Source organism: Ruegeria sp. G2, assembly GCF_056533505.1.
In genome coordinates, this window is sequence record NZ_JBQFON010000004.1 from 171,708 (window position 1) to 229,378 (window position 57,671).

Sequence of the window (57,671 nt, forward strand, 5' to 3'; positions counted from 1 at the left end):
TATCTCGTCTCCGGCCTGAGCACCTGTAAGGTTCTCTGCAGCGCTGGCAATCGTGTTGACATCCAGATCAGCAAGTGAAGTTTCCAATCCAACGAAGCCGGTGTTTGAGCCGATGGTGCCTCCTGCCATAAGCAACTCGACTCCAGTACCGTCACCGCGCAGCGTACTTGCATCGAGATTATGAAATAGCAGCGCGTCTGATGCGCTCGCTGCCAGGCCGAGTGTAAAGTTGCGAACACTATCCAGGCCATTCGCCGCCGGATCTGCATCAAACACAACAACGTCACGACCTGCGCCTGAGAGGTCAATCATATCGTTTCCATCGCCGCCATGGATGACATCGTCGACGTTTGACCCGATTAGATGATCAGCCCCAGCGGTCCCCAGATGAAGTTGCGACGGCCCGCCATCCGGTGTGGTCAACGTCAGCACTATCGGTCTGGTTGCATCCTGCACGGTCATCGTGAATGTAACAACTGGTTGCGACAAATCTCCATAGCTTGTCGCAGCTCCGGCGAAACTGATCGTGGAACCTCCGCTTGGGTTCGCAAGGAACAGGTTGAAATCCGCGTTCTCGATCTCGGACCCATTGTCATATGTCGCAATCGAAGAATCAAAGCCAAGATCAGCTGTAAATGCCAGTCCGCTGGAGATATCGCGATCCGGGTCTGCGTAGATCTCAAATGTCACCGTCGATCCGCTTCGACCAACCTCAGAAATAGTATAAGCGGCTGGCACATGAGCGAAGGTTTCAACCGAAATTGGAGAGGGGTCCGGACCACCAGACACAGTTGCCTGTGCAGAAAAATCGAGAGAGTCTCCAGCATCGATCGAGGCGAAGGTTGCAGCGGACACTGCAAGGCTCCAACTTCCATCAGCGGCAACGGTTGCGCTGCCGATGGAGACTGAATTTAGCGTGACATCAATCGCCTGACCTGGCGTTAAACCCGTAGAACCACCAGAAATCGTTAATCCAGTGTTTTGCACATCGGTTAACGAAACTGCTCCGTTCGTTCCGGGCGTATTGAGGCTCAGGATAGGACGGAAGTTTGTATCTAACGTTGCTGTTGCGTCAATTGCCGGATTCCCTGCTGCGTCCTGGACCGATGCTGTGATCTGAAAGCTGCTGCTATCTGCGAGCCCAAGCAAATCAGCAGAAGGGATAACCGCAGCCCAGGTAGCACCAGAAACCACCGAAGTATAATCCGCACCGTTCAGATTGACAGTAACCAACTGTCCATCTTCAGCGGAGGTGAAACCTGAAACGTTCAGATCAGATCCCTGTTCAATCACGTCCAGTATAGGACCCACAGTCAGAGGGTTCATCGTAATCGTAGGTACATCAAGGTCCGTGCTGAAACTTGCCGAGGCGCTACTGTCATTCCCAGCGGCATCGGAAACCAAAGCATTTACGGTGTATGATGCCCCATCTAGCAAACTGCTCAGGTCAGATGCGGCCGCAGTGTAAGTCCAGCCACCTCCGCTGACAGGGGTGGAACCACTTAGCAAAACAGTGCCATCTGAAGCTACAATTTGAACAGTAACTTGTGTTCCATCACCGACGTTGGACGTTCCGGAAATTTCCAAATCAGTAACCTGCTCGGCGATGTTTATCACCGGACCATCGGATAGGGACGAAATCACCAATGCTGGAGGTGTGAAGTCAGTGTCGAAGCTTCTGGAAGCCTGCAATGACGGGTTACCAGCCGAATCGGAGACATTTGCAGTCACGGATATCGTTGCGCCATCTGACAGCAGCGCCAAATCTGCGGTAGGTACGGTGGCAATCCAAGACCCTCCTGTAACAATACCCGTATAGGATTGCCCGTTGAGGGATACGGTCACCGTTTGGCCATCCTCAGCTGAAGTGGTTCCTGAGACGGTCAGGTCCGTATCACGCTCTGTCGCATTCATGACTGCGCCATGCGAAAAGCTATCAATGTTCAATGTGGGCGCTGAAACATCTTTGGACAGGCCGACAACGTCCTGCGGAGCCGGTAGGCCGTCAGCGTCAGTAACGTCGGCCGTCAGGTTGAAGCTTCCGCCATCAGCGAGTGCTATGAGATCTGCACTTGGAATATTCACGCTCCAACTGCCGCCCGATACCAAATCTGTATAAGTTTGGCCGTTCAGAGTGACCGAAACTTGCTGACCGTCAGATACGTTTCCTGTTGTCCCATTTACGGTCAGATCAGAACCCACCTCAGCTGCGTTCAGGACGGCACCGACGGATAGGGGAGCAATTGCTATCGAAGGACCAGTGAGATCGACCGGTACAGAGACAACAATGGGTGTTGCAGGGTTGCCCGCAGCATCGCTGATCGCAACAGAAATGGTAGCGGGCACCCCGGTGGCCAGTCCAGAAAGATCCCCATTCGGGATCGTCACCGACCAACTGCCGCCCGAAGCGGTTCCGCCATAATCTTGGCCGTCGAAAGATACGGTAACGGCCTGACCGTTCTCGGCGGTGGTTGTCCCCGTCAGAACCAGATCGCCGCCAACATCTGCAAGATCGATAGATCCGCCGGCGACAGGGTTCAGAGTCAGAGCAGGAGCAGAGAAGTCTGTATCAAATGCATCATTTACCTGAACGGCGGGATTGCCTGCGCGGTCAGTTACATCTGCCGTTACTGCGATGTTAGCTCCGTCTGGTAAAGCCGCAAGATCAACGGCTGGTACCGAGACGTCCCAGCTGCCCCCAGAAACTGTCCCTTGATAGGACTGACCACCGACTGTTACCGTGACAATTTGGCCATTTTCCGCATCTGTTGTGCCCGAGATTTCAAGAGCGCCATTTTGTTCTGCGCCATTCAAAACTGCGCCAGCTGAAAACGCGGTAATTGCCAATGTAGGTGGGACTGTATCGACGTTAAACTTGGCGGTATCCACCGAAAGTTCCGTGCCCATTCCATCCAGATGACGAATTGTAACCGTTGAAATCCCCTGAGGGAGCGCGGCCGCTTCGGCTTGAGTCAGCGAAACGCTCCAGTTTCCATCGATATCGGGGGTGACAGCTCTGGTGACGGAACCAATGGTTACCTCTACCGAAGTTGTGCCCTCGGGGGTCGCTGATTTGCTGCTGATATTATTAAGTTCATTTGTCTGCAATTCCTGCAGATTAAGGCTGGGTGGGCGAGGAGGTTCTGTTGCGACCGTAGTTGGCTCGGGATCTTCATCACTTCCTCCCCCTCCACCACCACCTCCGCCAGCAGCGGCAGCTGCACCGGCAATACCCAGCCCACCTAATGCAAGCCCCGCGCCGCTCACCCCGCCTGCGGCGGCGGTCGCTCCGGCGGCTTCCGCTGCGAGACTGAATTGAGCAATTTCTGCGGCGACCCCGTCGGCAAGCATAATCGCGCCGTTTTCCAGAATTTGAACGTTCTCGGCGGTGACAACAATCGTTCGACCATCCGCCAAGCTTAGTTGGACATCACCATTTGCAAGCAATTTTACAACCAGAACACCGGGGATCGAATTTGCAAATTGATAGGATTCGAGCTGTTCGTCGGTCGCCTGTGCCAACACCGGCAATGCCAATAGTGTTGACCCAAGACCACCTGCAAATCCACGCTTGGCCAATAGCTTGAGCTTTTTGTCTATCCAGTTGCGAACATGGCGCTTGCGCTGCGCATTGGGCTGAGAGTCCGTGATCGAAATTTTGGTCGAGCCGGTATTGTTGGTCATGTTGCCCTCACATTTGATGGACGCGGTTTTTGCATGTCCCGCATTTCCCGGTTCAAACCCATTCATTCGTGGCGCGATCTGGCACCTTTGGGGGAGCAATCCGGAAAACTTGAATTAATCTGGAACCGAAGTCCCTATTTTCACCACATTTCTGCTCTGGTTCTGGTCTGCGTATCGTTCCATCCTGTTTCCACTGCCAGGGGTGGTAGGGGGTAGGGGCGATGAAGCTTCAGTTCGAAAGTGTGGTGGCAACGGGGACCGCAGCGCTCGATTCAGGTATCGGCGATACGGCTTTAAAAACGTTTAACGGAGAAACGTATCTCTATAGTATCACTGGACCCGGAGGCGGGATCGTTTCGTGGCAACTTGGTTCGGAAGTATCGCCTCAGGAAATAGAACAGCAGTATTTCGACGCGTCGATCTCGTATCAAGTCGGTCGGAGTGGCATTCCAATCCAACTCGCCTCTGGCGATCAGCTAATTTTGGACGTCGATACCGCGACGGGTCTGATCGGATATGACCTGAACCCTGATGGAAGCATTGGCAGCATCCGCGAAACAAACACTCTGTCTGGCGGCGGAGATATTTCTGCAGCGACACAGTTGACGGTTGGTACAAACGAAATTCTTACGCTTTCACAAACTGATACCGGGCAGCTTGCAACGTATCACATCAATCTAGACGGGACTTTGAGCCTGATAAATTCGGTTGCAGGCTCAGCAGATGAGCTACGGGCGATACAAGCCGGATCGAAACATTTCGTCATGTCCATTGATACTGCAAGCAGCTCTATCCAGCCGTATTTGGTCGACCAGAATTCAGGTGTACTATCCGCGGTCGATGGAAATACTTCGATTCAGACGCTCGGGATAAGCGCGCCAACTGCTATCGAAGTTGTTCAGGCTTATGGCAAATCCTGGGTCGTCGTAGCGGGTTCGCAAAGCAACTCAATAAGCGTCATGGAATTGGGCGACAATGGACAGCTCAGACCAACCAATCACGCCCTGGATACACTGCATACCCGATTCGAATCTGTACAGGATCTATCGGTCATTGAAGTAGAGGGGCGGGCTTTTGTCCTGGCAGGGGGCGGCGATGATGGCGTCACACTGTTCACGATGACTCCGGATGGGCAACTCATTCATATGGATAGTCTTGCAAATACGCTGGAAACCGGATTGCAGAATGTTGAATCCCTCAGCATCACGCATGTGGGGGACGAATTACAGGTTTTTGCAACGTCTCAAATAAATCCGGGCATAACCCATCTCAGCGTATCAGTTGCGGATTTGGGAATTGTCTCGCAAGGCTTTGGGTCGGTAACCGGGACCGCGCAAGACGATTTGTTAAGCGGAGGGATTCTGGATTCAACCCTGAACGGTGGAGCGGGCGACGACATCCTGATCACCGGTACAAGTTCAACGATCATGACAGGTGGGGCAGGCGCGGATGTATTCGTGATCCGTCAAAGCAGTGGTCCAACTGTTATTTCGGATTTTCAGGCTGGAACAGATCGGCTGGATTTGTCGCACTACCCGTTCCTTAGGACTCCTGCGCAGCTGGATTTTACCTCAACAGCGACAGGCGCACGCATAACCTATCTTGATGAAACAATCGACCTGATTTCGGATACCAACACCCCTTTGACCAGCGCTCAGGTGTTCGGGTCCGGGTTTGGTGGGCCGGACCACATCCCGATTGATTTGGGTTCCGGTCCGGATAACAACGCCTCTGAAGGTTTAGCTGGCGCATTTACACTTGATGCTTTCGTCCGCAATCCAGCGCTTGGGGATGCCGAAATCCGGTTTACGCCTGATGGAGGCTCTACTCTCACCGTGCAAGCCAATGAATATGGTGAATTCGATTTGGAAGTACCGGATGGGACGTTTCCCGGACAACTAGAAATCATCAAGTCTTATTCGACAGCGAGCGGCGAAATTACCGCGCTGGATGCACTGCAGGTTCTGCGTATGTCGGTCGGTCTGGATCCAACCTGGGGGTCTGCCGCTGCAGAGAATTTCATCGCAGCCGACATAACCCGAGATGGGTCGGTTAATGCCCTCGACGCGCTGGCAATTCTACAAGTCGCGGTTGGTCAACCCACCGCACATGGGGCTGAATGGGTATTTCTGGACGCGAATGAAGATTTTACTGATATCTCCAGAAACAATGTAAATTACGATACAAGCGTCGATGTCACCATAATAGATGGCGCTTTGACGCTTGATATGACCGCAATACTCCTGGGAAATGTCGAAGCAGTTTGAGCATGGGCTTCAGGCCCCGATCACTCCCTGAATGCGCGATAAAAATAGTCAGCCAATGGTTTGATCAGATAGGATAGAGGTGTACGCTCATCTGTCTTGATCATAGCTTCAACTGGCATTCCAGGCAGCAGTTCCTGACCGTTGAGACGATCAAGCTGGCCTTCATCGGGCACCACTTCGGCCCTATAGAAAGTAAAGCCGCTAGTCTCATCGGTGAACGTGTCAGCCGAAACGTTGACTACATGGCCTTCGATCTCGGGGGTGTCACGCTGGTTGAAGGCCGGGAACCGAAGGGCGACATCCTGTCCACGATGCAACTGATCCACATGCAATGCGTCAACACGCGCGGCAACCAGTAACGGAGTGTCCTGAGGAACTACGTACATCATCGGTTCACCGGGTTGTATGACCGACTGAATCGCAAAAACCTGGCTGTCATAAACTGTGCCAGCAACGGGTGCGCGAATATCCAGGCGCGACAAACGCTCGGTTAGTGCAAGGCGCCTTTCTGCCAACTCAACCGCACGAGATTGAACGTCTCGAAGTTCGGTAATCGCCTCTTCGCGGCGGGTGGCCTGCAGTTGGACAATCTGAATTTCGGTCGTTGCGATCTGGCCCTTGAGCCGTGCAATGGTTGATTCAAGCCGCCCTATTTGTCCGGTAAGATTTGCCTCTTCTCTTTGTAGGGCAGAGACACGGCTTGCTTGCGTCAGACCGCGTTGCAGCAAACCCTGCTGATCTTCAAGTTCGGTTCTGATGAGTCCAACTTGCGTGTTCAGCGATGCAAGCTGCGCTTGCGTGCCCTCAATCTCGTTTCCGATCTGAACCTTTTGTTTGCCTAACTGGTCAATCTGTTGGGTCAACGTGTCAAGTCTTGCATTGAACAAACGTTGCTGGCCCGCCAGCAAATCATCACCGATTGTTTCATTGGATTTGAGCTCCTGCAGGCTTTGGGCAAGTGCATCGACATTCGCGCCATCCCTCTCTGCCTCAAGTCGAGCTTTTCGGGCAAGCAACTCGAACAGCTGTGATTCAACGATGGTTGTCTCCGACGCCAGAAAAGTATCGTCGAGCCTCAGCATCAATTCGCCTTCAGTGACACTATCACCGTCACGCACGAAGATTTCACCGACTACCCCGCCATCAGGATGTTCGATCACCTGACGGTTGCTTTGGACTTCAATCACACCCTGGGAAATGATCGCCCCAGCCAGTTCGGTGCGGACGCTCCAGATTCCTAACCCTAACACCAGAATTGCCAGGGCCAATAAGCCGACAACGGCTGGTGCCGTGATGCTCCAGGCTGGACGTGAACTCTTGTCTGACATCATTCACCCACCTTATTCAGATGCCGTTTTATGACGTTGGCGTTTTGCACCATTGTATTCAACACCTCATCGCGCCCGCCGGATTTTACGATCTGACCCTTTTCAACGACGACAAGATCATCGCACTCTGAGATAGCTTGCGGGCGATGGGTCATGATGATGGTGGATTTGCCTGCTTTCTTAAGCTCGCGTACCGCAGTGTTCAAAGCCAGAGTTCCATCGGCGTCCAAAGCCGAGTTGGGTTCATCCAAGATCAACACAACAGGATTGCCATAGAGTGCCCGCGCAAGTGCAATGCGTTGTTTCTGACCTCCCGAGAGCTGACTATCGTTCCCCTCGAGGAACGTGTCATAGCCCTTCTCAAGGCCGAGAATCAAATCATGTGCATTGGCAGTTTTCGCCGCTGCAACTACCGCTTCGGGATCAGGTGACTGAGACATACGGGCAATATTCTCGGCCACAGTACCATTGAACAAGGTAACCTGTTGCGGCAGATAACCAATGTGCTGCCCCAGATCGTCAGGATCGTATTGGTCCAGCGTCGCACCCCCCAGACGGATTTCACCTGCTGCAGGGGGCCATAAACCAAGCAGCGCCTTGGCAAGCGTTGTTTTGCCAGATCCGCTTTTACCGATGACGCCTAGCGCTCTGCCGGGCTCCAGCTCAAGCGCGGCATTGCGCAATGTTGGGGTTTTGGCGCCAGGCGGAATTACGGTCAAACCTTTTGCCACAAGATGTGCCTTGGGGGTAGGCAGCTTCGTGCGCGATGCCTCTGGCGGTGTGGAGTCGAGAAACTGGTTCAGGTTGATCCAGGCTGTACGCGCACGTTCAATCATTGACCATTGGCCCACCGCCATCTCAATCGGTGCCAAAGCACGACCCAAAAGGATAGTGCCTGCGATCATCGCACCGGGTGTCATTTCATTGCGAAGAACAAGCCATGCACCTAGTGCCAACATCGCAGATTGAAGAAACAGCCGAAGTGATTTGGTGAGTGAGGTGAAACTGCCTGTCCAGTCACTGGCGGAAATCGACTGCGAGAGCGCTTCGGTCCGCTGGTTCAGCCAACGCTTAGATACATCCTCCTGCATTCCTTGCGATCTCACCACTTCGGCAGCTTGCCGGGCGTGTTCAGAAAATGCGTTGGCTTTGGCAGTCGCCACCTGCGCTTCTGCGACCTTACGGTGCGTTAAACCTTGGTTGAGCAAAGCAATCACTACCAAAAGTGTACCACCAGCCATCGCCAGCCAGCCCAGCAATGGGTGAAACAGAAAAATCGCAGCAAGAAATACTGGGGTCCACGGAATGTCCATCACTGCAAGCAAAACAGGGGAGGCGCATAACGAGCGAATCGACTCCAAATCGCGCAACGCCGTAGCAGGCGCTGACCGAATTTGCGGAAACAAGGCACGCCGCATCGTTCCTTCAAACACGCGCTCATCAAGGGATGACTGGAAACGGGCGCCAAATCTGGCAACGATCCGGCCACGTGCATAGTCCAGCATCGCCATCAGCGCATAAAGCAATGCGACAAGCAGAAACAGAGCTGACAGTGTTTCGGTCGAGCGTGACCCAAGGACCCGGTCATATACCTGCAGCATAAACAGAGGGCCGGTCAACATCAGCAAGTTGACAAACACACTGAACAGGAACGCAAGCGCAAGGAAGCTGTTGCCTTGGTTGCGGACTTTTCGAAGCTCGTGGCGCTGGGGTGGGGTGTTGCGATTTTTCAAACTCACACGAAAGGCCCTTGATTGCTCACATCGAGAACTCGTCAAAAGCCGAATTTCCAGAACCCGAAATCGACCTGACAATTGTGGCAACTATATCTGCGCGCTTATGCAGGGACAACGCGCGTATCCGCTGCTTAGTTGCTTTCGGCGGTGTTTATGCTGTTGCTCGTTCGAATATGGCAGGAACACGCCGACTGCCTTAGCGTAATCCGCGCCGGCCTTGGTAAACTCCACCAACCATTTTCAGCCGGAGTTTACTCTAGCTTCCAAAACAAGGCAGCCATTCGGGCGCGAACCGCTTGACTGCGTTCATTGAGTACATTTGCAAGTTTGCCAATTACATTCACATGCATCGCGGTGTTGACCTCGCCAGCCAACTCAATGAACCGGGTGTCGACGCCATACTCGCGCGCTTTCCAGAGAGCAGATCCCAGGGCATCCAGAGATGTTCTTTTCATTAAGAAATCTCTCGCTTTTTGGGTTTGCGGAGTTTTGCACCAATATCTCGCGGGTCACTCAAACCCAAGGTGGGGTCTCTACCAGTCGCTCTGTCAGAAAAGATAATGGGTATTTGCTTGCAGATAACGTGCGACGCACTCAATTTGAGAATTCATTCACCGGTGCCAAATATTGCATCAGATGTGCCAGTTGGCGATTAGGCAGCAGCAAGTGTGATCAGCCTGCCAATGCTCCCATATTACAGGAACATACGAAAACACGGATCATCAACGCATTGAAACAAGCAATTTGATAACTGTAGTGACCCTAAGGGGACCCGCCTAGTTTCTCAGAGTAGCGGTTGGTTTAAGATTGACCAAATCGCAGGCTCTATTTGCTGTAATAGTCGCGGTACCAGTCTACAAAAGCCTGAATGCCGTCCTTGATTTCTGTCTTTGGGCGATAGCCAGTCAATCGGTGCAGCAAATCGGCATTAGCCCAAGTCGCGGGCACGTCTCCCATCTGCATCTCCATGTAGTTTCGGATCGCGGGCTTGCCGAGGCTTTCTTCGATCGCGTCAACAAAATCCAACAGGCGCACTTTGTCAGAGTTACCAATGTTAACAATCCGGTATGGCGCGACAGGGCTTAAGCTGTCGCCTTCGACGATATCCTCAGGAGATTCAGGCCGAACCGGAGCGACATCGATCAAAAGCGAAATGGCTCGCACCAGATCATCAACATATGTGAAGTCCCGATACATGTCGCCATGATTGTAGATGTCGATGGGTCGATCTTCTAGAATCGCATCTGTAAATTTGAAAAAGGCGAGATCCGGACGCCCCCAGGGGCCGTAGACCGTGAAAAAGCGAAACATGGTTGTCGGCAGATCCCAAAGGTGCGCATAGGAATGCCCCATCGCTTCGTTCGCTTTCTTGGTCGCAGCGTACATCGTAAGTTGATGATCTGCCTTCTCGCATTCGTCAAAAGGCATATCAGGATTAGCCCCATAGATTGACGAGGTGGAGGCCATCAGCAAGTGCTGTACTTTATGTCGCCGCGCCGCTTCCATCACGTTGAATGTTCCGACAACATTGCTTTCGACATAGGCGCGCGGGTTTTCCAAGCTATACCGGACGCCGGCCTGCGCCGCGAGGTGGATGATCACGTTCGGTTCGAATGCGTCAGCCATTCGATCGAAGCTCTCAGTGTCTTCCAGCATCCCTTCGTCACACGAAAAGTTCGGGTTTTCCAACAACAGCGCGTGCCGGCTCTGCTTGAGGCGGACATCGTAGTAATCCGTCATCCCGTCATAGCCGTGAACGCGATTACCATTCTCAAGCAAAAGTTTGGCAAGATGAAATCCGATAAATCCGGCGGTGCCTGTGATCAGAACCTTTTGCATGAGGTTGCTTCCTTGTGTCTGGGCTTGGCGCTTGCGTCCACCGGCACATATGACGCCTACAGTCCTACGGCTCAAGCCGTCATTTCCCTATTGGCCGGTTTTCACTTTTCTATCCAAATCAACCTGCTCATCCGGGCCAGGGGAGCGAATAGGTTTTGACATTCGTAAAGAACTTCATGGCCTCAATGACCCCTTCTTTGACACCATTTCCTGAGTCTTTGATGCCTCCGAACGGGGACATCTCGATGCGATACCCGGGTTGTTCCCAAATGTTGCAGGTGCCAACATTCAGACCATTGATATAGGCAATGGCACGGTTAAGGTCGTTGGTGCAGACGCCCGAACTAAGACCAAACTCCGTAGAATTTGAGATGCGCATCACCACTTCGTCATCTTCAGGCACGCGAATGATCGGGATGATGGGGCCAAAGGTTTCCTCCATGACCAGTTCGCAGTCATAGGGCACTTTGTCGACCACGATTGGCGGTAGCAATGCGCCCTGACGGCCAGGGTGGTATAGTATTTCGGCTCCTGCTTTCTCAGCAAGATGAACGCGTTTATCAAATAGTTCAGCGGCTTTGTCGTGGACAACACAACCCAGCTCAGTCTCGAGGTCTTGCGGATCTCCAAATTTGATCTTCTTCGCCTTCTCCAGAACCGATGCCACAAACCTGTCGGCCACGCTGTCCTGCACCAGAATACGTTTGATTGCGGTGCAACGCTGGCCAGAGTTTCCGGTAGCACCTGCCACCGCAATTCCAGCAGCCTTTTCAAGATCGGCGTCACACAGATCGTTCAGAACTATAAGTGGATCATTGCCGCCCAGCTCAAGCGCCTGACGCTTGAATGCGGCCTTCTCCGCTATCATCTTGCCCACTGGCACACCACCGGTGAATGTGATGATGTCAATGTTTTCATTGGTGATCATCTCATCGCCGATATCCTGCGGCCACCCGGTGATCACCTGAAACATCTCAGGGGGCAGACCGGCTTCGTACAGGATGTCCGCCAGTGTCAGACAAGTCAGCGGAGTCAGCTCGGTTGGTTTACAAACCATGCAATTGTTTGTTGCAATTGACGGAGCAACCTTGTGGCTGACCATGTTCAAAGGGTGGTTAAAGGGGGTGATCGCGCTGATTGCGTTCACCGGTTCGCGCATAGTGAAAATCTTGCGGGCCCTGCCATTGTGCGTCAAATCGCACGAAAATATCTCACCATCATCCCTCAGCGCTTCACCGGCTGCGAATTGAAACACATCCTGCGCGCGTTTTGTCTCATATATTGCGTGCTGATGGCAGATGCCCAGCTCTAGCACGAGCCATTTAACCAGATAGCCACGGCGCAGGCCGATTAACTCAGATGTCCGTTGTAGGATCTGGTTACGCTCATGGCGTGTCAGGCTGGGTTTGTATCGAGCGGCAACCTCAAAAGCGCGACGCGCATGTTCGGCTTGGCCAGCAGGAACATTGCCGACAACTTCATTGGTATAAGGGTAGTGGACCGGAATTGTCTCATTTGCAAAGACGACCTCGCCACCGATCCTCATCCCCTCGGTTCTGATTTCGTTTGCTGACATGTCCCGAACTTTCCTACACTAAGCGAATGAGCGGGAATATGTCATCCAAATCAGATCATGTCTCGCCCGATTGCTCTGAAAACACATCAAACGCTTTCAGTGCCTTGGCGCTGTAGGCATATGACGGTCCGCCCCCCATGTAGGTCGCCATAGCCAGAGCCTCGCACAGTTCGCCGCGGGTCGCACCCAAACGAACCAAAGAACGGGCGTGGAAACCGATGCAGCTATCGCATCGCGTGGCAATCGCAATGCCAAGGGCCATGAACTCCTTGGTTTTCTCACTCAGTGCGCCGTTCGTTTTGGCAGCTTTACCCATAATGCCAAACCCACGCACGGTTTCCGGCACTTCTTTCGAGAACACACCAATATTGGCCTCGGTTTCGGCCATGAAGTCTTTCCAGTCCAACTGTTTTCTCCTTATCCGCGTTCATCCGCGCCCATACGACGCTCTAACCAACGGACGCCAGCACTGATTATCAAAACCAGCACCAGATATTCAAAGATCAGCAAAGTATAGATTTCGAGCGGACGATATTCGGTCACCACCAGCTCGTTCGCGCGGCGTGTCAGTTCCTGCATACCAATGACGCTGGCAAAAGCGCTCATTTTCACGATGTAAATGAACTGATTGGCCAATGGCGGCAGAATGCGTCGGATTGCCTGCGGCAGGATCACATAGCGCATAGTCTGAAAGTAGTTCAGCCCGATTGTCTGCGCAGCTTCGCTTTGGCCTTTGGCAATTGATTGAATCCCGGCGCGGTAAATTTCAGCGGTAAAGGCACTGTCCGAGATTGCCAATGTGATGATCGCCCCCCAGAATGGATCGATGGGTATATTCATTCCCATCGACTGAAAGACGATTGGCAAACCATAAAAGACCCAAAACAACATCGGAAGCAGAGGGATCGAGCGGACAAATTCCACGTAGATCCGGTTCAACAGTCGCCAACCACGTTTTTCAGACAGACCTGGCAACGCCACCAGCAGACCAATCACAATCGACATGATCGCCGCGATCAGCGATATCTGGATCGTCGCACCCATCCCAGACACCAGAAACTTGACATTGGTCCAGCCTGATGCGGTGGTGGGGTCAATCACATACCAGCCCCAAGTCTGAGACGACGAACACCCAGCTAAAAGTACGAACAGGGGGAGGAACAGGAGCGGTTTCTTCATGACATCCAACTCAATGTTGCAGAATCTGGCTTAAGAATTTCTGACACCGCTCAGACCGCGGATTAGTGAAGAAATGCTCGGGTTTTCCTTGTTCGACAATCTCACCCGCATCCATAAACACCATGTTGTCTGCAACTTTGCGTGCAAAACCCATCTCGTGGGTGACAACCACCATGGTCATTCCTTCATGCGCCAGTTCAACCATCACGTCGAGGACTTCGGAAATCATTTCGGGGTCCAGGGCCGAGGTGGGTTCGTCAAACAACAAAACCCTCGGCTCCATGCAAAGCGAACGAGCGATAGCCACACGTTGCTGTTGTCCGCCTGAAAGCTGAATAGGACGTTTGTCGGCCTGGTCCGGGATATGGACCCGCTCAAGGTAATGGCGGGCTTTTTCTTCGGCCTCTTTCTTGCTCAAGCCTCTTGCTTTGATCGGACCCAAAGTCAGATTTTCCAGCACGGTCAAATGCGGGAAAAGATTAAACTGCTGGAACACCATCCCGACTTCTGATCGAATTGTGGCGACGGATTGGGCGTTATCTGACAGCTCTGTCCCGTCTATGCGGATCGTACCTTTTTGGTGTTTTTCAAGCTGGTTGATGCATCTTACAACCGTCGATTTTCCAGAACCGGAAGGCCCACAGATTACAACTTTTTCACCGCTATTTATCGTAAGATTGATATCCTTGAGCACATGAAATGTGCCATACCATTTGTTTACGTCGACTAACTCGATCGCGGCGTCTGGCATTAGCTGGCCTGCCTTTGTTATTCTCAGTCAATTATTTTCTTGAGGTTAGCGTGGTCTTTGCGCTTAGATCAAGAAACAATCCAGCTAAACCAGCCGACTGCCACCAACAGGAGAAATACATGAAACATCTTTTCAAAGTAGCCATTGCCGCTGCGATTGGCCTAGCGATTGGTAGCGCCGCTCAGGCCCAGTCTGCACTGAATGAAATCCTGGATTCTGGTGTGATGAAAGTCGGTACAACTGGAGATTGGAATCCAATGTCGCTGCGCGATCCTGCGACTAACAGCTACAAGGGTTATGATATAGATATCATGAACGCACTGGCTGCAGATCTTGGCGTCGAAGTTGAATATGTTCCGACAGACTGGAAAACCCTGGTCAATGGAGTGGTCGCCGGGAAATATCATATCACCGGCTCGGCTTCGATTTCTCCGCCGCGCTTGAAGGTTGCCGGTTTCTCTGACAGCTACATCTCTGTTGAACTGTTCCCGTACACGACCAAAGACAAGGCCGATAAATTTGACGGGTATGACTCGATCAACAAACCCGATGTAAAAGTCGCAACAACCCTGGGTACTACCTTTGAAAAACGTGTGCGCGAATGGTTCCCCGATGCTGATATCAAGGTGGTCGAAGCTCCGGCGCGCGGTTTTCAGGAAGTGCTTGCCGGTCGGGCGGATGTGTTCATCACGTCAAATATCGAAGGCTCGACGCTAGAGGCCAAATTTCCAGTTGTTCGTGTGAAGAATGCTGGCCCCCGGGCGCCATCCCCGATCGCGATGCTGTTGCCGCAAGATGATCAGGTCTGGATCAATTATGTAAACAGCTGGATCGAAGTGAAAAAAGCTCAAGGCTTCTTCGATGAAAACCAGAAGCGGTGGGGTCTCTGATCACGGCTAACACCGCAGCAATGATCAAGACTTGGACAGGAAGTCATGAAACTTGATCACATGACTTGGTATGAGGTTGACGCTCGTATCAATCAAGGCGCTGCGGTGTTGCTTCCGGTGGGTTCGACCGAACAGCATGGTCCGATGGGTCGCATAGGTACGGACACAATTTGCGCTGATGCAGTCGCGCTTGCGGCTGCCAGTCGATGCGGGGGGATCGTTGCACCCCCGCTGGCCTACACCCCCGCGCCGTTCAATACAGGCTTTCCCGGTACGGTTTCGGTTTCGGCCGAAGTATTTCAGATGCTGGCAAATGAAGTCATTGCGGGATTGCTGGCACAAGGGTTCCGTGGCGTGTTCGTAGTGAATGGGCATGGTGCCAATCTGGAACCCCTTCGCACCATCAAGTCCACTCTTCCTGACAACCAGATGATGATCCGCAGCTGGTGGGAGCCAGACACTGTAAACACGCTACGCAGACAGCTATACGGCGAATGGGAAGGTATGCATGCAACTCCATCCGAAATCGCAATAACGCAATCTCTACTCGGCGTATTGCCAGCAAACCTAGCTGCCGAACCACCAAGGAAACTCACTGCAGAATATGTGCGGGATCACGCAGGCGACCGACATGGTCCACCCGATGAACATCGTGCAGAATTCCCTGATGGGCGAGTCGGCTCACACTCTGCCCTCGCCAACCCGAAGGATGGTGAACGCCTGCTGACCATGGCTGCGATCGCAATTGCGAACGAATTCCATTCATTTGAGCAAGATCGATAGTCAAATGATGCTGAAGTGAAAGGGTAAGTGTTGTCTACTCTGCCTCAAGCCCATCGGTCGATAGGTCATCAAGCTTTGGCATAAGCCGCAGTAATTCGCTTGCGTATTCGGTTTTCGGATTGGCAAACAACTCGCTGGTCTCCTGGACCTCGACGATTTGGCCCTGCTTCATGACCGCAACCCGGTCGCACATCTGGCGGACGACGGGCAGGTCGTGGCTGATAAACAACATTGTCAGGCCCAGATGCTCTTGCAAATCCTTCAAGATGTTCAGAATCTGAGCCTGAATCGATACGTCCAGTGCACTTGTTGGCTCATCGCAGATCAGGAATCGGGGTTGTGTCGCCAAAGCGCGGGCGATCGATATACGCTGCCGCTGACCTCCCGAAAACTCGTGCGGGTATTTTTGACCGGCTCCGGAACCCAGACCCACCTGATCCAACAGTTCATCCACCCGGCGCTTGATGTGTGCGCCATCCATCAGTCGATGATGGCGAATTGGCTCGGCAACAATTTCATCCACGCGCATCCGTGGATTGAGGGAAGAGTAGGGGTCCTGAAAGATCATCTGGATATTCTTTCGGTACTCGTCTTGCACCGCACGATTGCTTAGATCACTTACCCGCTGGCCCTGAAAATCAATCGTGCCTCCGTCAACCGGGTAGAGCCCGGCGATCATCCGCGCGACGGTCGATTTACCCGAGCCTGATTCACCCACGACCCCGAAGACCTCGCCCGCGTGAATATCGAAGCTGACACTATCAACGGCTGTAAAATATGTCCTATCCCAAGGCAACAGGCCACGTTTCTGCAGGAACTTTTTGGTCAGGTTGCGGATTTCAAAGATTGGCTTGGTGGTGTCGTTGTCCACCCTAGGCCAATGGCGTGCCATATCCTCGATTGCGAAACGTGTTTCGCGCCCGCCATAGCTGATCTGAGGGAAGCGATGCAGTTTCAGCGTCGGGCGCGGCACAGCAGCGATCAAGGACTTGGTGTATTCGTGCTGTGGCTGGCCCATCACCTGAGCCGTGGTACCGCTTTCGACCACTTTTCCCGCATACATCACGGTCACCCGATCCGTGGTGTCTGCGATCACACCCATATCATGGGTGATCAGGATGACACCTACTTGACGCTCCTGGGCCAGTTCCTTGATCAGGTCCAGAATTTGCGCCTGAACCGAAACATCCAATGCCGTTGTGGGTTCATCAGCGATAATTACATCCGGTTCGGTGCACAAGGCCAGCGCGATGACTACACGCTGGCGCATCCCGCCTGAAAACTGATGCGGGTATTGATCAAGCCGCGTGTCCGGGTCCGGAATGCCCACGCGGTCAATTAGGTCTCGGGCGCGTTTGTTTGCCTCGGCTTCAGTACCGCCCAGATGGGTCTGGATCGTTTCAACCAGTTGCTCGCGCACCGTGAACAGCGGGTTCAGCGAGGTCAAAGGGTCCTGAAAGATCATCGAGATCTTCTTGCCGCGCAGCCCTCGCATCGCCTCGGCATCAATCCCACTGATCTGCTCGCCGCCCAGCTTGATCTGGCCACTGGCGATACGTCCGGGACGTTCAAGCAGGCCCATGACAGCGGCGCCGATTGTGGATTTACCGGCACCGGATTCCCCTACAAGCCCGTGAATTTCACCGGGCTCAACGGACAGGCTGGCGTGATCCACCGCTGTGAAAAGCTGGCGGCGGGTCGGAAACTCAACGGTGAGGTCTTGGATGGTCAAAAGGCTCATGAAATCACCGCAGTTTTGGGTTCAGCGCGTCGCGCAGCCAGTCGCCCAGCAGGTTGACCGACAAGGCAAGGGCCAGCAGCGTACAGGCCGGGAAGAACAAGATCCACCACTCGCCCGAGAACAAGAAGCCTTGGCCGATACGGATTAGTGTGCCCAAAGATGGCTGGGTCGGGGGTGCGCCAACGCCTAAGAAGCTCAGCGTCGCCTCGGCGATAATGGCCAGCGCCAGCGAAATTGTAGCGATGACCAGAACGGGGCTCAGGACATTAGGCAGGATATGGCGGAACATGATTGGGAACGACCCCCGGCCGATCAGGCGCGCGGCTTGTACATATTCCTTGTTCTTCTCAACCAACGCCGCACCACGCACGACCCGCGCGAACTGCACCCAGTCCGACAGCGCTATCGCAATGATCAGAACATAGATTGCCATCTCATCACGGTATTCCGGCGGGGTTATCCCTTTGGCGATACCGAAGATCAGCATTGCCACAAGAATGGCAGGGAAGGTCAATTGCACATCAGCGATCCGCATGATCAGTGTTTCGATCCAACCGCCGAAATAAGCCGCGACCAGCCCTAGGATCACTCCGATAACAAGTGCAAGAAGCACCGCCGATGCCCCGACGAACAGCGAAATACGCAAACCATAAAGGATGGTGGAAAACACATCACGCCCTTGATCGTCGGTTCCCAACAGAAAAGTTTCTTGCGTGAAGGCATTCGGTGTGCCCGGCGGCGTGAAGCCGTTCATCAGGTTCAGCGTTGCGGGGTCGAACGGGTTATAAGGCGCGATCAGCGGCGCGAAGATCGCTGCCAGCACTAGAATGACGACAACCAGCGAGGCGATCACAGCAACCGGGGAATGCCGGAATGACCATGCGAAGTCGCTGTCCCAAAACTTGGCCATGCGCGTCTTTGGTGTGGCTTTCGGAGTTTCCATGGTATCGCTCATGTTGCCCTCGCGTCGACACGCAGACGAGGGTCAATGGCATAATAAAGGAGATCGACAATCAGGTTGATCGTCACGAACATCACTGAAATCAGCATCAGATAGGCCGCCATCACGGGAATATCGACAAACTGGATTGCGTTGATGAAAAGCAGGCCCACACCGGGCCACTGAAACACTGTCTCAGTGATGATGGCGAATGCGATGATCGAACCCAGCTGCAAACCCGTTATGGTGATCACCGGCACCAGCGTATTCTTCAGCGCGTGGCGGAAGTTGATGACGCGATCTGAAAGCCCACGGGCACGTGCGAACCGGACATAGTCGGCGCGCAGCACCTCAAGCATTTCGGATCGGACCAGCCGCATGATCAGCGTCATCTGATAAAGGCCCAAGGTAATTGCAGGCAAAATCAGCGCCTTGAGGCCCGAGGCCGTCAGAAACCCGGTTGACCAATGCCCAATCATAACGGTCTCGCCCCTCCCGAAGCTGGGCAGTAGGTCAAGCTCGACCGAGAAAATATAGATCAGCAGGATACCTATGAGGAATGTAGGTAACGATACCCCGATCAGGGAAACCGTCATGATCACATTCGCAGCAATCCCTTGTCGTCGGATCGCAGTGAAGACACCTAGCGCGATGCCCATCGTGATTGCCAGAAACCCAGACACAAAGGCCAGTTCCAGCGTAGCCGGAGCCCGCTCAAGCAGGATAGTCGAGACCGGTCGGCCCTGCCGGTAGGATACTCCGAAATTACCCTGAACAGCACCTTGCAGGAACTTTGCGTATTGCACCACAAAAGGCTGATCCAGCCCAAGTTCGGTTCGTAGACGGTCGATGTCAGCCTGCGTACGCTCCTGTCCCAGCATGTTGTCGATCGGGTCGCCAACAAAGCGGAACATCGAGAATGCTACCAGCCCCACGACCAGAAGTACGATGATGGACTGGAACATCCTTCGGACGATAAATGCGAACATTGATTTTCCCCATTGGTGGGTCTGTCTATGCTTTTACCGACCGGGTGGTCAAGCTATCTCGGCCATGCGGAGTGGTCCAATCGATCTCTGGACCCAACGGCACGATGCCAAGTGGATTGCGCAGCTCGGAATGTGAGAAATAACCCAGTTTGTAAATGTCGAACTTCACCGTCTCAGCGACACCCGGCAGCGCATAGAGCTCTCGCGCATAGCCCCAGAGATTTGGATAGTCGATCAGGCGGCGCAGATTGCATTTGAAGGCGTAATGGTACGCGACATCAAAACGAGCCAGTGTCGGGAACAGGCGCAGATCGGCCTCGGTCAGGGCATCGCCGCATAGATAGCGATTGGCGGCCAAATGTGCTTCGATCTCATCCATCGTGGCGAAGACATCTCGGAATCCCGCCTCATAAGCCTCCTGCGTGCGTGCAAAACCTGCGCGGTAGACCCCGTTGTTGAGGCGTGCATAGATTTTGTCATTCCACGCTTCGATTTGATCAAGCTTTTCTGGTGGTGCCAGATTTGGGCCATGGCCCGGCAGGGTGCCCAGCATCCGCACCAGATCAGCAGATTCGTTTGAGACGGCCTTGTCGTGAAGCCGATCCCAAAGCAGCGGCACCGTGATCCGCCCGGTATAGGCGGGGGTCACGCAGGCATAGGCGTGATGCAACGCGGTCGCGCCATAAACCGCGTCGGCGCCATCCGCATAAACCCAACCATCTGCTGTGCGACGCGGTTCAGCATAGGCAACCGTGACGAGATCCCGCAGACCTTTGAGGGCAAGGACCAACAAAACGCGATGCGCCCAAGGGCAATTCCACGCCGCGTAAAGGTGAAACCGCTGTGGTTCCAGTTCCGTATCGGGTAAAGCGTTACGGATGGTCGAGGCTTGACGGCGAAACGCGCCGTCAAGCGTGCTATCGGGCGCCGGGTCTTCTGCATGATAGACACCGGCAATCATCAAACCCATTGTTCAGTTCACCGTCACCCAGCGCAGCAGGAAAAAGTTGTCCGGGCGCTGTGTCAGCTCGACATTGCTGCGCGTGCCCCAGACCAACGGTTGAACATACATCGGTACGTAGACCTGTTCGTCCTGATAAATCTGCGTCACCTCATCCAGCATGGCTTGCCGCTTGGTCTGATCCAGCTCGGATTGGATCATCGGTAACAGCTCATCGACCCGCGCATTCGAGAATCCACCGAAGTTCCAGCTGCCCAGCTTTTTCTCTTCGTTTGGAGTGGCGACGAGGAAGCGGACCGGATGTTCAGCGTCAAACGTACCTGGGCTCCAGCCCAGAAGATACATGTCATAATTGTCCTCACGCAGCTCCGGCCAGTAGTTCCGCACAGGCATTGCATCCAACTCGGCCGTTATGCCGATTTGCGCAAGCATGCCAACAACTGCTTGACAGACGGCCTCATCATTCAGATAGCGGTCGTTCGGACATTTCAGGCCAAATGAGAATCCATCTGCATAGCCTGCTTCCGCAAGCAGGGCCTTGGCAGCTTCTACATCAAACGCAGGACGTTCCGCATTGGCGTCGGAAAAACCGCTCATCGCCGGGCTGACGAGTTGTGAGGCGGGTTCGGCATTGCCTCGCATGATCGTGGCCAGAATGGCATCCACATTGACGGCTTGTGCAACTGCCTGACGCACGCGTGCATCACGGAACGGGTTTGGCTTGCCTGCGTCGTCGGTGTATTTCAGGGCTTCGGCTTCGTGGTCGAAGCCCAGCATGATCACACGGGCTTCGATGCCCTGAATGACATCAACCTCTGCGTTTTGCTGCAGCCGAGCGACGTCCTGAATTGGTACAGGGTTGATCATGTCCACGTCGCCCGAAAGCAAAGCTGCAAGGGCAGTCGCCGGGTTCTGGATCGGATTAAATTCAGCACGGGTGATGTTGTGTTCGACATCTCCCCACCAACCCTCAAATGGTTCCAGCACAGTTTTGAGGCCTGGCTCACGCTCGGTGACTTTGAATGCCCCGGTGCCATTGGCGTTGATGGTTGCGTAGTTGCCGGTCTCTTTATCAGGCACCACCGCGTCGTTGGCTTCGGTCCAGCCCTGATCCATGATCATCCAGTTGGCAATCGAAGACGGAAACAGAGGGTTCGGTGCAGTCGTCATGATATCGACGGTGTAGTCATCGACCACAACGACATCACTGACGGGGGCGAACCAACTGCGGGTATCTGCCGCTTCGCCTGATGCGCGTTGATAGCTGAACAGGACATCCTGTGCGTCAAAGCTGCTGCCATCGTGGAATGTTACGCCTTCACGCAGCTTAAACCGCCAACCTTCACCATCTCCAATCGGCTCCCAGCTGACGGCCAGCGCGGGCTCGACGCTCATGTCCTTGCCGCGGCGGACCAGACCTTCGTAGACGTTGTTCAGGAACCCAAGTACGGGGGCTGAGTTAACCGCATGGGGGTCCATCGTCTGCGGATCGGTGGTCGAGGCCCATTTGAAATCGGCGGCCTGTGCGGTGCTGGCAAGCAACATGGCCAGGCCAATAGCACTTTTTCTGAAGATCATGGCGAAAACTCCCTGTTATCGCTGAAACAATCCAGCTTTTTAGACACCACGTAAAGACACTCTCGGTTTGAGATCACGGTCCCGTTACCTGCGGCACAAACAAGATCAGGGCGCGAAAACGCGCCCTGATCAACATCCAATTGGATGGTTTAGTTCATCTCGAAGTATTTGATCTTCGGTGAATCTTCCGGTTCAACGATGGTGCCGACACCCGATTTCATACCCCAGTTCAATACCTGGTGGTGGATCGGGATATACAGCTGCTCGTCCTGAACAACTTGCCAGATGTCTCCGATCTGCTGATCGCGCGCGGGTAGATCGGTTTCCGAGGCCAGGGCTACGATCTTTGCATCTAAATCAGGGTTGGAGTACCGCGTGCCATTCCAAGAGCCATACTTCTCACCCTTCGAGTGCACCAAGAAGTTGAAGATGTATTCCGAGTCATATGTCGGAACACCCCAACCCAGCATGTAGAAGTCGGTCTCCAGATTGTTGATCAACGGGAAGTGCTGCGCCTTGGGTTTTGCGTCTAGGTTCACGGTGACCCCGATCTGGGCCAGCATGCCAACCGCCGCCTGACAGATTGCCTCATCATTGATGTAGCGATCATTCGGGCAGTTCAGGGTCAGCGAGAATCCATCAGGATAGCCCGCTTCGGCCATCAGCGCCTTGGCCCCTTCGATATCGGTTGACGAAGATGCGTCCATATCTGCGTCCCAACCATTAACAAACGGGGGTGAGATCATGCCTGCAGGAGCAGACTGGCCACGCATCACGACCTGTTTGATCGCATCACGATTGATCGCTTTCGACATCGCTTGACGAACACGGACATCAGCCAGCGGATTTTTACCATCCACATTGTCCGAAGTCAGATCGGCGTCACCCATGTTCATACCAAAGAAGATCACCCGGTTCTGTGGTGCTGTCCGTACATCCAGACCATCGGTTCCGGCGACACGCTCAAGATCCTGCACCGGTACGTCCTGAATGAAATCCACTTCACCCGACAACAAGGCGGCGACGCGTGTCGCGGCGTTCTGGATTGGGGTGTAGACGATCTCAGTCACTTGAAGCGGAAATTCATCCTTACCCCAGTAATTCTCGTTGGCAGTCAGAACGGTTTTCACGTCCGGTTCGCGGCTGACCAGCTTGTAAGGTCCGGTGCCATTGGCGTTCTTAGCTGCAAAGGTATCCTCACCGCCTTCATAGTCCTGCACCTTGACGGCATTGTTTGCCTCAGCCCAATCCTTGTCCATCATGAACATGTTGGTCAGGTTGTTGGGCATGATCGGGTTTGGGCCATCAGTTTCGATTTCAACCGTGAACTTGTCGGGTGCACGCACCTCTTTCACCGAAGCAAGCAGTTCCTTGTAATCGGAATCCGGCGTCATGGCGCGGTTTAGCGAGAATACAACGTCATCGCTGTCAAACTCGGCCCCATCGTGAAACGTGACGCCTTCGCGCAGTTTAAATACCCAGACGTTCGGGTTGTCTTCGGACGGCGCCCATTCAGTTGCCAGAGAGGGTACTAGTGCACCGGAATGATCACGCATCACCAGAGTTTCCATGATCTGGTGCGCCATGGCCGAAGTTGGACCCTCGTTCTGCGCGTGCGGGTCCAGCGTCAGTGCATCACCGGCGCGCGCCCAACGCAGCGTTTCCGCCGAAGCACCCGCCGCGATCATCGCTGTTGCGCTGGCGGCAAGCATCAGAGTTTTGAATGACATAAGTCGTCTCCCCATTTTTTGTTGTGACCGCATTTTCATGCGGTTGGCCGAATTTGTCGGCCATCATGGATCAGCATCATCCAGATCATCGCCCGAGTTGCAACACCCGAATGTTAGCCCCCCGTTTTGTCCTCCGCTCTGCCGGGGATCAGGTGACTGGTATGCCGTGAGGAACACGCCGCCAAGTTGCCTTGTGCAGGGGCCGCAACCTAACGTTTGTTGAAGGCGTCTCTGAGGGCGTCACCAAAAGCACCGTTCTGGGTGCTCTGGCCCCCATGTCCGCGCCGCTGTTCCCCCGGTTTAACTGGTCGCGCGGGTTTGCCCTTGCTACGAAGCGCATTGTCCTCACGGGCAGAAGCTCCACCATCCTTGCGCATGGACAACCCAATGCGTTTACGAGGTACGTCGACCTCAACCACCCTGACTTTGACAACCTGCCCTGTCTTAACCACTTCATGCGGATCTTTTACGAACCGATCGGCCAGTTGGCTGACATGAACCAACCCGTCCTGATGCACACCGATGTCAACAAATGCGCCGAAGGCGGCCACATTGGTAACGGTACCTTCTAAAACCATGCCAGGTTTCAGGTCTGTGATCTCTTCAACACCATCGGTAAAGGATGCGGTTTTGAAACTTGGCCGGGGGTCTCGGCCTGGCTTTTCAAGTTCGGTGAATATGTCTCGCACCGTGGGTAAACCGAAATTGTCGTTCACAAACTGTTCGGCGCGCAGGCCTTTCAAGGCACCGTCGTGCCCCATGATCTGGCGAATATCGCGCCCGCAGGCCGCTACCACCCGACGGGCGACATCATAGGCTTCGGGGTGAACCGAAGACGCATCCAAAGGTTCTGATCCATCCCGGATACGCAAGAATCCTGCACATTGCTCGAAGGCGCGCGGGCCAAGGCGGGCCACCTTCAACAAATCCTGACGAGACGCGAAGGCACCGTGGATATCCCGATGGCTTACGATCGCATCAGCCAAACCCGGGCCAAGACCTGAGACATGTGAGAGAAGCGGTGCCGATGCAGTGTTTAGGTCCACACCCACTGCGTTCACCACATCTTCGATCACTGATTCCAGCGATTGCGACAAACGGTGCTGATCGACATCATGCTGGTACTGACCAACCCCGATGCTTTTTGGCTCAATTTTGACCAGTTCGGCCAGCGGGTCTTGCAGGCGGCGTGCGATCGAAACCGCCCCACGCAGCGAAACGTCAAGATCAGGAAATTCACGCGCAGCAAGTTCGGAGGCGGAGTAGACTGAAGCTCCGGCTTCGGACACAACGACCTTGGTGGGCGCTTTAACCGTGTTGGGCAACAGCGACAACGTGTCTGCCACCAAACGTTCGGTCTCGCGGCTGGCTGTGCCGTTGCCAATGGCAATAAGCTCGATCTTATGGGCGGCGATGAGTTTCAGGATCGCAGCTTGCGCACCTCGCAGGTCGTTCTTGGGCTGAAAAGGATAGAGTGTATCCGTTGCAACCACCTTGCCGGTTGCATCCACTACGGCTGCCTTGATCCCAGTGCGTATGCCGGGATCCAACCCCAGCGTCGGGCGTGCGCCTGCCGGAGCTGCAAACAACAGGTCTTTGAGGTTGCGCGAAAACACCTGGATTGCCTCGTCCTGCGCGCGGCTGCGCAGGTCAGCCATCAACTCGACCATCATCGACAGCGACAGCTTGACCCGCCATGTCCAGCCCGCGACCTTGCGCAGCCATTTATCTCCCGGCGTATCACCGCGAGTGTTCAGATGAGCCGCCACCATGGCCTCGGCCCGTGCAGCCCCTGCCTCGGGTTCCGGCGCGATATCGAGTGTTACGATACCTTCCTTTGAGGCACGCAACATTGCGAGCGCCCGATGCGATGGGGTCTTCGACCAAAGCTCCGAGTGATCGAAGTAATCACTGAACTTAGCGCCCTCCTGTTCTTTTCCCTCGACAACTTTCGCACTCAGCAGCGCTTCGCGTTGCATGAAGTTGCGCAGTTCTCCCAACAGTACAGCGTTCTCGGTCAGTCGTTCCGTGATGATGTCACGTGCGCCATTCAGGGCGTCTCTGGCCGTGGGAATGGCCTCATTCAGATACTTCTCGGCCAAGCCCTCTGGCTCCGCTAAACGGTCAGTCAGAATGGCATCGGCCAGCGGTTCCAAGCCATTCTCACGGGCAATCATCGCCTTGGTCCGACGCTTAGGCTTGAAGGGCAGATAAATGTCTTCCAGTTGCGCCTTGGTCTCGGCCTGGACAATCGATTTCGCCAGATTATCCGTTAGTTTTCCCTGATCTTTGATCGAGGCCAGAATCGCCTCGCGTCGGGCCTCAAGCTCGCGCAGATAGGTTAGGCGGTCGGACAGTGTGCGCAGTTGTGTATCGTCCAAGCCACCCGTCACTTCCTTCCGATAGCGGGAGACAAAGGGCACGGTCGCACCTTCGTCCAACAACCGAACGGCGGCCCCAACTTGTTCCGGACGTGCGTTGATTTCGGTGGCGATAGTGCGGGCGATACGGTCCAAAGGGGCCTCCTGACTTACGGTTGGAAAACCGTCTTAGCCAGCTAAAGGTGCAAGGGAAAGAGGCCTTGATCTGGGAAAAACCGTCTCTGCACAAAATCTGCACGACCGCTGCGCGGTGATCTGCACCCAAGCGGGCCAAATAGGGCCAGCATAAACAAGGAGCAGTAATATGGGACAGTTCATCGTGCGCGGTGTTCCTGCGTCGGTTTTACAGGATAGTTGGTGGCTTGACGCCGCTGACAAGAATCCGAGCAAAGAAGATGGCACAACGGGACCAAGTAATTGCGATGCCACCGTCGGATTGGTCATTCTAGTTGCACTAGCAGATGTATTGTTTTTCGAACATGCGCCCGGCATTTCTTTAGCGGCCTATGCGCTCGCGGTTGCCGGAGTTGTTTGGGTATTGCTGGGCCGCCGTGCTGGTATGACGGGACCGGCGGTGCTTTTGGTCCTCAGCATATTGCCGGTCGCGGAATATGTTCAGGCCTTGTCCTTGGCCTTCTTGCTGGGCGGATCGACCGGGGCGTTATGTTGGGCCGTGTCAGGGCAATGTCAGGGGACCTCGGTGCGCCGGTTTCTGTCCCAATATCCCTTGCTATCGATCAGACAAGGGATTGAGGTGGCTCAACACAGTCATTCTGTATCTAAGGACCAAAGGATAGCGCATCGCATTTTGCGTGAGTGGAGCTTCCCTGTTGGTGGGGCATTGGTTCTGGCCTCTCTGATAATATCAGCCAACCCAGTTTTATCGGATTGGAGCGATCTGATATGGCATTTTGATCTGCGCTTCGATCGGCTGTTGTTTTGGTTCGGAGCCGCAATACTCATCTGGCCGGTCCTCGCGGTTGTCCGACAACCAGAATTGCTAACCCCGCGGTTAGGACCCAAGCAGAGGCGTGGCTTTCCGGCGTTCGGCGTGAACGCACAGTCTGTTGCCAACGCACTGATCACATTCAACATACTTCTGGCGATCCAAACCAGTATGGATGTCGTGTTTCTGTGGGGTAGCGCGGAACTTCCCAAAGGGATGAGCAATGCGGAATATGCGCATCGCGGCGCCTATCCGTTGTTGGCAACGGCTTTGCTCGCAGGCGCGTTTGCGCTGGTTGCACGGCCTTTTTTGAACGAGCGGTCAGGGCTGACAAGATGGATGATGTTATGGCTTGCGCAGAACGTGCTGCTGGTGATCTCTTCCATGATGCGCTTGTCGCTATATGTGGAATCCTACGGGTTGACCTACCTACGGGTTCACGCTGCGATGTGGATGGTGCTTGTTGTGGTGGGATTGAGCCTGACCGGATGGCAAATTCTGAAAGGCAAATCGAACCGGTGGCTATTGGTCCGATCAACAGCTTTGGGGATTATCGTGCTCTATGCGTGCTGTTTTGTAAATTTCGCCGCATTGATTGCCCGCTGGAATATTGAGCATCCGGTTCGGTTTGATTTCTACTACGCATGCCAGCTCAATCAGATGGCTGCGGCCGAATTGATGAAAGACAGCCGACTGCGGGATTGCGCAATCCCTCCGGTCATCGACAATTGGAGGAATTGGGGCTTTCGCGCAGATCGAGTGATCCGTAATCTGAACGCCGAACCATTGCCGGAGAAGGTTGATGAAAATCCTCGTCGTGGATGATGATCCGCGCCTGCGCGAGTTGGTTTCGATCACGCTCGAGCGGGCAGGCTATCAGACGGTCACAGCGCGCGACGGTCAGATGGCGCTGACCCATGCAATACGGGAAGCGCCTGATCTGGTTGTGCTGGACGTCGGCTTGCCCGAGCTTGACGGACTTGAGGTCTGTCGTCGCCTGCGGGCGCGTTCTGACGTACCGATCCTGTTCCTGACCGCACGCGAGGATGAGATAGACCGAATTTTGGGGCTTGAACTGGGGGCCGACGATTACGTCACCAAACCTTTCAGCCCGCGCGAACTGGTTGCGCGGATCAAAGCCATCCTCAAACGCAGTACCGCAGAAGGCTCGACCAAGAATCTTCGGCATGGCCCTGTAGAGTTGGATGTTTCCGGCCATTCGGTTTGGGTTGATGGGTCTATACTCGCGTTGACCGCAACCGAGTTGTCAATCCTGCGCCGATTGATGCAAACACCCGAGGCTATAGTCTCGCGCCCTCAATTGATCGATGCGATCTATGGCGCAGGTAGCGCCGTAGCCGACCGCACACTGGACAGTCATCTAAGGAATCTTCGCCGCAAGCTTGGGGATCAAGGCTGGATCGGGGCCATCGAGACCGTGCACGGAATCGGGTTACGGATGGGCACATGGCCGGGTTAAGGCGCAAATGGCGTCCTTCATTGGGATTTGTTCTTGGCGGAGGTCTGGCAGGTACGCTCGTTTTGTCTCTGCTGGGTCTGATCGCTTTGCGCTACCTCGGACCTGAAATCGGATTTCGCAATGCTGCAGGTCTTCTGGCGGTCCTGATCGGCTGCGCGACCGGAGTGCTTGGGTATCTTATGGTCCGGCTATTACTCCGACCGATTTCGGCGCTCGCTTCTTATTCAAGCGCGGTGGAACAGGGTCAGCCGGCCGAGCCACCCGATCACTTTGGAACGCAGGAGCTGTCTCGCCTCGCCGGTTCAGTGCTGAGTATGGCAGATACTTTACAACGGCGCGAAGCTTCGATCCGTGTGTTTGCAGATCACGTCACACATGAGCTGAAAACCCCGGTCACAGCAATCCGCGCTGCAGGCGAGTTATTGACGGAGGCCGATGCACTTACAGATCAGGATCGCACATTGTTACACCAGATACTGGGCGCAAGCGATCAAATGCAAATGCAGCTTGCCGCCTTGAATCGTGTTGCCCAGGCAAGGGTGCCTGAACACCATGGAACATCCACGATCGCTGGACTTGCCCACAAAATGCGTACGTCATTTCCCGAACTGGATATCAGCGTTGAAGGGTGCGAGCGGACCCTTCCTCTTGCCTCTTCTGGCCTGTGGATTGTGTTGAACCAACTGTTAGACAATGCCCGCCGACACGGGGCAGGGCGGGTGGCCCTGACGGCGGAAGCCGAACGGTTGATAATTCAGGATGATGGACCTGGCATATCCGATTGGAACCGGGATCATATCTTCAATCCGTTCTTCACCACAGCCCGCGAACGGGGAGGGACCGGTATGGGATTGACTATCGTCGCTAATCTGATGAACGCGCATGGCGGGCATATTGCGCTGATCCCTTCCGATAGAGGTACGCAGTTTGAAATCCGTTTCCCGGATGAGTGAAAAATAGGCATCAGCAAAAGGTATTAAGGCCCGTGTCAATTTGCGCCTCTGTATTCGATTGATCCTAAGCCAATCCTCATTTATTGGAGGCCCTGTCAAATCAGAGTCACCCGTGGGGCCGTCGTGTCCCGTTACGGCTCGGTGCCAAAACTACAGCGGCACATACTCTTGGATCGCACGCCCCTGAAAGGCTTAAAAAAGGTAAGGGAATATGGCAGAAAAATCGAACTTCGACGTATTGTATACCATTGTAGACGAAGCGCCTGAACTGGCGAGCGCCTCGTTCCTGCCCATCATCCGCAAGTTTGCATCAGCCGCTGGTGTCAGCGTCGGTACCAAAGACATTTCGCTTGCCGGGCGTATTATTGCGACCTTCCCCGAGAACCTGACAGACGAACAACGCATCACTGATGACCTAGCTGCATTGGGCGAGTTGGTGAAAACTCCAGATGCAAATGTGATCAAACTGCCGAACATCTCGGCCTCGGTACCGCAATTGGTGGCTGCCATCGAAGAGCTGCAGTCGCAGGGCTACAACATTCCAAACTATCCTGAAGAGCCTTCGACAGACGAAGAAAAGGCAATCCGCGCGCGGTATGACGCGATCAAAGGATCAGCTGTGAACCCTGTGCTACGGGAAGGCAACAGCGACCGCCGTGCTGCACGTGCCGTAAAGAATTATGCTCAGAAAAACCCGCATTCGATGGGGGAATGGAGCGCTGACAGCAAGACCAAAGTTTCGTCGATGTCAGGCAACGACTTTTACGCCAACGAGAAATCGGCAACTATCACGGCAGCGCAGGCTGGCGATGCAAAGATTGAATTCGTCGGTAAAGACGGCGGGGTAACAGTTCTGAAAGACGGATGGCCGCTGGCTGAAGGTACCGTGGCGGATGCAACTTTTATGTCGGTCAAGGTTCTGTCCTCCTTCCTTGTAGATGCCATCGAAGACACCAAGAAAGACGGGACCATGTTCTCGCTGCACATGAAGGCTACGATGATGAAGGTCAGCGACCCGATTATCTTCGGCTATGCAGTCAGGGCGTGGCTCGCACCGGTTTTCGAAAAATTCGGAGCAGAGCTGGAGGCGTTAGGCGTAAATCCGAACTCAGGGCTCGGTGATCTGCTTGAACGGGTTCAGGGCAACGCGGAAATCGTCGCTGCAATCGACGCGATCAAAGGAGATCGCCCCTCAATGTACATGGTGGACTCTGATCGCGGCATCACCAACCTGCATGTACCGTCAGATGTGATCATTGACGCGTCGATGCCCGCCGTGATCCGCGCAGGCGGCAAAGGTTGGGATGAAACGGGTGCCAAGGGCGATACCAACTGCGTGATCCCTGACCGTTGCTATGCACCGGTGTATGATGAGGCCATCAACTTTTTTAAAACCTATGGTGCGCTGAACCCAGCCACCGCTGGCGCCGTCGCCAACGTTGGATTGATGGCGCAGAAAGCCGAGGAATACGGATCGCACCCGACGACGTTCGAAGCGCCTGCAGATGGAACCATCCGTATCGTGCTGGCCAATGGCGAAACGCTGCATGAGCATGCAGTTGAAAAGGGTGACATCTGGCGCGCCTGTACCGTCAAGAAAGCTCCGATCGAGAACTGGATCCAACTGGCGATGGACCGTCAGCGCCTGACTGGTTCCGAGGCCATCTTCTGGCTAGATGCCAACCGTGCCCATGACGCCGAGCTGATCAAATATGTCAAACCCGCGCTTGAGGCTGCGGGTGTGGCCGACAAATTCCTAATCATGGCCCCGCGCGAGGCAACCCGCCAGTCGTTGGAGACCATCACGGCAGGCAAGGACAGCATCGCCATCACCGGTAATGTGTTGCGGGACTACCTGACCGATCTGTTTCCGATCCTCGAACTGGGCACATCGGCCAAAATGCTGTCGATTGTTAAATTGATGAATGGCGGTGGTTTGTTTGAGACCGGCGCGGGCGGTTCGGCTCCGAAGCACGTGCAGCAGTTGGTCGAAGAAAACCACCTGCGCTGGGACTCAATGGGGGAGTTCTGTGCACTCGGAGAGTCTCTGAACTTCCTGGCAGACAGTAAGGGCAACGCCAAAGCGGGCGTGCTGGGTGCGGCTGCCGAAGCGGCGACACAGGGCATTCTGGACAACGACAAGTCGCCCAGTCGTAAGGTTGGTCAGCCGGACAACCGCGATAGCCACTATTGGTTCGCCCGCTACTGGGCCGATGCTCTGGCTGCGCAATCCGATGATGCTGATCTTGCCGCCGAGTTTGGACCGCTTGCAAAAGAACTGGCAGACAAGGAAGAACAGATTCTGGCAGAGCTGGCAGCGGCCCAAGGCGCTCCTGCGGATTTGGGTGGTTATTATCACACCGATCCCGCCAAAGCGGCAGCTGTAATGCGGCCAAGTGCGACGTTGAACGCGCTAATTGATTAAGCGCGGTTCAGGCACCGCCGCCCAAAAAATCTACCGGCCCCATTGCGGGCCGGTTCTTTGTTTCCAGAATAAGAAAAGGGCCGACCCCCATAGCCAGCCCTTTTCTGAGTGAGTGGTGGGGCTATCGCCTCACCGGTGCAGTTGAGTTAATCCTACGCTTATTACTCGCGCTGAATATTGGGGGATTCCCGTAGGAAGCTGCTTTTTATTAGCAAAAAGTGTTTTTTGTTAGCATTATGTCTGCGCTTTAAGCCCAATACACTGTTTTCGACCCGTGATTCTTCGCCTTGTGGTTCTTGCGCTCTACTACTCTCTTTCGTCAGTAATGACCTGTTAAAAAAAAGGCCGGTCAGAAGACCGGCCCAAAATGGTCGTATCGACCGAGGGATTAGTTGGATGCCGCGTTTAGCTTTTCGTTCTGTTCGCGCAGCGTGTCCGAGATAATCGCATACCATTCGCCGGATTCACGCATCTCAATCAGACCCTTGTTCATCATCGCAATGTATTCGCGTGCGAACGGGTTGGTGCGATGTGCGAGGAAGCTCATCGACGACAGAGTGGATACATACGGGTTTTCAACGATGTCAGCCGAAGTCAAACCCATGTCTTTCATTGTCGATGCGAACAGGTCGACCTCGAACGCGGCCACATCTGCGGTTCCGGTCAATACCGCATCAAGGCAATCTCGGGCCGAATTGGGCTGAACAACCGTTGTATTCTCGCGGTTCAGACCTTGTTCTTCCAGTACAACCATGCTCCAGCCTGCCATACGGCAAATGGTTGATCCCTCAAGGTCTGAGAAATCCGTTGCCTTTGCGTACTCGCTTTCAGGCAAAGTGAAGAAGCCGCCGACGATGTCATATACCGGAACAGAAGCGACAAATTGGGTGCAGCGGGCTTCGGTCTCTGCAGACCACTCATAAGAGCGGTTGGTACAATCCGGTACAGTCCACGCGATCGAAATATCAAACGCACCCAATGGCAACAGTGTGTCCAGATGCGAACTCCAGTCATCTACAAAGCTGACCGAGAAGTCGCGGCTGTTGCCTGCACGCTGGAGGCTTGTTGTAGCTAGGCGGGTCATGATGCCGCCGCCGCTCAGGTCTTCTGTTGTGAACGGTTCCCAACCGTTGCCTGCGACCATCTTGATCGGCGGTGCATAGACGTTCGAGCGTTTGACACTCGCTGCACGCTTTTCTTCAGCAGCAATCAGTTCTTGCGCGCTCTGGCCGTTTGGCAGGCTGCCATCCTCACAGGGCAAAGCCAGAACCAAGCCATTTTCAAGCGAACCTGGATTGGTGATCGCGTTGCGGTTCGCGTTGAATATCGGCTGATAGTTCGAGGTTCCATAGGCGGCGATGGCAATGGTTGCCAGTGTGTCACCATCCTGAACGGTATAGTTAGAGCAGGCCTCTTGTGCGGCGGCTGCGCCTGCGCTCAGGGCGGTGAGGGCTGTTGCCGACAGTACTGCTTTCTTCAGTTTCTTGTTAAACATGTCCACTTCCTCCAGACTTTTGTTTTGTCAGGCCTTCGGGGGCCTTAGCCATTTTCCATTTGATAGCGCAGTGCCGTTGATACGATGTCGCGCCACTCGCCAGATTGCTGCATGATCGCCAGACCCTGGTTGAGCGTCTCAAGGACGGCTTCCCCATCTGGATTATCTTTGTGGGTCATGACGTTAAGCGACTTGATTGCCGCCAGGTTGGGGTTTTCGATGATCTGATGCTCATAGCCGAGCCGTCCAATTGCCTCGACCGCCAAATGGGCTTCGATTGCGACAATATCGGCGGTGCCATCCATGACCGCATGGAAACAATCATCCGGCGATACTGGCCGCATCAGGGTGATTGCCGGCTCATAGAGACCAACCGCATCCATATGTGACAACGACCAGCCTTCTGGTCGACAGATCGTGGCGCCTGCGAAATCCGAATAGGTCAGAGTCTGTTCATAACCCGACCCGCCCTTCGCAAAGAAGGTATCTACAACTTCGTAGAACGGGTTCGAGAAGTTATAGGTTTCGCACCGAGTACGGTCCTTTTCAGACAGACCATCCGCCGCTTCGCAATTTGGACGCGACCAAGGGAATGTGGCATCAAAGGCAAGGGTTGGCATCAGTAGATCGAGGTGCGAAGACCAGTCATTCACGAACTGAATTTTATACGGCTGTTCGGGCGCGGCTCGCAGCATCGCTGTTTCCACGAGGTTCGTATAAAGCCCACGATTTGGTAAAGCCTCGTCCGTGAACGGAGCATAGTTGCCACCTGTGATCATCAAGATCTGACGGTCACGAACTTCCGGGCGCTCGCCACCCTTTGCGTCTCGGATCAGCGCTGCACCTTCGGCACGAGCGGCTTCGATTTCTTCCAAAGCCGCCGCTTTTGCAGCAACTACCGCATCTTGGCTTGCTTTTTGCGCTTCTGCCTCAGCAGCAGCCACGCGTGCCTCTGCTTCGGCAATGGCTTTTTCAGCGCGCTCTTCCGCTGCTTTAACTAATTCCGCCGCCATTTCCGCCGCTATACGACCAGCCTCGGTATCAGGAACCAGAGCTTCACGCCCCAAATCCTCCAGACAGGGAAATGTCAAAATATCACCGACACGAATGATATTTGGGTTCGAGCCAATTACATCGCGGTTTGCATCGTATATTGGCCGATAGTCTTCGGTCGCATACACCGCGATCGCCAATTCCCGTAGGCTATCGCCGCGTTGGATCTCGTAGGTTGAACATGCCTCTTGCGCTGAAGCCGTCCCTGTTGCGGCTGCTAGAGCGAGGCCGGATATGATAAGATGGTTTCTCATTTTTTCCTGTTTCTCTGCCTAGTTCATGTCTGTGCCGGTTTAACCACGGCGATTGAAATATTGTCCTGATCCGGGTCTGCTTTGGCCTTTAGCGCCTGAAGAAGCGCGTCGGCGATATCGCGGGCCGGAGATTGATAATGAGTGCGCAGCAAAGTCTCGATCTCGGTGTTATCGAGATATTGCAGTCCATCACTGCCAAGGATCAGAATATCTGCCGACACCAGGTCTAAAGGCTGTTCCGGGCAATCAACCTTCGGGATTGCAGCGCCCATGATGACCGAGGTCAGCTGGTTGCGATCCGGATGCATCTGCGCCTCTTTTGCGCTGAGCAGACCCTGCGCGATCTGCGCATCGATCATCGGGGCCATCGAGTGGTCCTCGTTGATCTGTGACAGGGTATCATCGCGAAACAGATACAAGGGGCTATCGCCGATCGAAATCCAAAAGATCCGCTGTTCCAACATCAGCATGCCCAGAAGGGTAGAGCCCAAGTTGACCTTGTTCTCTTCGCCATGGCTGGCGATTGCGGCGTTAGCCTGCATTGCGGCCATCGGCAGAGCGTCGAGCAGTTCGCTCTGAACAAGGTCAGGCTCATCCAACTGGGCATCCATCGCGTCGCGCCAGGCAGAAATGATCAGCTGCGAGGCAACTTCACCTGCATCATGGCCACCCATACCATCGGCAACGACGACATATCCTGCATCCGCCGTATCAGAGACCCGTGCGGCAATCGCGTCTTCCTGCGAGTCGCGCTGACCCTGGTCCAGGATCAGGGCAATATCATATGCAGGGGTCGCCAGCATTAATCGGCATCCCGCCAGTCAAAGCCATCATCGCAGAAGGCCATGAAACGGATCGATGTCTCGCTGATGCGGATCGAGTCTCCGTTTGAAAGGGCAATGGTGCTCAGCACGGGTTTGCCATTCAGACGGACCAGATTGGCCTTGCCGCCATGACCCAGATAACATTTCCGATCCTCAGGATCATAGGCGATAACAGCATGGTTGCTGCGCGAGATTCCGGTATCGCCAAAGTCCAGCTGAATAGCTTGATCATCGTTCCGGCCAATCTGCATCAACCCTTCGGTTAATGTGATAGCCGCACCTCGCCCCGGACCGGCGGTTACAACCAACCATCCGACAGGGAAAGTTTGTTGCACGGCCTCGGCTTTTGCGACAGGTTCGGCTGTTTCCATCAAGTCCTGAACATGCGTGTCTGCCCGCTCAAAGCCCAGGAAAGTGGTCTTCACACGCGAACGCCGGTCTTCTGCAGGCGCGGCTGGCGCATCAGGTTCAGTCACTTCTACAACCGAGACAGCCTCCGGCTCGGGTGCGGGCTCAGGCTCCGCAATTTCTTCGATCTCTGCTTGAGTTTCAAAGGCTTCCTCAGGCTCCGCAGTCGCAATTTCCGCGACGGCGGCGAGTGTCTTATCGTCCTCGGCTTCATCCTCAGTGCTGAGATGAAGCGTCACAATTTGCTCGTCTTCGTCTTCAGCTTCCTGCAAGTCAGACGCTTCTTCTTCCACAATTTCTTCAACGATCTGATCTTCTTCGAACTCCGGCATAGGCTCCTCCGGAATTAATTCGTCAGATTCTTCATAGTTGTCTGAACTCACGTTGCCACCAGCCAGTGCAGCGCGCAGTGCGTTGAAGTCGGCAATTGGCTCAGGCTTTTCATCCGGTACCACGTCTGCTTCCACCGCTTCATCTTGTTTCGGTTTGCCGGCACCCTCGAGAAGCCGGCTAAGAGGGCTTTTGTATTTAAACATGGTGACGACACCTTCTTTGTTTTCTGTTGCGGGGATCAGCCCGCAGGATGGCTACTAACCGCTGCCTAAAAGGGCAGAGGCACTATTGAATAAGAAACAGGGAAACTCTTACTTCGCGACGGTCCGGTTCCCGACGGGGCGACGATGGAGATGCCGCCCCCAGTACACACACTGGCGATTTTCACATAAACCGGTTCAATTACTCCTGCGTTAGCTGCATAACCGCAGTGCCTTCTCCGCCATTACGCAGTATGATCAAGCGCGCCTGGGGCTGATTGTCGGAAGCAAGAACAGCGAGAATGTCATCAAGGCTTTCTGGCTGGTCGAGTGCCGTACCTGTCTGCGCTTCACGCAGAACAACATCACCTTTTTGCAAGCCCCCCACGCTGTTTTCCGGGGCAGAGGCAACAACGGTTTGCCACCCCGCGTCACCTGTATGATGGGCTTTAAAAGTGTATCCGTTCTGCAATCCAAACATACGATGGGCAGGCAGTGCCAAAAGCCCGTTTTGTGCACGCGTCTGACCCAGTTCACGATAACGCGCAGCAACACGGATATACCCGTCCGGATCGACCGAGAAATTATCCAGAACCTGTGAAACCAGAGTTGCATCCGGGCGGATCGGCTCGCTGTTGAGCCTAAAGATTGTGGTTCCACGCTTCACCCAGTCGCCGATGACAGCCGTGTTCAGGTTCGCGTCGACATCATTGATCGCAATGACACTGCCTGTCGCACTGCGACGTTTGGAGATGTCAAAGGGCACTTCAATATCCCAATGCCCAAAGGCCACTTGATTTTCCGCCAGAGTCACCGGTTCTGAAGTGGTCTCATCGTTTAGCGCTGTCTGTACCGCTGCATCTTCGGCTTCATCTGAGGGAGCGGTTTCCGCATCAACTGCAGCGGGCACCTCTGATGCCACTTGTGTTTGCTCGACAGGATCTTCCTGTTTGGTTTCTGTTTCGACAACCGGTTCTGCCTGTGCATCTTCTGGGTCTGCCGCTACGACCTCAGGCTCTGTGACCGAGACAGTTTCAACCTGTTGCGGTTCGGTCTGGGAAACTGCGGCCTGCTCGATCGGCTCCGGCGTTGCCTCGATAGAGTCGGGTGTTACCTGAGTTGCCTCATGTGTCGGCTGATCACTTGACAACATGAAGTACCCACCGGCTGCCAACGCCGCCGCGACGACAACGGCACCTGCGATTACCTTGCCACTGCCACCTGAACCGCTTTTGATAACGGTATCTACTGCTGCGACGGCTTCGTCTTTGGGTGCAAATTTTGCGAGATCGTCTTCGGATTTTTCCTCATTGCCGAGCGCCAGATCAGAATTCCCTGCAAGCAAGGCAGTCACAACAGCTTCGGCATTCTCGCTTTCCGCTTTGATCCGTTCTTTTTCGGCCTGCTCGTCTTTACGATCCATGCCTACAATGACTGAGACCGGGCGGTAGGCGAAACTGTCGAACATCACCCCGGGACCACGGAACATGCGCAACCAGTCTAACGCGGTTTGCAAGCGGTCAGGGGTGTGAACCTCCATCGCCTTATCAATCGCCTCAAGGAATCCATCGGGATAGCCTTTGAAACGTCCGGCTAGCGGGATGTATGGGTCGTCTTGTCCGTTGTTGAATGCGTTCAGACGTGTCTGACCATCAATCGGTCGCTCGCCACCAATCGCGTGATACAGGGTTGCAGCAAGCACATAAAGATCACTGCTGGGCCCTTGTTCCGCCCCACGCACGTAAAATTCGTGTGGTGAATACCCATCCTTGATCACGCGCAACGTCAATAGGGCCGCCGATTTGTTTGCCGCCTGTTCGCGCGCTGCACCAAAGTCGATCAGGACCGGCTCGCCGTTTTCGTCAATCAGGATATTGTCCGGCGATATGTCGCGATGCAACATGCCGCTTTGGTGAATGAACGACACCGCAGAAAGCATCTTTTCGGTGACCTGAACTATGAAATCAGGTCCGCTTTTGTTGTCAGGATTTTCGACATAGTCCAACAAATCGCAGCCACGGATCAGGTCCATAGCGATATAGGCGGTGTTGTTGTCTTCAAACACCTGATGCACGTCGACAATGTTTGGGTGGACTAGCCGCGCGTGGTTGCGCGCTTCCTGAATAAACAGATCGATAATGGCGCGGAGGTCATCCTTGTGGTCGGGATTGGCGGCTTCGACCAGATCACCATTCCGCTGACAAAGTGCGCCAGGATAGCATTCCTTGATGACAACATCGCGATCCAGACTATCGCGTGCCAGATAGGTTATACCAAATCCACCGTTGCTTAAAAAACGGAGAATTTCATACTGACCGCGCAGCAGCTTCGCGCCTGGCTGCAATCCTTCGATCTGAGGTTCGTCGTGCGTTGTGCCGACAGCCTGGTTGTGGCTCATTTCTTCCCGCCCATTCTACTCGTTTTTTGCGGCTTAGATAACCAGGGCTTTAGCCCGCGAACTCACAACCAAACACAACCGCAGGACACTTTAGACGGTTAGACGTTTCAAATTTGACTTTATTTGGGCCACCTGATGGCTTCACTAAGGATCAAAAATTCAGAAATCGCACATATAGTAGCGCCTAACGCTCTGCATACAATATAGTGTATTCCTAAGGTGAGCTAATCGGATTCTATATCTTCAAAAACCGCGCTTGGTCCACGAAATCGAAACAATAGCGCGGTGATTCCGATCCTTTCGAATCGCTGCGTTGCGGCTCAATTATTGCGGGAAAAAACTACGTTCCGGTTTTCGGAGGGGCAGACGCGACCGAGCTGCCGGCCCATGCAAGGTTGTCGCTAAGCTGTGCAAGGATGCTGATCGCGTCTTTGAGGGGTGCATCGCCACTCTCGAATTGTAGTAGCAACAGCAGGTCGGTTGCCTTTTCGAACTCAGCCGGAATCCAATCAGCCTCGGGGTCGATTTCGGATCCGGATTCCAACCTCTCGGCAAAATCCTCAACAATTTCCTGACAGCTTTGCAGAAAGGCCGCAGGCTCGATATCCGAGCTTTCACGCAGGTCGTTGTAGATACTGGCTATGGCTGCAATCCAATCTTCGAGAATTGGATTATCCAAAGGGGGCAGGGCGGTTTCTAAGCTTGATTGGACCGCAATACCATCAGCCTTAGCGTCACGTTCTGCTTCAACCCCTATGAGTTCTTCCAGATAAGGCAGAAATTCTTCGACCAAGTCCTTCTGAGCCGCTTCGAGATCGTGGCGTCGATGGTCAGACGCAACGCTTAGTACCTGCTCGGCCAAATTTTGGCCGCCACAGGTCTCCCAAAGATCAAAGTCAGGCTCGGGTTCCTGCTCCATAGCACGCACGGCAACCGGCGTGCCAATGGGCACAACCGCACGGAACAGATCACCTTTTTCTTTATTCAGTCGGGCAACAACCCGATCCAGAGAATCCCGAACCGGAGGCAAGTCGGCGTGGGTTACGGCCAACAAGCTGTTATCGCGCAGCTTCTGTGGCACCTGCGCCCACAAATGCCGTTCAGTTTCGCGCCAGGCGTTGGTTCCGTTGGTACACCAAATGGCGCAGTCCACATACTCCAGCAATCCCAGTGTCTGCTTGTATGTATCATCCAAAGCACCGGCACCGGGCAGGTCGAATAGCGAGATCTCTTGTAGGGCAGGGGTGTTCAACCCGACCGAGATGAAATCAGGTTCGTCAGCTGCGGCTTTTTCCAGCGCAATCCCTGAGTAGACCTTGGGTTCTTTGTCCCACCAACCAACGGTGGTTTCAGGAGTATCGGCGTAAGCGACGATAACCAGCGGCAGTTTCAGATGCTGCGGCCCGGTGGGCAGAATGTCAGCACCTGCAAGCATGTTCGCAAGGCTGGACTTCCCGGCGCCAAATTCCCCGGCAAAACCGATTGACACCGCGTTCGAAAGCCGCTCGGCATGAGCCAAGGCGCGGGAACGCATATCGTCCAGCTCAACCGACGAAGGGGCGCTTTCAGTAGCGGTCAGGAAACGCTCTAACTGGCGCACTTCCTTCTCGGTTCCGGGGAATTCAATCATTCTGCGGCCTCTGCCTGTCGAGTGTCCACGGGTGCGGTTCCATGTACCGCACCCAGTTCATCGCTTATGCGGCGGGCCTGGTCAACCGCACGTTGTGCGTCGGCACGGGCATTTGTATCGTCGGTTCCAGCGCGATGTTCCAGATGCCCAGCAAGTAGTGCCAAATAGTGATCCAGCACCGTTTGCATGCGCTCGATCAGATCGATTCTGGCGGTATCCACCAGATCGTCACCGATCATCTCGAACTCCTGTACAATCATTCTTTCCGCCCGGTTCAGAACGCTGCGGCGCGATATCAGTCGCGATAGCCATGTCACACGCAGTTCGACCGTAATACCCCGCGTCAATGCACTGGTGTCTGGCCTGAACCAACGCACCGCGCTGGTATTCATGCGATTGTCCACCGGCTCCTGCCAACCAGGCAGGGCACGCAGGGCAGCATTGCTTTGCATGTCGATCGCATAGAGCTCACTAAGCATGCGTTGACGCACCACCTGGGTCGCGCCCTGAACAAGCTCTCGCATCCGCTCACGCAGCGGTGTGAAATTCAACTCGGTATCACCGTCTTTGGTCAACAGAGGGGATTGGCCATCGGGACCACGTACGACAATCGAAACAGCCTCTGCAACCGTATCGTCCATTACGCCGCGCAGATTGGCCAGCACGTCATCCATGTCGTTGGTGATCGCCTGGGATTTCTCTGCAATCAACGCGCGCAGATCTGTAAGTGTCTTGTTATTTTCTTCAACATCTGCCGTGTCAGGCCCGTCCTCCTCCTCAATCGCACGGAGCCTCGCGTTGCTGCGCTCAAGCTCACCCTGGGCAAAGCTGTTGAGGTGCTGCCAAGCCATATTAAGTTGTTCCTGACGTGGGCCTTCCGTCAGAGCTTTGGTCACATGGCGGCGCAGATCGGGCAGGCCCGACGCGATCATTGCGGCAAAACGCAATACGCCTTCGCGGCTGATAGGGCCGGGGCCTTGCTTAATCTCTTCGACGCCATCCAGGTATTGCTTCATCTGCTCAGGATGAGCCCGAAGCCAAGCGAGTATCTGATCGTGGTCAATGCCGGTTTCATCACCGGTCAGAGCGTAATGCGCCCATTGGGCGCTGCCCATCAGGACATCGATATCAGAATTACCTAAAGCATTCTCAAGCCCGTCCAACACATCAGCGCGCACCTTCGTGGCATCCTCAGCACCGCCACCCAATTCATCAACACGGTTGATGAAAACCACAATCTGACCAAGCTCTAGCGCTTGCATCAGACGGAACAATTTCAGATCCGCACGCGACAACGCCTGATGCGCCGAAAGCACCACCACAAAGAAATCTGATTCCTTGAGGTATTGGCGCGAAATTTCCTCGCGGATTAGCAGCGGGTCGTTGACACCAGGTGTATCGGTAACGGTTACCGGATACGGAAAATGACCGATGTCAAAATAGACCTCGGCCTTGCGGGTGATATCGCTATAAAGACCTCGGTCCGAACCGGGGTCATGTTCCCCTTCATCCGTTGGGTCATCTCCAGCACAAACATATCGTGCCAGATCGTCTGATGTTAGTTCATCTAGATCGTGATGCTGGCCCAACAAGTGTTTGTAGCTGTCACCAAGACGCAGCTTGGCGCGGGTTTTCATGGCCTCAACCTGCTCTTCGATCATCTCGCGTTTATAGCTGTCTTCCTCGTCCGGGAACATATTGCGCAGCTCTTCGCCTTCAGCGATCAGAGCTTGCCATTGGCGATTGTCGAAGAAGTGAAACTCGGCACCCGATTTCCTGCCGGATGGATGGCCGAAATGCATGTCGGTGATCACAGTTGTCCAAGGGTTCACGTCTGAGGGTAGATATTCCGCCTGCCCGGTGAAACCATTGATCAAGCGAGACTTGCCAGCCTTGATCTGGCCTACGAAAGCGATCGAAGGCTTGAGGTTCGACAGATCGTCAACAATGCGTGAGATGAAATGACGTGTTTCGTCATTGCTCATCCCATTCATGTCTTCTGCGATGCGAATAAGCTCGCGGCGGTTTAACTCACTCATAAGATTTACCCTGGTAACTCGTATTTATCATCTAGCTTTGCAAAATGGACACTATTTGGCAGGAACGCGGTCATTCGACGGCGTTTTTCAAAGATTTCCACAGGTTGACAGCAGCGCCCAGCTTACGGGTGTCATGAAACGCGGCTGCAACGTCCTCATCATCGCGCAGGATCGCTAGGCCAACACCTTGACCCCCGGATGGTCGCATTACGATCAATTGCGGCTCTGACAGTATGTTAGATACATCTGCTTGCCAGCCGAGGAGATCTTTGGTGAAACGCGCCAAAAGGTTTTCGTCTGGATGCGCAGGCTGCCCTTCGGAACAAAGCCCATCAAATTTGACCTCATCGCTAATCAAAAAGCGTCCCAAAGCAAAGCGTTCAGAACCTTCATAGAATGCATCAGTGATCCCCGATGGGCTCTGTTGATCCGTTTCTACTTCAGGTTCAGGGGTGGCATCCGGAACAATCGTCATACGCCGCTCATCCGGTAGAACAATATTTCCGCAAGCCGCCTCTACCTCAGAAAATGTTATGCCCACATCATCCGCTTCAAGCGCCGAATCCGGTCTGAGCGAAATCAACTCTAAAGGGCCGGGGGCGATCGCGATGTCAGAAACCAGTTGGGCCAGTCGGCCCGTCAAGTTTTCACGGGCATCGGTTTCAAAATCGGGTAAAGGCCCCGAAACACAGCGAAAGACATCGGTGATCCGAGAGCTGTTCACTTCAACCGCCAGCATTCCTCCGTCGGCCGCCTTGAACTCTAGCCTCCTTGGCAGGATCGTGCCGCGAATAGCGTTCAGTACCTCACCTCGTCTTGCCTGCGCAGTTTCGCCCGACAGATATACTGCGGGAGATAAACGCGCGACCGAAGATTGCCCGATTTCTTCGAGCAATTCGAGTATTTCGCCATCCATCATACCGTGAACCCCCTCTGGTTCCGTCTATACCGCAGCAGCCACCGAGCTGAGGCTGAGATGTGATTTTGTAAGCGCAAGCCCGGTATTCGCACTGTCGCGACAAATATAGCAGACAACGTGATCCGGGTATTTCGGCGTTCTCAGAAAGATATGTATACGATCATTGGCGAACACCGCGATTTCCCCAAATCCGGGGTGTACCGTTTCATCTATCTGTGCCGTGCGCAACAATTCCTCAAAGCCTTTTGTGCCCCGGCTTTGAAACAGGTTAGCAACTGAAAGCGCCAGATTTTCTAAAGCATCTGAACTCTCTCGGTCTGCAGCATCAATGCCCAATAGCATCCCTGTTTCCATATCAACATACCCGGCTGCAACGCAGTCGGGTATGGTCTCGATGGCCGAGGCTAAGGCGGATTCTATCGACATTCAGATATCCACCTCAAAGAATGTTTCAGATCGCGTGCCATTCTGCTCCACCGTTTTTGCGCGCTTCCGCCACCGGTCGCATGCTGGCTTCGCTATTGCGAGCGGTGTGCTCCAGCGCAATCTGATCATACTCGGACAGAAACGCAGCAAAAGCACTTTTCAAGCCTTGAGCATCATCAGGCAGACTTTCCCGCGCTACGATCTCGCTCCACATCGCAGATGCGCTGAGTGGCGATTCCGAGGGCAGAACGCTTGGATCGACTGCCTGTTCTTCAGACGCTTCTTCATTCGACTTCGCTTCGCTACTCAATTCAACCACTTTGGCTGGCGTGAGTGAGTTTGATTCCGGTTCCGGCTCGTATTCTTCTGTAGATTCCTCAGATTGCTCGGAAAGCAAAGACGTAATCGACGAGATAGACACTTCGATGTCCGAAGCCGAGCTCTCCTCATCGACCAAAGTCTCCTCGGATGTAGAGGCTTCTACCGTTGCATCTTGTTCATCTTCAGGACCGAGAATAATTAGCTCCGCATCCTCTTGGTCCTCTTCTTCATCCATGAAAGCAAACTCATCGACGTCATGGGTCGGGTTCGCCAAAAGATTCAGATCCAGAGGGTCATCGGATTGTTCTGAGAATACGGATCGCAGATCTTCATCAGCTGGTTCTGCTTCAGAGGTCATTTCGGCGCGCATCCGTTCTGCCTCGTCCACGTCAATTCGCGGGCGCTCAGCCTCTTCTGAGCGGCGCTCGACGCGGGCAGGACGGATTGGAAAGCTTGTGACAACATCACTGCTCGCTTCAGCCGGAGTGTCAGCCAGCGGATCCTGATGCACCAACGGCACATCTTCCATTCGGCTTTCCGGATGCAAATGGCTCACTTTTGGTGCTTCGGACAGGGATTTATCAATTTGATAGCGGGCTAGCATATCCGCTCGCTTGTCCATAATCTGCTCGGTGATCTCCAGGAAACTGTCGACCATCTTACCACCACCGCTGCGTGACCAAAGTTCGGCATCACCGGTTTTGTCACGGGCCATGATGGCATCACGGGCCGAGAACAGTATCGTGCGATTGAACAAATGACCCGCTTCGCGATTTACGCGGCGCAAGACCTTTTGCCTGTCTTTCTGATTTAAAGCATCCGCACGTGTCACCAGCAGCAGCGATTTGTGCTGCAGCCTTTCAGGCAGCGAAACCCAGGTGGCACGTTCAGTCTCGCGCCAGGCTTGTGTCGAGTGGGTGCACCACAACACACCATTGGCTTGGCCAACTGCACGCTGCCAGACATCCGTCGAAATCTTCGGGTCCGAAATCCCGGGTGTGTCGATCAAGTCGACCGCCTCAAGAATATCGGCCTCAAGGAAGATGCGAATGAACTGGGCGTCGTTGACACCAACCTGTTCAAGCTGATCCAACTCGATATTCTGCGTACTGCCATCATGGCGTTTGATATAAGCGGGCCGATTGCCCCAGCTGAACCAGATCGGCGGCAACTGCGTAGCTGTGACCTGCGTTGGCAGTGCCTGTTTGCGCAGCAGGAAATTCATCAACGTCGATTTGCCTGCACTGAATTCCCCCATAAGCGCAAACACGGGTTTGCGGCGGGACCACTGCTCGATGCGGTTCCATGTCTTGGGAGAGACGAAGCGGGTTTGTGAATTTTTTACCATAACTCTTCTTATGCTGCTTCGTTACTAAGGTCTTTCAGGATATCGCCCAGAATATCGTCGCGCGATTTCTGTGGCTTCTGCTCGGCGATCTGTGCCGCAGCCCTGTCAGGTGAATGCGAGATGCTGAGCAACGTATCTTTCTGCTCGACCATAAAGTCGGTCAGCGTAGCACGTACATTCTCCAGCACGGCGGCAATCTGGTTCTCCTCGATATCTTTGGTGATCGAGTTCGCCTCAGATGCGATCAAGCGCGTGTAGTCTGCGGCATAGGCCTCAAAGCCCTTTCGGCGTTGCCACCATCGGCGCCACCAGGTGCTTTGCAGGTCCAGCGCGATAGTGCGCCCAATCCCGAGTGGCGGAGGCACGCGTGGCACGATCGGAGCTTCGATATTGAATTCGCCCAAATGGTTGCCCAATAGTTTCTGGTACAGAGCCTCAACATCCGCCGCAGCAGCCGAATACAGCGCACCGGCTTCCTTGCGCATCGAACGGGCAAAGCTGAAATATGCGGCTTTCTGCAAAGTTCGCAGCCCGGCCGGGTCATATTGCCATGTACCCTGCTCTCCATTTTGCTCAAGATGTGAGATCAGAGAATCTGTTGCGCGCTTGACAAAATTCGCTTCTGCCGAGGCAAGTCGCTCCAGTACCTTGTCGCGCAGTTTGGTTGTCAGCTCGGAAGCTTTCTTTTCGTATTCGGCTGTAACCCTCGCAATCGCGTCTTCTGGCGACGCACCATCTAAATCCCGAACAATTCCATCCGAGTTTGACAAGGTCTTAGCAACAGCTGTCGCCCGAATCTGACTGGCGATATTGCGCGCCCGATGCCGGACGCGATCCAAAAGCCGCGTTCCGGCGCCTTCGGCAATACGCTCATTCATCGCGAGCAACAAATCGGGCAGGCCGGAAAGCGCCCAGATCTTGTCGAGTGACGCCGCCTGATCGCCGAAACCGGCAGCCAGGTAGAAAGTGTTCAATGCCTCGCGCGATTCTTCTGTCAGAATGTCCGGATTTCCAGTGAGAGCTGCCTCAGCCCACAGGGCGCTGCCAAAGACAACGCTTGTGTTGGCGTCAATGTTGTTCTGCTTCAGGGTGTCCTGAATGCGATCGCGAATCTCGGGGACCTGATTGACCGGGTCAGACAGTTCATCAATCCGGTTCACAAACAGAATGATCTGCCGGTTTTCGAACTGAGCGATAATACGCATCAGCGCCATATCCATCGTGGTCAGTGCCTGGCTTGCAGCCAATACAACTATGCAAACCTCTGACCCTCGCAGGCTGCGCAAAGTGATCTGTTCGCGCACCATGAATGTATCGTTCACACCCGGCGTATCGCAAAGCTTAAGCGAAATCGGATATTGCGGGATATCCATAAACAGCTCTGCCGATTTCGTCACATCCGCAAAACGACCCGTCTTTGGGTCGATATCTGGGTCATCCTCATCCCCAAGACAGACATACCGTTGGACAAGTTCATCATCGAAATAGTCATACTGGTGACTTTGGCCAAGGATCAGGTCGAAGTGTTTGCCCAACCTTTGCTCGGACTTAGACTTCATCTCCCCGATCTGACGGCGGATGTCATCCATCTCATCGTCAGCACCAGCACGGTTTGCGAGTTCGCCCAAGCGACCGCCGCCAACCATCAGGTTGTCCCATTCTTCTTGCTCGAAAAAGGTAAACTTGGACTTGGTGCCCCCTTCAGTCCGGGTATTGATATTCAGGGTGGTCACCACAGACGTCCATGGGTTCACATCCGAGGGTAGCAGATTTGGTCGCCCCGCCAGAATGTTGACGATGGACGATTTCCCGGCCTTTACCTGCCCCACCATTGTGACGCTGGCTGAAAAATTCTCCATTTTAGTCTTGAGCGCAGCGAGCCGCGCGGAAGAACGCGCATCCGCCACCTCTGTCAGTTGGTCGATCTGCGTCGTCAACGAAGTCATTGTCTCTGTCATTTCGGACAGAGCCTCGTTTCCTACAGACAGAAGGTGGTCGTTACGCGCCATGGTTAGCCTCCGGTACCTGTTGCGGCAAATTGGTCCCCTGCCCCGTCCGGCAGGCTCGCAAGCGTGTCGATGCGCGCGATAAGGTCCAATGCGTTACCGAGGATCACAGCCTCGGTTTGCGGTGAAATTGATTCATATGCGAAGGAATCAGCAAGCACTTCGATAGAACTGAAGCCTTCCCCATTTTCCAGGCAGGCGACACGGCGCCCTGTTGGAAAATCTTCTGATTTGTTTGCCGGCAAAGGCATGCGGGCATTCGCCAGCAAATAGCGATTGCCCGAATGGGTTTTGAGCGCAACGCCGAAACCAGTTCCAGGATGCTGGCGGTTCAGAGTTTTTAGCTCGCCGATAAAACTTTCTCGGGCAAGACTTACAACGTCCTGCTCGGAAGCAGCGGATTTGATCAGGTTGGTCACGACAGAGACCCTTGTTCTGGAGTTGAGCAGAAACTCGCACGGTGCCAGAAGGCAAAAAGACTCATTAACTCCTGCGTTCAATCAATTACGATTTCCGCGGTGTTATTTTGACGCGAATAGGATATTTTGGCGTTTCAAATGTGGCACAAATAAGGTGACGGACCTCATAAATACCTCAACCTATAAGAGAATGCCTAAAAAGCACGCACCAATTGGACCCGTGACCGATTCCAATACTGACAACTCTAATCTGGTGCACTGGATCAGAATTGAGCCTCAGAATATCTTATATTTATTTGTTTTTTAACAAAATTAATCGATCCCCATCACTAGGTGTAACTTTGCTTAAAATTCCTTCAGGCTACTCACATAACACCCAATATTTCACTCTGGCGACCCTTCGCCCACAAACCTCGTGGCGAGCTCAACTTATAGGTGCAACACACTTACGATCAAAAATGGTCCACAAGTTCACCTTTTGGAAACAATAATAATGTCAAGATTGAGCCTATTCTGACATCTCGACGAACAGAAAATCTCTGCACTTTGATCTAAATAAACCCGCCCTTCAAAGAGATTTCCTTTTCGACGGATTGCCACTTCGGACTTGCACTCGATTCTCAGGAGTTTGGATGAAGTGCAATTCGACGTCTTATTGTTTCTCGTATGGCCATAATAATCTTGTGTATTGTCGCACTTTACCTCTCGCGCTCCCTCAAAAGCTTTGCTATTGAGCGCCTCGTCGCGATGCTTTGGCATCGGGTTGCGGGTGTGGCGAAATTGGTAGACGCACCAGATTTAGGTTCTGGCGCCGCAAGGCGTGGGGGTTCAAGTCCCTCCACCCGCACCACAAATCTTCACAGAATCGATTCGTTGCTCTGACGTTGGGTCGTCAAACTCAAACGCCGTAGCGTGCCATAAACATATCGACCGCCTGTATAGCAACCTCGTCAATCTCACTTTGGCTGAAACTGTTTTGGATACCAAAAGCGGCCCGTCCCCATAGCCTTACCTTACACAGCTCCGAAAACTGCTCGGCCGCAATATTGACGTCTTCGACAGCCAACTCTCCTTTTGCGACCGCTTTGGTCAGATACTCTGCCATCTGTCGCTGACCATTCTGAGGACCTGCCTCAAAGAACGCTTTGCCGAGTTCCGGGAACCTGTCGCGCTCGGCGACGCAAATGCGAAAGACTTGCTGCGCAAAGTCTGAAACCAGAAATGCAGTAAGCTGAGTTGCTGCAATTGTTAGCACCTCGCGCGCAGGTTTGGTCTCGTCAATCATTGACAGGATACGCTCGGACATTAACCGGCACTCAGTCTGGGCGACTTCGGTGAACAACAGACGCTTGTCGGGGAAGTAGCTATAGAGAGTGGCCTTCGACACGCCCGCTGATCGCGCAATGTCATCAACACTCGCGCCTTCGAACCCATCCGCCATGAACACCTCGCGCGCCCCGCGCAAAACCTGATCGAATTTTCGGCCTGTACGCAGGATGGCGGCGGCTTGAGTCATGATGTCTCCTGAATGCGATATTCTACAACACTATAAACCGTTCGGTTCAGTTTCAACGCAATTCAACTGGATCGCGGTTTTGTCACAACGTTTAACCGTCAAGAGTAGCTTCTGCCGCGCGTCGCCCTTGCGACCCCGGCCTATCATGTTAACACACAGCTATGGTCGAGATCTTTCTGCGCACATTGCCCTTCTTCGCAATCATCGGCCTGGGATTTTGCGCCGGTCGCAGCCGATTTTTCCCGCCCGAGGCAACTGCCTATCTGACCAAGTTCGTATTTTTCTTCGCCTTATCTGCAATGCTGTTTCGATTTGCAGCCACCCTACCCTTTACCGAGATCTTCAATGGCCGCCTTGTAATCGGATATTTGATTGGAACAGCGGGCGTCTACTTACTGGCAACTGTTGTCGCCTATCTGCGCGGATTGGATATTCCGACGGCTGCTGTTGAAGCCCAATGCGCGGCGATCGGCAATGTGGGGTTCCTGGGCTTACCAATGCTTGCGCTTTTGTTCTCTGAAGCGGCCATCGGGCCCGTAATGCTGGTTCTGACCGTTGATCTTGTTGTGTTTTCCTCTCTGATCGTGATTTTGATCAACGGTGGTCGAGATGGTCGGCTCGGTCTTGCGACGGTGCGCTTGATTGGGATTGGCTTGCTGAGAAACCCAATGATCTTGTCGATCTCCGCCGGGTTGATCTGGTCGGCATTCAATGTGCCCGTCCCAGCCCCTTTGAACGACTTTCTAACAATTCTGGGGGGTGCGGCGACACCGGGTGCTTTGTTTGCCATTGGCGCGTCACTTGCCGACAAATCGGCGGAACGCATACAGATTGCGGGTTGGCTGAGTTTTTGCAAACTGGTTCTGCATCCCTTTTTTGTCGCACTTATGGTGATCTGGCTGATTCCGGTTGCATCCTTTCCAGCCATGGTCGCCATCGCGGCGGCGTCTTTACCCGTTGCGGGCAATGTCTACATGCTGGCCGCGCATTACAGAGTGGCCCCACAGCGCGCATCCGCAGCAATCTTACTGTCGACTTTGGCCAGCATCCTGACTGTCCCGCTGGTAATTGGTTGGGTCAGCACCCTCTGATCTTCAAACTTTTCTAATAATCCACCCGCCGGTAGCACTCGCACTTTACGCGGACGCGACAGAGCGATAGCCATGACGCCGACACAACGTAAGGATCAGAGCGATGGAAACCCTTTCGGAAAATGCCTGTTTTGGCGGTGTGCAAGGCGTCTATCGCCATGCCTCCTCGGCTTGCAAATGTGATATGACATTTGGTCTTTTCCTTCCGGCCGAGGCAAAGGACGGCCCGGTTCCGATTTTGTGGTATCTATCAGGCCTGACCTGCACACATGAAAACGCAATGACCAAAGCCGGAGCGCAAGGCTGGGCGGCAGAACAGGGTATTGCTCTGGCGTTCCCCGATACGTCGCCTCGCGGAGATGGGGTCGCGGATCATGAAGACTATGACCTTGGTCAGGGCGCGGGTTTCTACGTCAATGCTACACAAAAACCTTGGGCCCCTCACTTCAACATGTGGGACTATGTCGCCGAGGAACTACCTGCGCTGTTGGTAGAGAGCTTTGCAATTGATGCCGACCGCCAGGCAATCACCGGGCATTCGATGGGCGGACATGGTGCATTGACGCTGGCGATGAATCTGCCTGGGCGGTATCGGTCGGTTTCAGCCTTCTCGCCGATTTCAAACCCGATAGGGGCGGATTGGGGTCGCAAGCAGCTCAGCGCCTATCTAGGCGATGATGAAGCGGCATGGGCTAAGCACGACGCGTCAGCGGTGATGAAAAGTACCGGCTTCAACGGTCCCATCCTGATCGATACTGGTGCAAATGACCAATTCATGGACCTGCTGCGCCCAGAAGCATTGGCGCAGGCAATCGCCGAACGTCGCCAACAAGCCACCTATCGTCTGCAGCCGGGATATGATCATTCCTACTATTTCGTGTCCACCTTTATGGAGGACCACATCACCTTCCACGCCGAAGCATTGTATGGGGAATAAGGCATGAGCAAATATGATTATGACCTGATCATCATTGGCTCAGGTCCTTCGGGGCGCGCGGCGGCTATTCAGGCCGGAAAACTGCAGCGCAGGGTGCTGGTGATTGACCGCAAAGACCGTTTGGGCGGCGTTTCAGTGCATACTGGGACAATCCCGTCCAAAACTTTACGGGAAACAGTGCTGAACCTGTCAGGCTGGCGTGAACGCAGTTTTTATGGGCGCTCCTACCGGGTTAAGGATCAGATCAGCGCGGAAGATCTGAAGGCACGGCTACACATGACGCTCGATCATGAGGTCGACGTGCTGGAACACCAATTTAACCGAAACCATGTGGAAACGCTGAGCGGGCTAGCCAAGTTCATCGGACCGCATGAGGTTGAGGTCGCAACCGACGCAGGCGAAACAACGCGTTTGACAGCTGCAAAATTCCTGATCGCGACCGGCACCAAAACATATCGCCCCGACTACGTTCCCTTCAATGGCAAAACCGTCGTCGACGGAGATGACTTTCTAGAGATGGAAGAAATACCGCGTTCGCTTTGTGTGATCGGTGCCGGTGTGATCGGTGTTGAATACGCGACCATGTTCTCGGCGCTGGATGTTCGCGTTACGCTGATTGAACCACGCGAGACATTTCTAGATTTCATCGACAAGACGCTAATCCACGACTTCACACACCAAGTTCGTGAAAATGGTGTTGATCTGCGGTTGGGGTCGGCCGTCGAAAAGATCGAAGATGCGGGCGGTCATGTCGAGATTACACTGGACAACGGGCGCCATGTCCGGGCTGAGATGTTGTTGTTTGCCGCGGGGCGCATGGGTGCAACCTCGGCCCTGAACCTAGACGCTGTTGGGATTGATACCGACCATCGCAATCGGATCAGCGTGGACCGAAAGAGTTATCAAACCTCGGTGCCTCATATCTATGCCACCGGAGATGTCATCGGGCATCCCTCGCTGGCCTCAACGTCTTTGCAGCAAGGGCGAGTCGCCGCCTGTCATGCGCTTGAGACACCGACCTTACCGGAAAGCCCCTGGTACCCGTATGGGATCTACTCGGTTCCCGAAATCTCGACTTGCGGCATGTCTGAGGAAGAACTGCAGGAACGTGGCATCCCCTACGAGGTCGGCGTGGCCCGGTTCCGCGAAACCTCGCGCGGGCATATCATGGGATTGGAGCATGGTATGCTGAAGATGCTGTTCTCGCTCAAGACCCGCCGCGTCTTAGGAGTGCAGATTGTAGGTGAAGGGGCGACAGAGCTAATCCATATTGCGCAGGCGGTGCTGAACCTGAAAGGCACGGTGGATTACTTCGTCCAAAATACGTTCAACTACCCGACTTTGGCCGAAGCTTACAAAATTGCGGGATTGGACGCTTTTAACCGGATGCCTATTCCCGAAGAGTTCAAGGTACGCAAATCCACCTCGAAGGCGAAAGTGTCGACAAAGGCCAAAGACACGTGACGACGCTTTACATCGATGGCGACGCTTGCCCTGTGAAGCCCGAGGCCGAACGCGTCGCAACCCGACACAAAGTGCCAATGGTCCTGGTCTCCAATGGTGGGCTGCGCCCCTCGACCAACCCGCTGGTGCAGGTGGTGATTGTCGCGGCCGGTGCCGATGAGGCGGATAAGTGGATCGCAGAGCGCTGCGGCGCAGGCGATATCGTGGTGACGTCAGACATCCCGCTTGCCGCGAAGTGCATTGAAGCCGATGCTCGTGTGCTCCGCCCGAACGGTGAGGCTTTTACGGCAGCCAATATCGGCCAGCAACTGGCGATGCGCGATCTGATGGCAGATCTTCGTGCTGCAAATCCTCTGGGAACTGGCGGCGGCGGCAAATCGTTCGGCAAAGCAGATCGATCGCGTTTTCTTGACGTGCTTGAGCGAGAGATACGCGCCGCATTGCGCGGGTAGCAATCCCGCCGGTCCGTGACGTTTCAAAGATGCGTAGCGTCCCGTTGGACCGTGCAGCGCGTACCACGCTGCGGATGGTGCTTGCATCTTCGTCCGGTGCTTGGTTCAGTCGGCGGCAATTGATTAGGTATGGGATTACCATATGACCATCGAAGCCGTAATATTTGACATCGGAAACGTACTGATCGAGTGGCAGCCCGAGCGCTACTATGATCGCGTGATCGGCGAGGATCGTCGTCGTGCCATGTTTGCCGAGGTCGATCTGCATGGAATGAATGATCTGGTGGATCAGGGCCATCACTTCACCGATACGATTTACAGATGGGCGGACAAGTACCCGAATTGGCGCGAGGAAATTCGGATGTGGCACGACAACTGGATCGAGCTGGCCGCGCCTGAAATCCCGCATTCAGCGCGACTGTTGCGAGCGCTGCGAACCAAAAAAGTACCCGTTTTTGCACTGACCAATTTTGGGGTTCAGAACTTCGACTATGCAACCACCGTTTATCCGTTTTTGAACGAATTTGATCGCCAGTATGTCTCGGGCCGGATGAAAGCAGTTAAGCCTCATACCCCTATTTATGAGATGGTTGAGGCCGATTGCGGCATCGACCCCGCCGCTCTTTTGTTTGCTGATGACAGGATCGAAAACCTCGAAACAGCCAAGGTGCGTGGTTGGCAGACTCATCACTTCATTGACCCTAAGGGTTGGGCGGATCGGTTGGTGTTGGAGGGACTATTGACCAAGGAGGAAGCCGTCTAGGTCAGGCTGCCACGCCAGCTGGTTCGCGGTTTTCCCGGATGGGCAGATGAATGATGGCGCTGAAGGCCCCGATGGCGACTCCGATCCACCAAACCATGGTGTAATCACCAAATTGATCGTACATGCGTCCGCCCAGCCAGATGCCCAGGAAGCTGCCGATTTGATGACTCAGGAATACGATGCCGTAGAGCGTTCCCATGTATCGAAGGCCATAAAGATGCGCGACAAGTCCAGACGTCAGCGGCACTGTTGCCAACCAAAGCGATCCCATCACCAGTGAAAACGCGATCACCGACAAAGGCGTGATTGGGAACACGATGAAAGCCCCTGCTGCAATCGTACGGCCAGTATACACAGCAGCTAGCAGATATTTCTTCGGAAAGTGGTTTCCCGCCCAACCTGCCAGAAGCGTTCCACCGATATTGGCCAACCCAATCAACGAAATGGCTATTGCACCCAGGGCCGATGTCGTGGTGATGCCCATTGAATACAACAGGCCCCCGGGCTGGATCGGGCCACACATCTCGGTAACAAAGGCGGGAAAATGCGCAGTGACAAAGCCCAGTTGATAGCCACAGCTGAAAAACCCAATTGCAATCAGTGAATACGAAGGGTCGCGGAAAGCTTTAGCAAGGATTTGCCCCATGCTTTCTTCGAGCTCAGTTTTGCTGATCGGTAGAGGCGCCCGCATAAACGGCAAGGATAGGATCAAAGCGAGAATTGCTGCGGCAAAGACAAGGAACACCTGCTGCCAGGGCAGAAAAGTCAGCAACCATTCGGCCGTCGGAGCACCGATAACCTGCCCGAAGCTGCCCGCCGCTGTGACAATCGCCAGTGACATTGACCGGTTCGCGTCGGATGAGGCACGACCAACAACCGCTAGCACAACGCCAAACCCTGTTCCGGCGATCCCGAAACCAACAAGCCACGCATAGATTTGATGTTCAAATGGTGTGACAGACCAAGCCGTCAGCACCATACCCGCAGCATAGGTCAAAGCACCCAGAATAATGGCGCGCCGATCACCGATCTTTTCCGCGATAGCACCAAAGATCGGCTGACCGATTCCCCAGGCCAGATTCTGAATCGCTATGGCCATAGAAAAATCGCTACGCAGCCAGCCGAACTCATCTGCTATTGGGATTTGAAACACACCAAAAGAAGCGCGCACCGCAAAGCCGACGGTAATGACGATGCAACCTACGATTAGAATAGGGTTCAGCAGGCGGGTAGATTGCGGCATTGGGCCTCCAGGGAGTGGTTCGTAAAGACGTTAGCGGCGCGACCGCACACGTCAATTCAGGAGTTTTGCGACGCCAGTTCAGCAAAATTGATGTGCCGGGAAAAAGGTTTCTTTTCAATACGTGAACCGGGCGGTATGGCTCAAGACATGACGGATTTAACTTCGCTCTACGAAGATCGCATCGCCGATGGTTCTCTGACACGGGATGACGCCCAGGAAGCGGTGCTACCCCGGTTTGATCGCATTCGGGCGGCACTAGCTGAACCGGTTAAGCGTAGTTTTTTTCGCAAGGCCACTCCACCGCCCAAAGGCTTGTATCTTTGGGGTGGCGTCGGGCGCGGCAAGTCAATGCTGATGGACATGTTTGTCGAGACACTGGGCGATATCCCGGTTCGTCGGGTCCATTTCCACGCGTTCATGCAGGAAATTCACGCAGGCTTGCACAAGGCACGTGAAGACGGTGTCGAAGATGCGCTGGCGCCGGTCGCCGATGCCGTGGTCAAGTCTGTGCGTGTTCTGGCTTTTGATGAGATGCAGATCACCGATATCACAGATGCAATGATCGTCGGACGGCTATTTGATATGCTTCATAGTGGTGGGGTTGTTGTTGTCACGACCTCAAACCGCCATCCGGATGATCTGTACAAGGATGGGCTGAACCGGCAACTGTTCCTGCCCTTCATCCAGCACATCAAAGAACAACTGGAAGTATGGGAGCTGGTTTCACCCACCGACTACAGGCAGAACCGGCTTGAAGGTTCTCCGGTCTATTTCACACCTATCGGACCCGAGGCGCGAGAGAAGATTCGTGCTGTGTGGAATGATTTGTCAGGTGGGCCGGCGGAGCCTTTGGCTTTGCAGGTCAAGGGACGCGAAGTTGTTCTGCCCGCGTTCCGAAACGGAGTGGCGCGAGCATCTTTTTATGATCTTTGCGGACGGATGCTGGGCCCCGGCGACTATTTGGCAATAGCGGAAGCGCTGAAGGTGCTGGTGCTGGAAGACATCCCGCGATTGTCACGCAACAATTTTAACGAGGCCAAGCGCTTCGTGACCCTGATTGACGCTCTGTATGAGGGGAAGGTCCGGCTAATCAGCTCTGCCGCTGCCGAGCCCGAGATGCTGTACGTCGAAGGGGAAGGCACGTTCGAGTTCGAACGTACAGCGTCACGGCTGCGTGAGATGCAGGCTAAGGATTGGGGGAAATAGGGTACCTCGCCCCCGCCCAAGCTAAATGGGCGGGTTCCCCGGAGTATTTTTGACTGAGTACCGGATCAGGCGTTTTCTCGGAGAATGTTCCCTGCGAGATAAAGGGACCCGCAAATCAAAACCCGCGCGTGAGGGGTTTGGGCAGTGATTGCCGCGAGCGCCTCGGCAACGCTGTCAGCGGTTGTTGCGGTCAGATTCACTTTGGCGGCTGCAGCGGCTGTGTCTTCAGCGCTAAGCGTATTCTGTTCGCCGGGAATGGACACAGCGGTCAACCCGGCAGCTTTTGTGGCCAAAGGTGCGAGATAGCCAGTGACATCCTTGGTGTTTAACATACCGCAAATCATATGCGTCGGTCGTTCTGGCAATGACGATAAAACATCAGCTAACGCTGCCCCTGCAGCTGCATTGTGACCGCCATCAAGCCACAGCTCGGCTTGAAGGGCTTGCTCGACCAGAGGGCCGGTTTTCAACAGCTGCATTCGGGCAGGCCATTCGGCTTTGGTGACCGCAGCCTCGTAGGCATCATCACCCATTTGTAGGTGGCGCAATGCAGCCAAAGCGGCACCTGCGTTATGAATTTGATGGCCTCCCAACAGGTTGGGCATGGGCAGATCGCGCAACCCGGTTTCATCCTGATAGATCAGGCGGCCATTTTCCGTGTGCACATGCCAGTGCTGCCCGTGTATGAACAGCGGAGCGCCGAGACGAGCTGCGGTGTATTCGATCACTTCCAGCGCCTCATCCTGTTGCGGGCCGACAATACAGGGAA

44 protein-coding genes and 1 tRNA gene (2 of these 45 cut by a window edge) are annotated in these 57,671 nt (G+C 54.3%); 14 read left to right on the forward strand and 31 right to left on the reverse strand.

Annotated features, from left to right (window positions below; translation table 11 throughout):
- Nucleotides 1–3,684, reverse strand: the 5' portion of a protein-coding gene (locus tag ACR0DU_RS09740; RefSeq protein WP_480874068.1) for an Ig-like domain-containing protein. Its footprint begins 168 nt before the window's first position; only the first 3,684 of its 3,852 coding nucleotides appear in the window; its start codon is at nt 3,682–3,684; the stop codon falls past the left edge of the window.
- A gap of 221 nt (nt 3,685–3,905) precedes the next feature.
- Between ACR0DU_RS09740 and ACR0DU_RS09745 the strand changes: the two genes are divergently transcribed.
- Nucleotides 3,906–5,951 carry a dockerin type I domain-containing protein gene (locus ACR0DU_RS09745; RefSeq protein WP_480874070.1) on the forward strand — a complete coding sequence of 682 codons (2,046 nt, stop codon included), beginning with the start codon at nt 3,906–3,908 and terminating at the stop codon, nt 5,949–5,951.
- A gap of 20 nt (nt 5,952–5,971) precedes the next feature.
- On the opposite strand, the gene ACR0DU_RS09750 is transcribed toward ACR0DU_RS09745, so the two are convergent.
- From ACR0DU_RS09750 to ACR0DU_RS09785, 8 genes are all read right to left on the reverse strand, one after another.
- The gene (locus ACR0DU_RS09750; RefSeq protein WP_480874072.1) at nt 5,972–7,279 is read right to left on the reverse strand and encodes an HlyD family type I secretion periplasmic adaptor subunit; all 1,308 of its coding nucleotides are present in this window, start codon (nt 7,277–7,279) and stop codon (nt 5,972–5,974) included.
- A complete protein-coding gene (locus tag ACR0DU_RS09755; RefSeq protein ID WP_480874075.1) occupies nt 7,279–9,018 on the reverse strand; it encodes a type I secretion system permease/ATPase in 1,740 nt (579 codons plus the stop codon). The genes ACR0DU_RS09750 and ACR0DU_RS09755 overlap by 1 nt, the downstream gene beginning before the upstream one ends.
- Before the next feature lie 248 nt (nt 9,019–9,266).
- Nucleotides 9,267–9,470 carry a hypothetical protein gene (locus tag ACR0DU_RS09760; RefSeq protein WP_480874077.1) on the reverse strand — a complete coding sequence of 68 codons (204 nt, stop codon included), beginning with the start codon at nt 9,468–9,470 and terminating at the stop codon, nt 9,267–9,269.
- 370 nt (nt 9,471–9,840) lie between these two features.
- Nucleotides 9,841–10,854 (reverse strand): NAD-dependent epimerase/dehydratase family protein, encoded by a 1,014-nt coding sequence (locus tag ACR0DU_RS09765; RefSeq protein WP_480874078.1) that lies wholly within the window; start codon nt 10,852–10,854, stop codon nt 9,841–9,843.
- Between the two features lie 127 nt (nt 10,855–10,981).
- Nucleotides 10,982–12,430 carry a phosphonoacetaldehyde dehydrogenase gene (gene phnY, locus ACR0DU_RS09770; RefSeq protein WP_480874080.1) on the reverse strand — a complete coding sequence of 483 codons (1,449 nt, stop codon included), beginning with the start codon at nt 12,428–12,430 and terminating at the stop codon, nt 10,982–10,984.
- A 55-nt stretch (nt 12,431–12,485) separates the two neighbouring features.
- Complete coding sequence (locus ACR0DU_RS09775) at nt 12,486–12,836, reverse strand: carboxymuconolactone decarboxylase family protein (protein ID WP_010441441.1); 351 nt, start codon at nt 12,834–12,836, stop codon at nt 12,486–12,488.
- Between the two features lie 11 nt (nt 12,837–12,847).
- The gene (locus tag ACR0DU_RS09780; RefSeq protein WP_480874083.1) at nt 12,848–13,609 is read right to left on the reverse strand and encodes an amino acid ABC transporter permease; all 762 of its coding nucleotides are present in this window, start codon (nt 13,607–13,609) and stop codon (nt 12,848–12,850) included.
- A gap of 10 nt (nt 13,610–13,619) precedes the next feature.
- Nucleotides 13,620–14,360: an amino acid ABC transporter ATP-binding protein gene (locus tag ACR0DU_RS09785; RefSeq protein WP_480874086.1), complete on the reverse strand. Its 741-nt coding sequence runs from the start codon at nt 14,358–14,360 to the stop codon at nt 13,620–13,622.
- Between the two features lie 119 nt (nt 14,361–14,479).
- Here ACR0DU_RS09785 and ACR0DU_RS09790 point away from each other — a divergent pair, with 119 nt between their 5' ends.
- Nucleotides 14,480–15,250 (forward strand): transporter substrate-binding domain-containing protein, encoded by a 771-nt coding sequence (locus ACR0DU_RS09790; protein WP_480874344.1) that lies wholly within the window; start codon nt 14,480–14,482, stop codon nt 15,248–15,250.
- A 45-nt stretch (nt 15,251–15,295) separates the two neighbouring features.
- Nucleotides 15,296–16,033, forward strand: a complete 738-nt coding sequence (locus tag ACR0DU_RS09795) for a creatininase family protein (protein ID WP_480874089.1) — start codon at nt 15,296–15,298, stop codon at nt 16,031–16,033.
- Between the two features lie 34 nt (nt 16,034–16,067).
- Here the strand turns inward: ACR0DU_RS09795 and ACR0DU_RS09800 are convergent, their stop codons facing one another.
- The 7 genes from ACR0DU_RS09800 to ACR0DU_RS09830 all read right to left on the reverse strand — a co-directional run bounded on the left by ACR0DU_RS09800 (nt 16,068) and on the right by ACR0DU_RS09830 (nt 26,488).
- Nucleotides 16,068–17,774 (reverse strand): ABC transporter ATP-binding protein, encoded by a 1,707-nt coding sequence (locus tag ACR0DU_RS09800; RefSeq protein ID WP_480874092.1) that lies wholly within the window; start codon nt 17,772–17,774, stop codon nt 16,068–16,070.
- Between the two features lie 4 nt (nt 17,775–17,778).
- Nucleotides 17,779–18,684: an ABC transporter permease gene (locus tag ACR0DU_RS09805; RefSeq protein WP_375543917.1), complete on the reverse strand. Its 906-nt coding sequence runs from the start codon at nt 18,682–18,684 to the stop codon at nt 17,779–17,781.
- A 41-nt stretch (nt 18,685–18,725) separates the two neighbouring features.
- On the reverse strand, nt 18,726–19,703 hold the full coding sequence (locus ACR0DU_RS09810; RefSeq protein ID WP_010441429.1) for an ABC transporter permease: 978 nt from the start codon (nt 19,701–19,703) through the stop codon (nt 18,726–18,728).
- Nucleotides 19,704–19,728: 25 nt separating this feature from the next.
- Entirely contained in the window at nt 19,729–20,673 is a 945-nt protein-coding gene (locus tag ACR0DU_RS09815) for a glutathione S-transferase family protein (protein ID WP_480874095.1), read from the reverse strand.
- A 3-nt stretch (nt 20,674–20,676) separates the two neighbouring features.
- The gene (locus tag ACR0DU_RS09820) at nt 20,677–22,242 is read right to left on the reverse strand and encodes an ABC transporter substrate-binding protein (protein ID WP_480874097.1); all 1,566 of its coding nucleotides are present in this window, start codon (nt 22,240–22,242) and stop codon (nt 20,677–20,679) included.
- Between the two features lie 149 nt (nt 22,243–22,391).
- The gene (locus ACR0DU_RS09825) at nt 22,392–23,972 is read right to left on the reverse strand and encodes an ABC transporter substrate-binding protein (RefSeq protein WP_010441423.1); all 1,581 of its coding nucleotides are present in this window, start codon (nt 23,970–23,972) and stop codon (nt 22,392–22,394) included.
- Nucleotides 23,973–24,181: 209 nt separating this feature from the next.
- A complete protein-coding gene (locus ACR0DU_RS09830) occupies nt 24,182–26,488 on the reverse strand; it encodes a Tex family protein (RefSeq protein WP_480874100.1) in 2,307 nt (768 codons plus the stop codon).
- Nucleotides 26,489–26,657: 169 nt separating this feature from the next.
- Here ACR0DU_RS09830 and ACR0DU_RS09835 point away from each other — a divergent pair, with 169 nt between their 5' ends.
- From ACR0DU_RS09835 to ACR0DU_RS09850, 4 genes are all read left to right on the forward strand, one after another.
- Nucleotides 26,658–28,124, forward strand: coding sequence for a DUF4153 domain-containing protein (locus ACR0DU_RS09835; protein ID WP_480874103.1), 1,467 nt, complete (start codon nt 26,658–26,660; stop codon nt 28,122–28,124).
- Nucleotides 28,102–28,779 (forward strand): response regulator transcription factor, encoded by a 678-nt coding sequence (locus ACR0DU_RS09840; RefSeq protein WP_480874106.1) that lies wholly within the window; start codon nt 28,102–28,104, stop codon nt 28,777–28,779. Before ACR0DU_RS09835 ends, ACR0DU_RS09840 begins: the two co-directional genes overlap by 23 nt.
- Nucleotides 28,767–29,732, forward strand: coding sequence for a sensor histidine kinase (locus tag ACR0DU_RS09845; RefSeq protein WP_480874107.1), 966 nt, complete (start codon nt 28,767–28,769; stop codon nt 29,730–29,732). Before ACR0DU_RS09840 ends, ACR0DU_RS09845 begins: the two co-directional genes overlap by 13 nt.
- A 211-nt stretch (nt 29,733–29,943) precedes the next feature.
- Nucleotides 29,944–32,157, forward strand: coding sequence for an NADP-dependent isocitrate dehydrogenase (locus ACR0DU_RS09850; RefSeq protein ID WP_480874110.1), 2,214 nt, complete (start codon nt 29,944–29,946; stop codon nt 32,155–32,157).
- Between the two features lie 388 nt (nt 32,158–32,545).
- On the opposite strand, the gene ACR0DU_RS09855 is transcribed toward ACR0DU_RS09850, so the two are convergent.
- The 12 genes from ACR0DU_RS09855 to ACR0DU_RS09910 form a co-directional block, all read right to left on the reverse strand.
- Nucleotides 32,546–33,652 (reverse strand): transporter substrate-binding domain-containing protein, encoded by a 1,107-nt coding sequence (locus ACR0DU_RS09855; protein WP_010441413.1) that lies wholly within the window; start codon nt 33,650–33,652, stop codon nt 32,546–32,548.
- Nucleotides 33,653–33,696: 44 nt separating this feature from the next.
- Nucleotides 33,697–34,959: a type 2 periplasmic-binding domain-containing protein gene (locus tag ACR0DU_RS09860; RefSeq protein ID WP_480874113.1), complete on the reverse strand. Its 1,263-nt coding sequence runs from the start codon at nt 34,957–34,959 to the stop codon at nt 33,697–33,699.
- Nucleotides 34,960–34,982: 23 nt separating this feature from the next.
- Nucleotides 34,983–35,762, reverse strand: a complete 780-nt coding sequence (locus ACR0DU_RS09865) for a PP2C family protein-serine/threonine phosphatase (RefSeq protein WP_480874116.1) — start codon at nt 35,760–35,762, stop codon at nt 34,983–34,985.
- Nucleotides 35,762–36,727 (reverse strand): FHA domain-containing protein, encoded by a 966-nt coding sequence (locus ACR0DU_RS09870; RefSeq protein ID WP_480874118.1) that lies wholly within the window; start codon nt 36,725–36,727, stop codon nt 35,762–35,764. The genes ACR0DU_RS09865 and ACR0DU_RS09870 overlap by 1 nt, the downstream gene beginning before the upstream one ends.
- A 199-nt stretch (nt 36,728–36,926) precedes the next feature.
- Complete coding sequence (locus tag ACR0DU_RS09875) at nt 36,927–39,122, reverse strand: serine/threonine protein kinase (RefSeq protein WP_480874120.1); 2,196 nt, start codon at nt 39,120–39,122, stop codon at nt 36,927–36,929.
- Nucleotides 39,123–39,462: 340 nt separating this feature from the next.
- A complete protein-coding gene (locus ACR0DU_RS09880) occupies nt 39,463–40,752 on the reverse strand; it encodes a dynamin family protein (protein WP_480874123.1) in 1,290 nt (429 codons plus the stop codon).
- A complete protein-coding gene (locus ACR0DU_RS09885) occupies nt 40,749–42,791 on the reverse strand; it encodes a dynamin family protein (RefSeq protein WP_480874126.1) in 2,043 nt (680 codons plus the stop codon). The genes ACR0DU_RS09880 and ACR0DU_RS09885 overlap by 4 nt, the downstream gene beginning before the upstream one ends.
- Nucleotides 42,792–42,861: 70 nt before the next feature.
- On the reverse strand, nt 42,862–43,710 hold the full coding sequence (locus ACR0DU_RS09890) for a hypothetical protein (RefSeq protein ID WP_170780402.1): 849 nt from the start codon (nt 43,708–43,710) through the stop codon (nt 42,862–42,864).
- A gap of 24 nt (nt 43,711–43,734) precedes the next feature.
- Nucleotides 43,735–44,136, reverse strand: coding sequence for a hypothetical protein (locus tag ACR0DU_RS09895; protein WP_170780401.1), 402 nt, complete (start codon nt 44,134–44,136; stop codon nt 43,735–43,737).
- Nucleotides 44,137–44,161: 25 nt separating this feature from the next.
- Nucleotides 44,162–45,805: a dynamin family protein gene (locus tag ACR0DU_RS09900; RefSeq protein ID WP_480874128.1), complete on the reverse strand. Its 1,644-nt coding sequence runs from the start codon at nt 45,803–45,805 to the stop codon at nt 44,162–44,164.
- 8 nt (nt 45,806–45,813) lie between these two features.
- Entirely contained in the window at nt 45,814–47,814 is a 2,001-nt protein-coding gene (locus ACR0DU_RS09905; protein WP_010441391.1) for a dynamin family protein, read from the reverse strand.
- Between the two features lie 2 nt (nt 47,815–47,816).
- The gene (locus ACR0DU_RS09910) at nt 47,817–48,230 is read right to left on the reverse strand and encodes a hypothetical protein (protein ID WP_170474967.1); all 414 of its coding nucleotides are present in this window, start codon (nt 48,228–48,230) and stop codon (nt 47,817–47,819) included.
- A 765-nt stretch (nt 48,231–48,995) separates the two neighbouring features.
- Between ACR0DU_RS09910 and ACR0DU_RS09915 the strand changes: the two genes are divergently transcribed.
- Nucleotides 48,996–49,080, forward strand: a tRNA-Leu gene (locus tag ACR0DU_RS09915).
- 48 nt (nt 49,081–49,128) lie between these two features.
- Here the strand turns inward: ACR0DU_RS09915 and ACR0DU_RS09920 are convergent.
- Nucleotides 49,129–49,746 carry a TetR/AcrR family transcriptional regulator gene (locus tag ACR0DU_RS09920; protein ID WP_010441387.1) on the reverse strand — a complete coding sequence of 206 codons (618 nt, stop codon included), beginning with the start codon at nt 49,744–49,746 and terminating at the stop codon, nt 49,129–49,131.
- Between the two features lie 161 nt (nt 49,747–49,907).
- Between ACR0DU_RS09920 and ACR0DU_RS09925 the strand changes: the two genes are divergently transcribed.
- From ACR0DU_RS09925 to ACR0DU_RS09945, 5 genes are all read left to right on the forward strand, one after another.
- Nucleotides 49,908–50,837 (forward strand): AEC family transporter, encoded by a 930-nt coding sequence (locus ACR0DU_RS09925; protein WP_480874132.1) that lies wholly within the window; start codon nt 49,908–49,910, stop codon nt 50,835–50,837.
- A gap of 103 nt (nt 50,838–50,940) precedes the next feature.
- Complete coding sequence (fghA, locus tag ACR0DU_RS09930; RefSeq protein WP_480874133.1) at nt 50,941–51,774, forward strand: S-formylglutathione hydrolase; 834 nt, start codon at nt 50,941–50,943, stop codon at nt 51,772–51,774.
- Between the two features lie 3 nt (nt 51,775–51,777).
- The gene (gene sthA, locus ACR0DU_RS09935) at nt 51,778–53,238 is read left to right on the forward strand and encodes a Si-specific NAD(P)(+) transhydrogenase (RefSeq protein WP_480607839.1); all 1,461 of its coding nucleotides are present in this window, start codon (nt 51,778–51,780) and stop codon (nt 53,236–53,238) included.
- Nucleotides 53,235–53,690: a YaiI/YqxD family protein gene (locus tag ACR0DU_RS09940; protein ID WP_010441380.1), complete on the forward strand. Its 456-nt coding sequence runs from the start codon at nt 53,235–53,237 to the stop codon at nt 53,688–53,690. The genes sthA and ACR0DU_RS09940 overlap by 4 nt, the downstream gene beginning before the upstream one ends.
- 142 nt (nt 53,691–53,832) lie before the next feature.
- Nucleotides 53,833–54,453: an HAD family hydrolase gene (locus ACR0DU_RS09945; RefSeq protein WP_480874136.1), complete on the forward strand. Its 621-nt coding sequence runs from the start codon at nt 53,833–53,835 to the stop codon at nt 54,451–54,453.
- 1 nt (nt 54,454) lies between these two features.
- Here ACR0DU_RS09945 and ACR0DU_RS09950 read toward each other — a convergent pair whose 3' ends face one another.
- On the reverse strand, nt 54,455–55,696 hold the full coding sequence (locus tag ACR0DU_RS09950) for an MFS transporter (RefSeq protein ID WP_480874139.1): 1,242 nt from the start codon (nt 55,694–55,696) through the stop codon (nt 54,455–54,457).
- A gap of 147 nt (nt 55,697–55,843) precedes the next feature.
- Between ACR0DU_RS09950 and zapE the strand changes: the two genes are divergently transcribed.
- On the forward strand, nt 55,844–56,902 hold the full coding sequence (gene zapE / locus ACR0DU_RS09955) for a cell division protein ZapE (RefSeq protein ID WP_480874142.1): 1,059 nt from the start codon (nt 55,844–55,846) through the stop codon (nt 56,900–56,902).
- Nucleotides 56,903–56,967: 65 nt separating this feature from the next.
- Here the strand turns inward: zapE and ACR0DU_RS09960 are convergent, their stop codons facing one another.
- Nucleotides 56,968–57,671: the 3' portion of a bifunctional folylpolyglutamate synthase/dihydrofolate synthase gene (locus ACR0DU_RS09960; protein ID WP_480874144.1), read on the reverse strand. 571 nt of this gene lie beyond the right edge of the window; the window shows 704 of its 1,275 coding nt (coding positions 572–1,275); the start codon falls outside the window, past its right edge; its stop codon occupies nt 56,968–56,970.

Coding starts and splice junctions, on each gene's coding strand:
- ACR0DU_RS09745 (WP_480874070.1), top strand. CDS start 3,906: ATGAAGCTTCAGTTCGAAAGTGTGGTGGCAACGGGGACCGCAGCGCTC.
- ACR0DU_RS09750 (WP_480874072.1), bottom strand. CDS start 7,279: ATGTCAGACAAGAGTTCACGTCCAGCCTGGAGCATCACGGCACCAGCC.
- ACR0DU_RS09760 (WP_480874077.1), bottom strand. CDS start 9,470: ATGAAAAGAACATCTCTGGATGCCCTGGGATCTGCTCTCTGGAAAGCG.
- ACR0DU_RS09765 (WP_480874078.1), bottom strand. CDS start 10,854: ATGCAAAAGGTTCTGATCACAGGCACCGCCGGATTTATCGGATTTCAT.
- phnY (WP_480874080.1), bottom strand. CDS start 12,430: ATGTCAGCAAACGAAATCAGAACCGAGGGGATGAGGATCGGTGGCGAG.
- ACR0DU_RS09780 (WP_480874083.1), bottom strand. CDS start 13,609: ATGAAGAAACCGCTCCTGTTCCTCCCCCTGTTCGTACTTTTAGCTGGG.
- ACR0DU_RS09785 (WP_480874086.1), bottom strand. CDS start 14,360: ATGCCAGACGCCGCGATCGAGTTAGTCGACGTAAACAAATGGTATGGC.
- ACR0DU_RS09790 (WP_480874344.1), top strand. CDS start 14,480: ATGAAACATCTTTTCAAAGTAGCCATTGCCGCTGCGATTGGCCTAGCG.
- ACR0DU_RS09795 (WP_480874089.1), top strand. CDS start 15,296: ATGAAACTTGATCACATGACTTGGTATGAGGTTGACGCTCGTATCAAT.
- ACR0DU_RS09800 (WP_480874092.1), bottom strand. CDS start 17,774: ATGAGCCTTTTGACCATCCAAGACCTCACCGTTGAGTTTCCGACCCGC.
- ACR0DU_RS09805 (WP_375543917.1), bottom strand. CDS start 18,684: ATGGCCAAGTTTTGGGACAGCGACTTCGCATGGTCATTCCGGCATTCC.
- ACR0DU_RS09810 (WP_010441429.1), bottom strand. CDS start 19,703: ATGTTCGCATTTATCGTCCGAAGGATGTTCCAGTCCATCATCGTACTT.
- ACR0DU_RS09815 (WP_480874095.1), bottom strand. CDS start 20,673: ATGGGTTTGATGATTGCCGGTGTCTATCATGCAGAAGACCCGGCGCCC.
- ACR0DU_RS09820 (WP_480874097.1), bottom strand. CDS start 22,242: ATGATCTTCAGAAAAAGTGCTATTGGCCTGGCCATGTTGCTTGCCAGC.
- ACR0DU_RS09825 (WP_010441423.1), bottom strand. CDS start 23,972: ATGTCATTCAAAACTCTGATGCTTGCCGCCAGCGCAACAGCGATGATC.
- ACR0DU_RS09835 (WP_480874103.1), top strand. CDS start 26,658: ATGGGACAGTTCATCGTGCGCGGTGTTCCTGCGTCGGTTTTACAGGAT.
- ACR0DU_RS09840 (WP_480874106.1), top strand. CDS start 28,102: ATGAAAATCCTCGTCGTGGATGATGATCCGCGCCTGCGCGAGTTGGTT.
- ACR0DU_RS09845 (WP_480874107.1), top strand. CDS start 28,767: ATGGCCGGGTTAAGGCGCAAATGGCGTCCTTCATTGGGATTTGTTCTT.
- ACR0DU_RS09850 (WP_480874110.1), top strand. CDS start 29,944: ATGGCAGAAAAATCGAACTTCGACGTATTGTATACCATTGTAGACGAA.
- ACR0DU_RS09855 (WP_010441413.1), bottom strand. CDS start 33,652: ATGTTTAACAAGAAACTGAAGAAAGCAGTACTGTCGGCAACAGCCCTC.
- ACR0DU_RS09860 (WP_480874113.1), bottom strand. CDS start 34,959: ATGAGAAACCATCTTATCATATCCGGCCTCGCTCTAGCAGCCGCAACA.
- ACR0DU_RS09865 (WP_480874116.1), bottom strand. CDS start 35,762: ATGCTGGCGACCCCTGCATATGATATTGCCCTGATCCTGGACCAGGGT.
- ACR0DU_RS09870 (WP_480874118.1), bottom strand. CDS start 36,727: ATGTTTAAATACAAAAGCCCTCTTAGCCGGCTTCTCGAGGGTGCCGGC.
- ACR0DU_RS09875 (WP_480874120.1), bottom strand. CDS start 39,122: ATGAGCCACAACCAGGCTGTCGGCACAACGCACGACGAACCTCAGATC.
- ACR0DU_RS09880 (WP_480874123.1), bottom strand. CDS start 40,752: ATGATTGAATTCCCCGGAACCGAGAAGGAAGTGCGCCAGTTAGAGCGT.
- ACR0DU_RS09885 (WP_480874126.1), bottom strand. CDS start 42,791: ATGAGTGAGTTAAACCGCCGCGAGCTTATTCGCATCGCAGAAGACATG.
- ACR0DU_RS09890 (WP_170780402.1), bottom strand. CDS start 43,710: ATGATGGATGGCGAAATACTCGAATTGCTCGAAGAAATCGGGCAATCT.
- ACR0DU_RS09895 (WP_170780401.1), bottom strand. CDS start 44,136: ATGTCGATAGAATCCGCCTTAGCCTCGGCCATCGAGACCATACCCGAC.
- ACR0DU_RS09900 (WP_480874128.1), bottom strand. CDS start 45,805: ATGGTAAAAAATTCACAAACCCGCTTCGTCTCTCCCAAGACATGGAAC.
- ACR0DU_RS09905 (WP_010441391.1), bottom strand. CDS start 47,814: ATGGCGCGTAACGACCACCTTCTGTCTGTAGGAAACGAGGCTCTGTCC.
- ACR0DU_RS09920 (WP_010441387.1), bottom strand. CDS start 49,746: ATGACTCAAGCCGCCGCCATCCTGCGTACAGGCCGAAAATTCGATCAG.
- ACR0DU_RS09925 (WP_480874132.1), top strand. CDS start 49,908: ATGGTCGAGATCTTTCTGCGCACATTGCCCTTCTTCGCAATCATCGGC.
- fghA (WP_480874133.1), top strand. CDS start 50,941: ATGGAAACCCTTTCGGAAAATGCCTGTTTTGGCGGTGTGCAAGGCGTC.
- sthA (WP_480607839.1), top strand. CDS start 51,778: ATGAGCAAATATGATTATGACCTGATCATCATTGGCTCAGGTCCTTCG.
- ACR0DU_RS09945 (WP_480874136.1), top strand. CDS start 53,833: ATGACCATCGAAGCCGTAATATTTGACATCGGAAACGTACTGATCGAG.
- ACR0DU_RS09950 (WP_480874139.1), bottom strand. CDS start 55,696: ATGCCGCAATCTACCCGCCTGCTGAACCCTATTCTAATCGTAGGTTGC.
- zapE (WP_480874142.1), top strand. CDS start 55,844: ATGACGGATTTAACTTCGCTCTACGAAGATCGCATCGCCGATGGTTCT.